The 57671-nt window shown below is 70.8% G+C and carries 47 protein-coding genes and 4 tRNA genes (2 of these 51 cut by a window edge); 42 read left to right on the top strand and 9 right to left on the bottom strand.

What is annotated here, in order from left to right:
• The 19 genes from J0911_RS06860 to J0911_RS06770 form a co-directional block, all read left to right on the top strand.
• On the top strand, window positions 1-3269 hold the 3' portion of the coding sequence (locus J0911_RS06860; RefSeq protein ID WP_307864953.1) for an Ig-like domain-containing protein. 2851 nt of this gene lie to the left of the window's left edge; the window shows 3269 of its 6120 coding nt (coding positions 2852-6120); its start codon lies beyond the left edge, outside the window; its stop codon occupies window positions 3267-3269.
• 68 nt (window positions 3270-3337) lie between these two features.
• A complete protein-coding gene (locus J0911_RS06855) occupies window positions 3338-4318 on the top strand; it encodes an AAA family ATPase (protein ID WP_242636344.1) in 981 nt (326 codons plus the stop codon).
• The gene (locus J0911_RS06850; RefSeq protein WP_207274687.1) at window positions 4315-5664 is read left to right on the top strand and encodes a DUF58 domain-containing protein; all 1350 of its coding nucleotides are present in this window, start codon (window positions 4315-4317) and stop codon (window positions 5662-5664) included. Before J0911_RS06855 ends, J0911_RS06850 begins: the two co-directional genes overlap by 4 nt.
• Window positions 5661-8117 carry a transglutaminase TgpA family protein gene (locus tag J0911_RS06845; RefSeq protein WP_207274686.1) on the top strand — a complete coding sequence of 819 codons (2457 nt, stop codon included), beginning with the start codon at window positions 5661-5663 and terminating at the stop codon, window positions 8115-8117. The genes J0911_RS06850 and J0911_RS06845 overlap by 4 nt, the downstream gene beginning before the upstream one ends.
• Window positions 8114-10057 (top strand): RDD family protein, encoded by a 1944-nt coding sequence (locus J0911_RS06840; RefSeq protein WP_207274685.1) that lies wholly within the window; start codon window positions 8114-8116, stop codon window positions 10055-10057. The genes J0911_RS06845 and J0911_RS06840 overlap by 4 nt, the downstream gene beginning before the upstream one ends.
• Entirely contained in the window at window positions 10054-10887 is an 834-nt protein-coding gene (locus J0911_RS06835; protein WP_307864952.1) for a PP2C family protein-serine/threonine phosphatase, read from the top strand. Before J0911_RS06840 ends, J0911_RS06835 begins: the two co-directional genes overlap by 4 nt.
• A gap of 22 nt (window positions 10888-10909) precedes the next feature.
• Window positions 10910-12586: an FHA domain-containing protein gene (locus J0911_RS06830; RefSeq protein ID WP_207274684.1), complete on the top strand. Its 1677-nt coding sequence runs from the start codon at window positions 10910-10912 to the stop codon at window positions 12584-12586.
• A gap of 101 nt (window positions 12587-12687) precedes the next feature.
• On the top strand, window positions 12688-14394 hold the full coding sequence (locus J0911_RS06825; RefSeq protein ID WP_207274683.1) for a serine/threonine protein kinase: 1707 nt from the start codon (window positions 12688-12690) through the stop codon (window positions 14392-14394).
• The gene (locus J0911_RS06820; RefSeq protein WP_207274682.1) at window positions 14391-15092 is read left to right on the top strand and encodes a hypothetical protein; all 702 of its coding nucleotides are present in this window, start codon (window positions 14391-14393) and stop codon (window positions 15090-15092) included. The genes J0911_RS06825 and J0911_RS06820 overlap by 4 nt, the downstream gene beginning before the upstream one ends.
• A gap of 1 nt (window position 15093) precedes the next feature.
• On the top strand, window positions 15094-19572 hold the full coding sequence (locus J0911_RS06815; protein ID WP_207274681.1) for a type VII secretion EssC family protein: 4479 nt from the start codon (window positions 15094-15096) through the stop codon (window positions 19570-19572).
• Between the two features lie 131 nt (window positions 19573-19703).
• The gene (locus J0911_RS06810; RefSeq protein ID WP_207274680.1) at window positions 19704-19994 is read left to right on the top strand and encodes a WXG100 family type VII secretion target; all 291 of its coding nucleotides are present in this window, start codon (window positions 19704-19706) and stop codon (window positions 19992-19994) included.
• Window positions 19995-20173: 179 nt separating this feature from the next.
• Window positions 20174-20449, top strand: coding sequence for a WXG100 family type VII secretion target (locus J0911_RS06805; RefSeq protein ID WP_207274679.1), 276 nt, complete (start codon window positions 20174-20176; stop codon window positions 20447-20449).
• Between the two features lie 134 nt (window positions 20450-20583).
• Entirely contained in the window at window positions 20584-21759 is a 1176-nt protein-coding gene (locus J0911_RS06800; protein WP_207274678.1) for a WXG100 family type VII secretion target, read from the top strand.
• Window positions 21760-21792: 33 nt separating this feature from the next.
• Window positions 21793-22269, top strand: coding sequence for an LpqN/LpqT family lipoprotein (locus J0911_RS06795; protein WP_207274677.1), 477 nt, complete (start codon window positions 21793-21795; stop codon window positions 22267-22269).
• Entirely contained in the window at window positions 22266-23030 is a 765-nt protein-coding gene (locus tag J0911_RS06790; protein ID WP_207274676.1) for a hypothetical protein, read from the top strand. Before J0911_RS06795 ends, J0911_RS06790 begins: the two co-directional genes overlap by 4 nt.
• Window positions 23031-23055: 25 nt before the next feature.
• Window positions 23056-23706 (top strand): hypothetical protein, encoded by a 651-nt coding sequence (locus tag J0911_RS06785; protein ID WP_207274675.1) that lies wholly within the window; start codon window positions 23056-23058, stop codon window positions 23704-23706.
• A gap of 8 nt (window positions 23707-23714) precedes the next feature.
• The gene (locus J0911_RS06780) at window positions 23715-24545 is read left to right on the top strand and encodes a class I SAM-dependent methyltransferase (RefSeq protein ID WP_207274674.1); all 831 of its coding nucleotides are present in this window, start codon (window positions 23715-23717) and stop codon (window positions 24543-24545) included.
• Between the two features lie 119 nt (window positions 24546-24664).
• Window positions 24665-25729 (top strand): DUF6973 domain-containing protein, encoded by a 1065-nt coding sequence (locus J0911_RS06775; protein ID WP_207274673.1) that lies wholly within the window; start codon window positions 24665-24667, stop codon window positions 25727-25729.
• Between the two features lie 80 nt (window positions 25730-25809).
• On the top strand, window positions 25810-26181 hold the full coding sequence (locus tag J0911_RS06770; RefSeq protein ID WP_207274672.1) for a hypothetical protein: 372 nt from the start codon (window positions 25810-25812) through the stop codon (window positions 26179-26181).
• Window positions 26182-26333: 152 nt separating this feature from the next.
• On the opposite strand, the gene J0911_RS06765 is transcribed toward J0911_RS06770, so the two are convergent.
• Window positions 26334-27743: an FAD-dependent oxidoreductase gene (locus tag J0911_RS06765; protein WP_207274671.1), complete on the bottom strand. Its 1410-nt coding sequence runs from the start codon at window positions 27741-27743 to the stop codon at window positions 26334-26336.
• 230 nt (window positions 27744-27973) lie between these two features.
• Here J0911_RS06765 and htpX point away from each other — a divergent pair, with 230 nt between their 5' ends.
• Window positions 27974-28873 (top strand): zinc metalloprotease HtpX, encoded by a 900-nt coding sequence (gene htpX, locus J0911_RS06760; protein WP_207274670.1) that lies wholly within the window; start codon window positions 27974-27976, stop codon window positions 28871-28873.
• Window positions 28874-28907: 34 nt separating this feature from the next.
• On the opposite strand, the gene J0911_RS06755 is transcribed toward htpX, so the two are convergent.
• A complete protein-coding gene (locus J0911_RS06755) occupies window positions 28908-29717 on the bottom strand; it encodes a potassium channel family protein (protein WP_207274669.1) in 810 nt (269 codons plus the stop codon).
• A gap of 143 nt (window positions 29718-29860) precedes the next feature.
• Between J0911_RS06755 and J0911_RS06750 the strand changes: the two genes are divergently transcribed.
• The 3 genes from J0911_RS06750 to J0911_RS06740 all read left to right on the top strand — a co-directional run bounded on the left by J0911_RS06750 (window position 29861) and on the right by J0911_RS06740 (window position 32074).
• Complete coding sequence (locus J0911_RS06750; RefSeq protein ID WP_207274668.1) at window positions 29861-30358, top strand: YajQ family cyclic di-GMP-binding protein; 498 nt, start codon at window positions 29861-29863, stop codon at window positions 30356-30358.
• Window positions 30359-30550: 192 nt separating this feature from the next.
• Window positions 30551-31048, top strand: a complete 498-nt coding sequence (locus J0911_RS06745; protein ID WP_207274667.1) for a hypothetical protein — start codon at window positions 30551-30553, stop codon at window positions 31046-31048.
• Window positions 31049-31825: 777 nt separating this feature from the next.
• On the top strand, window positions 31826-32074 hold the full coding sequence (locus tag J0911_RS06740; protein ID WP_207274666.1) for a hypothetical protein: 249 nt from the start codon (window positions 31826-31828) through the stop codon (window positions 32072-32074).
• An 853-nt stretch (window positions 32075-32927) separates the two neighbouring features.
• Here J0911_RS06740 and J0911_RS06735 read toward each other — a convergent pair.
• A complete protein-coding gene (locus J0911_RS06735) occupies window positions 32928-33824 on the bottom strand; it encodes an alpha/beta fold hydrolase (RefSeq protein WP_207274665.1) in 897 nt (298 codons plus the stop codon).
• A gap of 66 nt (window positions 33825-33890) precedes the next feature.
• Complete coding sequence (locus tag J0911_RS06730) at window positions 33891-34856, bottom strand: ArsR/SmtB family transcription factor (RefSeq protein WP_207274664.1); 966 nt, start codon at window positions 34854-34856, stop codon at window positions 33891-33893.
• A 161-nt stretch (window positions 34857-35017) separates the two neighbouring features.
• Here J0911_RS06730 and J0911_RS06725 point away from each other — a divergent pair, with 161 nt between their 5' ends.
• Window positions 35018-35863, top strand: a complete 846-nt coding sequence (locus J0911_RS06725) for an HAD-IIB family hydrolase (RefSeq protein WP_207274663.1) — start codon at window positions 35018-35020, stop codon at window positions 35861-35863.
• 26 nt (window positions 35864-35889) lie between these two features.
• Here the strand turns inward: J0911_RS06725 and rarD are convergent, their stop codons facing one another.
• A complete protein-coding gene (gene rarD, locus J0911_RS06720; RefSeq protein WP_207274662.1) occupies window positions 35890-36870 on the bottom strand; it encodes an EamA family transporter RarD in 981 nt (326 codons plus the stop codon).
• A 126-nt stretch (window positions 36871-36996) separates the two neighbouring features.
• Between rarD and J0911_RS06715 the strand changes: the two genes are divergently transcribed.
• From J0911_RS06715 to J0911_RS06685, 7 genes are all read left to right on the top strand, one after another.
• Window positions 36997-37078 (top strand) — tRNA-Tyr (locus J0911_RS06715).
• Between the two features lie 203 nt (window positions 37079-37281).
• Window positions 37282-37354 (top strand) — tRNA-Thr (locus J0911_RS06710).
• A 64-nt stretch (window positions 37355-37418) separates the two neighbouring features.
• Window positions 37419-37492 (top strand) — tRNA-Met (locus J0911_RS06705).
• A 91-nt stretch (window positions 37493-37583) separates the two neighbouring features.
• Entirely contained in the window at window positions 37584-37754 is a 171-nt protein-coding gene (gene rpmG, locus J0911_RS06700; protein WP_123815762.1) for a 50S ribosomal protein L33, read from the top strand.
• Window positions 37755-37790: 36 nt separating this feature from the next.
• Complete coding sequence (locus J0911_RS06695) at window positions 37791-38300, top strand: FAS1-like dehydratase domain-containing protein (protein ID WP_207274661.1); 510 nt, start codon at window positions 37791-37793, stop codon at window positions 38298-38300.
• Between the two features lie 26 nt (window positions 38301-38326).
• On the top strand, window positions 38327-38764 hold the full coding sequence (locus J0911_RS06690; RefSeq protein ID WP_307864951.1) for a MaoC/PaaZ C-terminal domain-containing protein: 438 nt from the start codon (window positions 38327-38329) through the stop codon (window positions 38762-38764).
• 211 nt (window positions 38765-38975) lie between these two features.
• Window positions 38976-42431: an N-acetylmuramoyl-L-alanine amidase gene (locus J0911_RS06685; RefSeq protein WP_207274659.1), complete on the top strand. Its 3456-nt coding sequence runs from the start codon at window positions 38976-38978 to the stop codon at window positions 42429-42431.
• A 31-nt stretch (window positions 42432-42462) separates the two neighbouring features.
• Here the strand turns inward: J0911_RS06685 and J0911_RS06680 are convergent, their stop codons facing one another.
• On the bottom strand, window positions 42463-43716 hold the full coding sequence (locus J0911_RS06680; RefSeq protein WP_207274658.1) for an MFS transporter: 1254 nt from the start codon (window positions 43714-43716) through the stop codon (window positions 42463-42465).
• 63 nt (window positions 43717-43779) lie between these two features.
• Here J0911_RS06680 and J0911_RS06675 point away from each other — a divergent pair, with 63 nt between their 5' ends.
• Complete coding sequence (locus J0911_RS06675) at window positions 43780-44904, top strand: LacI family DNA-binding transcriptional regulator (RefSeq protein WP_207274657.1); 1125 nt, start codon at window positions 43780-43782, stop codon at window positions 44902-44904.
• 73 nt (window positions 44905-44977) lie between these two features.
• On the opposite strand, the gene J0911_RS06670 is transcribed toward J0911_RS06675, so the two are convergent.
• The gene (locus tag J0911_RS06670; protein WP_307864950.1) at window positions 44978-46153 is read right to left on the bottom strand and encodes a UDP-N-acetylmuramate dehydrogenase; all 1176 of its coding nucleotides are present in this window, start codon (window positions 46151-46153) and stop codon (window positions 44978-44980) included.
• Window positions 46154-46294: 141 nt separating this feature from the next.
• Here J0911_RS06670 and J0911_RS06665 point away from each other — a divergent pair, with 141 nt between their 5' ends.
• Window positions 46295-47149 (top strand): matrixin family metalloprotease, encoded by an 855-nt coding sequence (locus J0911_RS06665; protein ID WP_207274656.1) that lies wholly within the window; start codon window positions 46295-46297, stop codon window positions 47147-47149.
• Window positions 47150-47191: 42 nt separating this feature from the next.
• Here J0911_RS06665 and J0911_RS06660 read toward each other — a convergent pair whose 3' ends face one another.
• Window positions 47192-48205 carry a L,D-transpeptidase family protein gene (locus J0911_RS06660; RefSeq protein ID WP_207274655.1) on the bottom strand — a complete coding sequence of 338 codons (1014 nt, stop codon included), beginning with the start codon at window positions 48203-48205 and terminating at the stop codon, window positions 47192-47194.
• A gap of 153 nt (window positions 48206-48358) precedes the next feature.
• Window positions 48359-49444, bottom strand: coding sequence for an adenosine deaminase (locus tag J0911_RS06655; protein WP_207274654.1), 1086 nt, complete (start codon window positions 49442-49444; stop codon window positions 48359-48361).
• Window positions 49445-49557: 113 nt separating this feature from the next.
• On the opposite strand from J0911_RS06655, the gene J0911_RS06650 reads away from it, so the two are divergent.
• The 9 genes from J0911_RS06650 to J0911_RS06610 all read left to right on the top strand — a co-directional run.
• Window positions 49558-51753, top strand: coding sequence for a protein kinase domain-containing protein (locus J0911_RS06650; protein WP_207274653.1), 2196 nt, complete (start codon window positions 49558-49560; stop codon window positions 51751-51753).
• A 163-nt stretch (window positions 51754-51916) separates the two neighbouring features.
• Window positions 51917-51992: transfer RNA gene (locus J0911_RS06645), tRNA-Trp, on the top strand.
• A gap of 123 nt (window positions 51993-52115) precedes the next feature.
• Complete coding sequence (gene secE / locus J0911_RS06640) at window positions 52116-52346, top strand: preprotein translocase subunit SecE (protein ID WP_207274772.1); 231 nt, start codon at window positions 52116-52118, stop codon at window positions 52344-52346.
• A 215-nt stretch (window positions 52347-52561) separates the two neighbouring features.
• A complete protein-coding gene (nusG, locus tag J0911_RS06635; protein ID WP_207274652.1) occupies window positions 52562-53374 on the top strand; it encodes a transcription termination/antitermination protein NusG in 813 nt (270 codons plus the stop codon).
• A 72-nt stretch (window positions 53375-53446) separates the two neighbouring features.
• Window positions 53447-53878 carry a 50S ribosomal protein L11 gene (rplK, locus tag J0911_RS06630; RefSeq protein WP_207274651.1) on the top strand — a complete coding sequence of 144 codons (432 nt, stop codon included), beginning with the start codon at window positions 53447-53449 and terminating at the stop codon, window positions 53876-53878.
• A gap of 127 nt (window positions 53879-54005) precedes the next feature.
• Window positions 54006-54725, top strand: a complete 720-nt coding sequence (gene rplA, locus J0911_RS06625) for a 50S ribosomal protein L1 (protein WP_207274650.1) — start codon at window positions 54006-54008, stop codon at window positions 54723-54725.
• Window positions 54726-55034: 309 nt separating this feature from the next.
• Entirely contained in the window at window positions 55035-55673 is a 639-nt protein-coding gene (locus J0911_RS06620; protein WP_207274649.1) for an RNA polymerase sigma factor, read from the top strand.
• Window positions 55664-56215 (top strand): hypothetical protein, encoded by a 552-nt coding sequence (locus tag J0911_RS06615; protein ID WP_242636342.1) that lies wholly within the window; start codon window positions 55664-55666, stop codon window positions 56213-56215. Before J0911_RS06620 ends, J0911_RS06615 begins: the two co-directional genes overlap by 10 nt.
• A 112-nt stretch (window positions 56216-56327) precedes the next feature.
• Window positions 56328-57671, top strand: the 5' portion of a protein-coding gene (locus tag J0911_RS06610) for a S8 family peptidase (RefSeq protein ID WP_207274648.1). It continues 117 nt past the right edge of the window; the window shows 1344 of its 1461 coding nt (coding positions 1-1344); the start codon lies at window positions 56328-56330; its stop codon lies beyond the right edge, outside the window.

Raw genomic sequence — 57671 nt, 5'->3', positions numbered from 1 at the left:
ATACTTTCACCTACAGTGCGACGGACACGCGTGGCGCGGTGGGGATCGGTACCGTCCGGGTCGGCATCGCCCCGTTGCCGGAAACCAATCAGAAGCCTGTCGCCCAGGATGACGAGACGTTGGTGCGTCCGGAGCGGACGGTGGCGATCGATGCGATGGCGAACGACACCGATCCGGATGGTGACGAGATCGGTCTGGTCGAGTCCCTGTTCGGCAGCACCGGGGACCTGGAGCCGGCCGTCGTCGTCGACCAGGTCGTCGTGACGGCTCCCTCCGAAGCCGGAGAACACCCCTTCTACTACGGCATCCAGGACACGTACAAGGCGCGGGCGCAGGGCGCGATCACCGTGAAGGTCTCCCGCGACGCGCCGCTCCTGCCTCCGGTGGCGAACGACGACGTGCTGTCCGTCCCGGATGTCGTGGGGAAGGACTCGGTCACGGTGGACGTCCTGGCGAACGACGTCGACCCCGACGGCGTCGCTGCCGACCTGGAGGTGAGCCTGGGAACCGACGCGGGCGCCGCCACGTTGTCGGAGGACGGCAAGGTCACGGTTCCCCTGACCCCGGACCTCCAGATCGTGACGTACACGGTGACGGATATGGACGGGCTGGAGTCGAGTGCGTTCATCCGGGTGCCCGGCGATTCGCTGACCCCGCATCTGAAGCCGGGTCTGGAGCCGCTCGAGGCGATCAGCGGCGAGCCGCTGCAGATCGACCTGACCGAGTACGTGGTGGTCGAGGAAGGGCTGAAGCCACGGATCACGGAGGAGTCCACCGTCAGCGCCGTCGAGGGCTCGGTCGAGGTGGAGGACCGTGAGAACCTGGTCTACGTCTCGAAGGAGGACTACATCGGTCCGGCGTCGGTGAGCTTCGAGGTGACCGACCGCGAGAGCCCCGAGGATCCTGAAGGGCGCAAGGCCACCCTCACGCTGCCGATCGAGGTCCGGGCCACCGAGAACCAGCCGCCGGAGATCAAGGGATCGCCGGTGCTGGAGGTACCCGCCGGTGACGAGGGCGCGGTCGACCTGGGTGCGTACGTCCGGGACCCGGAGAACGACAAGCTGACGTTCGAGGTGAAGGACAGTGGTGACGGTGTGGCCGCCTCGGTGCAGGGCAGCACGGTCACGGCCCAGGCCGAGCCGTCGGTCACCAAGGGTGCCTCGCAGACCATCCCCTTCACGGTGACCGACGGTCACACCGATCCCGTCGAAGGGTCGCTGACGGTCCAGGTGGTCGCCTCGACGCGACCGCTGGCGGTCACGGGTGAGGATGTCGTCGAGGGTGCGCACGAGGGCGTCGCGGAGAACATCGACGTCCTGGCCAACGACACCAACCCGTTCCCGGAGACACCGCTCGAGCTGTTCGGCGTGCCCGTGGTGGAAACGGGTAGCGGAACGGCGAGCTACAGCGGCGACCAGGTCGTGGTGACCCCCGACGAAGGTTTCCACGGCGCGATGCGGGTCAAGTACACCGTGCAGGACGCCACCAAGGACCCGGACCGGCACGTCGACGGGGTGATCAACCTGACGGTGCTCGGTAAGCCGGAGGCGCCGCGGGCACCTCGGGTGGAGGAGGTGCGGTCGCAGACCGTGGTGTTGACGTGGGACGAGCCGAACAACAACGGTGCGCCGATCGAGAGTTACACGGTGACGTCGTCGCAGGGTGATGAGCAGCGGTGTCCGACGACGACGTGCACGGTGACGGGATTGACGAACAATGTGACGTATACGTTCACGGTGCAGGCGGAGAACGAGGTGGGGCTGGGTGAGGCGTCGCCGGCGTCGCAGGAGGCGCGTCCGGACGAGAAGCCGGATCAGCCTGCTCCCCCCGAGCTGGAGTTCGGTGACCAGTCCCTGGAGGTCTCCTGGGTCAACAAGACCTATACGGACCGCTCGCCGATCGACTGCGTCAACCTGGAGATCTCACCCGCACCACCGGGCGGTGCCATCCAGAAGGAGTGCCTCCAGGGAACCAGCACGACCTGGGAGGGTCTGGAGAACGGCACCGCGTACACGGTGCGCGTGCAAGCTGAGAACCAGGCGCCGGATCCCTCGGAGTGGTCGGACCCGTCGGCTCCTGAGGTTCCGGCCGGCCCGCCGGAGCAGCCGGCCGCCCCGACCGCGACACGCGTCAACACCAACCTGGGCGGCCAGGTCGAGGTCAGCTGGACGGCACCGGCGAACAACGGCGACGCGATCAAGAGCTACGACCTCGACATCCTGCAGGGGGGCTCGGTGGTCGAGACGCTCCCGGACATCGCCGCCACCAGTCAGACGGTGGAGAACCTGGACACCGACAAGAGCTACACGTTCCAGGTGACGGCCGAGAACAAGGCCGGCGAGTCCGAGACCAGCCCGCAGTCCAACGCCGTCCTGCCGCACGGCACGCCGGACCGTCCCGGTGCGCCGAGTGCCCGGCTCGGCGGCAACACCAATGGGCAGGCCGACGTGAGCTGGGGCGGCATCGGTGACTTCCGCGGCACCGGCGGGTACTACGAGGTGCGCGCGAACCAGGCGAACCCCAAGGGCCCGATCACCGGTACGTCCTACACGTACCAGGGCCTTTCGAACGGCACCGCCTACACGTTCAGCGTACGGGCGTGCAACGCCCAGGGAGCGTGCTCCGCCTGGTCCGGCGAGTCCAGCCCGGCCGTCACCCCGTACACGGTGCCCGGCACCCCGGGGGTCACGTGGCACCGGTCCGGCAACGGCCAGGGCGGCTACTTCACGGTGCGGGGCCCGGGCTCGGACGGTGGGCGTGCGGTGCAGCGGATCGAGTGGCAGGCTTCGGGCTCGTGGTCGAACTCGGGCACGATCCAGCAGGGTGGCTGGCCGACCAATATCACCGTCGGCAACAACGGCTACGACAGGACCTACCGGCTCCAGGCGCGTGCCTGCAACGCGGCCGGCTGCGGTAGCTGGGCGTCGGCCACGGGTACGACCGTGTCCGCCCCCGACCCCCAGGCCACGGTGGTGCACGGCTCCAGGGTCAGCAACGGCGACTGCACCCACTCGTCGTGCGCGTACTACAAGGTGAACTACAGCGACTTCCCCAGTGGCAGTCACCGGGTCGAGTGCTGGTCGGAGACCAACCCGGACACCCCGGGCTGGCACAACATCATCGACGGGAGCACCCGGCCGGGTGGCGCCGGAGAGACCCGGACCTTCGGCGGGTCCGGTTCGATCGAGCTGAGGTGCTTCTACGGCTACCCCGGTACCCGGGTCGGTGTGGTGATCGACGGCCAGGCGTACGCCAGGACGACGTGGTGAGCGAAGCCGCCCCGACACGACGAGCAGGACACGACACGATCTCCCATGAAACGAGGAAGTAAGGACACATGAGCACCAGCACGATGACACCGGAACAGGCGGCGTGGTTCGCGCAGACCTTCGACCGTCTGGTCGGCAACGTCGGGCAGGCGGTGCTGGGTAAGTCCCAGGTCATCCGACTGGCGCTGACGTGCATGCTCGCCGAGGGGCACCTCCTGCTGGAGGATGCCCCGGGTACGGGCAAGACGGCCATGGCCCGAGCGATCGCGGCGTCCGTCCAGGGCACGCACAACCGCATCCAGTTCACCCCGGACCTGCTGCCGTCCGACGTCACCGGCGTGACGATCTACGACCAGAACACCGGCAAGTTCGACTTCCACCAGGGCCCGATCTTCGCGTCGATCGTGCTGGCCGACGAGATCAACCGTGCCTCGCCGAAGACCCAGTCCGCCCTGCTCGAGGTCATGGAAGAGGGCCAGGTCACCGTCGACGGCGTGCGGCACGGCGTCGGCAACCCGTTCATGGTCATCGCGACGCAGAACCCGATCGAGCAGGCCGGTACCTACCGTCTGCCCGAAGCCCAGCTCGACCGCTTCCTCATGAAGACCTCGGTGGGCTACCCCGACCACGCCTCCACCGTCGAGATCCTGTCGGGCTCCTCGGTGAAGGACCGCAGCAAGGCCTTGCAGCCGCTGATCACCACCAAGGCGGTGACGGAGATGTCGGCGCTGGCGCACACCGTCTACACCGACACGGCCGTCCTGGAGTACGTCTCCCGTCTCGCGGAGGAGACCCGCAACGCTCCCGAGGCACGCATCGGCGTCTCCGTCCGAGGTGCCCTCGCCCTGGTGCGCTGCACCAAGGTGTGGGCGGCCGCACACGGCCGCAACTACGTGCTGCCCGACGACGTCAAGGACCTGGCGCAGCCGGTCTGGGCGCACCGCTTCGTGCTCGACCCCGAGGCGGAGTTCGCCGGCGCGCAGCCGGACATCATCCTGGGCCGCATCCTGTCCGACGTCGCCGCTCCGCAGGAGCGTGTGTCGGCATGACGACGACGGCGACCCGGCCGCCCGTCACCACGAGTGCGACGTCGCGGCCGGGATACGGGAAGCGCCCGGAGGCCTCACGCGGCCCCGGGGCGCGAGCCGCCGACGCACGCCGTGCCGTCCGTCGCGGCTGGGTGACGTTCTCCGGCGCGGCCGGGCGAGGACTCTCCGCGGTGCGGGAACGGTTCCGACCGCTCACGGAGGCGTTCAGCGGGTTCGGCCTGGCCGTTCTGGTCACGGCCGTGGCGGCGTGGGTGGCGGGCCTCGTGCTGTCCTGGGTCGAGGTACTGGTCGCCGCGGTGGTGCTCACCGTCACGCTGATCGCGGCGACCGCGTTCGTGCTCGGCAGGTTCCGGTACACCGTGGTGCTCGACCTGGCCCAGCGCCGGGTCACCGTCGGCGATCGCGCGGTCGGACGCCTCGACGTGCGCAACGAGGCGCGGCGGCCGGTGCTGCCCTCGGTGATGGAGCTGCCGGTCGGTACGGGGACCGCCGCCTTCCCGGTGCCCCGCCTGCGGGGCGGGGGAGCGCACGAGGAGATCTTCACGATCCCGACGAGGCGCCGCAGCGTCATCGTGGTCGGCCCCGTGAAGTCCGTGCGTGCCGACCCGCTCGGCCTGCTGCGCCGCGAGGTCACGTGGACGGAGCCGGAGGAACTGTTCGTGCACCCGCAGGTGAAGAACCTGATGGGATCCAACACCGGGTTCTTCAAGGACCTCGAGGGCCGGGTCACCCAGGACATCTCCAACTCGGACGTGTCCTTCCACGCGCTGCGCGACTACGTGCCCGGTGACGACCGCCGGCACATCCACTGGAAGACCACCGCACGCACCGGGCAGCTCATGGTCCGTCAGTTCGAGGAGACCCGGCGCTCGCACCTCGCGGTGCTGCTGAGCACGCGGGCCGAGGACTACGCGAGCGAGGAGGAGTTCGAGCTCGCCGTCAGTGTCTGCGGTTCCCTGGGCCTTCAGGCGATCCGGGAGGACCGCGGCGTCACGGTGATGGTGAACGACGCCGGCAACCTGCGTGGGGACCACCGCACCCGGCTGCTCGACGACCTGTCGAGGATCGAGCTGACGTCCACGCGGACCACGCTCGCCGACCTGGCCAGGATCGCGGGCACCACGATCAACGACGCGTCGGTGATGTCCTTCATCACCGGCAGCCTCGTCACCCCGACCGAGTTGCGCTCCGCCTCCGCACGGCTGCCCGTCGGCGTGCAGGTGATGGCGATCCAGTGCGTTCCGGGGGCCTCGCTGTCCCGGCACGCCATCGCGGAGCTCGGCGTGCTGACGCTCGGCAAGCTCGGCGATCTGCCGCTCGCGCTGCGAAAGATGAGTGAGGGATGAGCCACGACGAGACCACCCGCGGCGGCGCGCGCCGCGGGATCAACCCGGATGCCCGCCGTCCGTCCGGCCTCACCGGATCGAGCACGAGGGGCAGCGGCACCACCCGGCGTGCCGACGCGGCGCGCCCGCGCGCGCTGAAGAAGGGCGCCTGGTTCGACCTCGGTGCCCTCACCGTCATGTGCGGGGCGATCGTCGTCGGCTTCGGTCCGGTCTGGGGAACGCCGGGATATCTGCTGCCCGCGGTGGGCGGCACCGTGCTCGGCCTGTCCATCGCGTGGTTGTGCGCGTGGCGCCGCTGGCCCGCCGTGACGGTGGCCGCGCTCGCCATCGTCGGTTACCTGCTGTTCGGCGCGGTGCTCGCGCTGCCTCGTGACGCGTTCGGCGGCGTCGTGCCGAGCCTGACCACCCTGCAGGACCTCCTGCTGGGTGCGATCCAGGGCTGGAAGGCCTTCGTCACGACCGTCCCGCCCTTGTACTCCTTCCCCGACCTGGCGATCGTGCCGTATCTGATGATGCTGCTCGTGGCGCTCGTCGCCGCGTCGATCGCGCTCCGTGTGCGGCACGCTTCCTGGGCGCTCCTGCCGATCATGGTCGGTCTCGCCGGCGTCATCCTGCTGGGCACCCTGGAGACCGCGCTGCCGGTCGTGCAGGGTCTCGTGATCGCCGTCGTCGGGCTGCTGTGGGGTGGCGTCCGGGCGATGGGGGCCCGGGTCGGCACCCACTCCATCAGCACCGAGCAGAGCCGCGAGGCCACGCGCCGTCTGGTCTGGTACCGCGTCCGCACGGGTGCGGTCATCCTCGGCGCGGCGGCCGTCGCCGCGGGATTCGCGGGGCCGGCGCTCCTGCCGGACAGCCCGCGCACGGTGCTGCGCGAGGAGATCGTTCCGCCGAAGGACCTCCACGACTTCTCGACGCCGCTCGCCACCTTCCGGCACTACGCCAAGGACGAGAAGGAGACCGAGATCCTCCGGGTCTCCGGCCTGCCCGAGAACGCACGCATCCGCCTGGCCACGCTCGACGAGTACGACGGCGTGGTGTACGACGCGGCCGGCAGCGGCGGGGCCACGGGCGTCTTCACGCGCGTGGGCCAGGAGATCGTCACCGCGGCACAGGGCGACCCCGCCACGATCCAGGTGACCTCGCTCGCGTACGACGACGTGTGGGTGCCGGAGGTCGGCGCCCTCACGGGAGTGACCTGGACCGGTTCACGCGCGGCGGACCAGGGCGTCGGCACCTACTACAACAGCGAGACCGAGACCGCCGTGACCCTGGCCGGAGTGAAGCCGGGGGACACGTACCAGCTCGACACCCTGCTCACGACGTACCCCTCGGAGGAGGAGCTCGCGGACGCCACGGTGTCCGAGGTCGAGCTCCCGGACACCGAGAAGCGGTCGCTCCCGGCGAACGTCTCCTCCAAGGTCGCGCAGTACATCGGTGAGGAGACCGATCCCGCCGCCAAGCTGTTCTTCATCCGGGACGCGCTGGAAGCGGGCGGCATCCTGTCGAGCGGCCTGGAGGGGCAGCCGCCGTCGCGCCCCGGCCATGCCGCCGAGCGCATCGACAACCTGCTCGAGCAGGACGACATGATCGGCGACGAGGAGCAGTTCGCCGTCGCGTTCGCCCTCCTCGCCCGCCAGACGGGCATTCCCGCACGGGTCGTCATGGGCTTCGAGGAGGACGAGGAGTCCGATCGTGCCGCCGGCGAGGAGTGGCTCGTCCGGGGCGAGAACGTGAGCGCGTGGATCGAGGTGCCGTTCGAGGGGTACGGCTGGGTGCCGATCGACGTGGACCCCGACGAGGACACGAAGATCCAGCCGGAACCGCAGACCCAGGAGGTGCCCAAGCCCCCGGTGCTCCAGGAGCCGGAGCCGCCGGAGGAGCCGGAGCAGAACAAGGCCGGCAGTGTCGAGGACGAGGAGCAGGACGAGGCCGACAACGAGGGCTTCGACTGGGCCATGCTTCTGACCATCGTGCTGGCGGTGGCCATCCCGCTCGCCCTGGTGCTGCTCCCGATCCTGCTCATCCTCGCGCACAAGGCCCGCCGCCGAACCCGGCGGCGGACCGCGGAGGAGCTCGCGGACCGGTTCAGCGGTGGCTGGCACGAGGTCGTCGACGCGGTCACCGACATGGGAACCTCGGTGCCCCGGTCGGCGACACGGCGCGAGGGCGCGGGACTTATCGCGACAAAGCACGAGGCGCCAGGCACGCTTATGCTTGCCCATCGGGCCGACGCCACGGTCTTCAGCGGAAGGCAACCGACGCAGGCCGAGGTCGACTCCTTCTGGGAGGAGGTGGACACGGTCCTCGGCGGCCTACGCTCTTCCGTGGGCACCCGGCAGAGGATCGCCGCAGCGCTGTCGTTGCGCAGCGTTCGCGCGCGGATGGCGGGGGGACGCGGCATGCGGGGGGTCCTGCAGGACTTGGTGAAGCGAGGCTCGAAGGAGAACCGATGACGGACGTGGTGTGCAGCGGCTGCCTGTCGCGCCAGGCCGCGGGGACGCAGTACTGCGGGGTGTGCGGACGTGAGTTCCCGCGTACCGGCAGGCCCGTGGTCGAGCAGCAGCCCGGGCCGCAGAGTGCTGTCCAGCAGATGGCGGGCGGCGGCTACGGCACGTCCCAGGGCGGGCAGGAACTCCCGTACCACCACGGTGGGTCCCGCATCGACGAGGAGTTCCACACCGGGACGTTCGTCCCGGTCCGGGACCCGGGGCCGATGCCCGCCGAGCCCGAGCCCGTGTACGCACACGTCGGCAAGCGGATCGTCGCGCTTCTGCTCGACGGCGCCGTGGGCAGTGTGCTCTTCGGCGTCGTGTACGGGATCGCCCTCGTCATGGCGCAGCCGCCCGAGGGCGTGATCGCCATCGACGAGAACGAGCAGCGCGCCATGCTCACCACACTGGTCGCGGGCCTCTGGGGCGGCCTCGGCCTCATGTTCCTGTGGGGCCTGTCCCTGTGGATCTGGGAGGGCAGGTCCGGCAAGACGCTCGGCAACCTGGCGCTCGGGATCCGCACGGTGTCGGCCGCGGGCCAGGAGCCGGTCGGTTTCTGGCGCATCGTCCTGCGCGTGCTCGTCGTCGGTGCCGGAAGTCTGGTGTGCGGCATCGGTGCCTGGGTCGTGCTGCTCAGCCCGCTGTGGGACAAGAGCGGACGCAAGCAGGGCTGGCACGACAAGGCGGCCGGCGCCGTCGTGATCGACGCCAAGAAGAAGCCCGCGCCCGTGGTGGAGGGTTTCGACCCGGACTCCCGGCCACGCGCCCCCGGTAGGGTCACCTCCGGCCAGGGCGGTGCGGGACGAAGCGTCCAGGGCCCTGCCACACCGGCCCCGGGGACGCCCGCCCCCGGTGCACCGGCGGTCTCGGGCGGTCAGGCCAGCCCGGGCGCACTGCGTGCGGCGGGACAGGCGCACTCGGCCGCGTCGTCCGCGGGCCAGGCGCCCACGTTCGACCCGGCGCGGCAGTCGGGTCAGCCGGCCGCGGCGTCCTTCACGCCCGACGGCTCGCGCGCCCCGGCGCAGCCGGATCCCTGGTCGTTCCCCAAGGCCTCGGCACCGCCGCCCGGTGACGGGCTGATCACGGACGTCCCGGCGGGTCCGGCCTTCCCGCCCGTGCGGTCCGGTCAGCCGGGTCAGGAGCCGTCGTCCCAGCAGTGGCCCGGCCAGCAAGCTCCTTCCGCACCGCAGCAGCCGATGCTGCCCGGCGCGCCGCCGTCGTCCCCGCCCGAGGCCGCACCGCCCACGACGGCGTCCACGCCGTCGCCCCCGGCGACGCCGAACTCGCCGCGCCCGATCACCGCCGCCAACACGATCCCGGATCATCCGCTGCTCGAGACGTCGCCGTATCCGCCGATCTCGCAGCCGCAGCGGCGTGACTCGCAGCCGACGCGGGCCGTCAGCATCGACGGCCCGGGGCAGCGGCAGGGCGGCACCTACGGTCAGGGCTCCCGCGGCCAGCACGCGGCACCGCCCACCCCGGAGGCGACCGGCGCCGAGCAGCTGCCGGACGAGACGATCATGCAGATGCCGACCGGCTCGACCGGTGCCATGGATCCGCCGCCGGTCGTCGGTGCGGTCCTGGAACTGGAGTCCGGCGAGATGGTCCGCGTCGACGGCCCCACTCTCGTGGGACGGAACCCGCAGGCACCGGGCAGCTCGGGCGTGCGCCTGGTCCAGCTCCCCGACCCGACGCGTTCGGTGTCGAAGAACCACGCCGAGCTCGGCGTGGACTCGGCGGGACTCTGGCTCACGGACCGGGCCTCGACCAACGGCACCGTGGTCTCGGTGCCGGGCCTGCCCCCGCGGGTCGCCGAGGCCGGCGCGCGCGTGCGCGTGCCCGTCGGGTCGACGATCCACTTCGGTGACCGGCGTGTCGTCGTCCACGCAGGGGCGGAGGGGTGAACTCCGACAACCGGCCGTCGTTGATGTGGGGAGCCGCATCCGACCGTGGCCGGCGCCGGAAGATCAACGAGGACGCGTACCTCGCCGAGAACGGCGTCTTCCTCGTGGCGGACGGGATGGGCGGGCACGACGCCGGGGACATCGCCAGCGCGACCGCCCTGGGGGCGCTGAGCTTCCTCCTCGAGGCCGACACGATCGAGCCCGAGCTGGTCGACGTCCTGGTGGACGTCGCCCAGAAGGAGGTGCGAGCGATCGAGACGGGGCCGAAGGGGCGCGGCGCCGGCACCACGCTCACGGGGGCCGTGCTGGCGTACGTCGACGGGGTTCCGTACTGGCTCATCGTGAACGTCGGCGACTCACGGACGTACCTGCTCTCCAACGGTGAGCTCGAGCAGATGAGCGTGGACCACTCCGAGGTCCAGGAACTGATCGACGCCGGCATGCTCACGGCCGAGGAGGCACGCCACCACCCCCGGCGCAACGTCATCACCAGGGCCCTCGGAGGGCCCGACGAGCCCGATGCGGACTTCCGGTATGTTCCGGTCGAGGCACACGAGCGGATCCTCGTGTGTTCGGACGGCCTGACGGCCGAGCTTGACGACGAGCAGATCCGCGAGATCCTGCTCGCGGTGCCCGACCCGGGCAACGCTGCCCAGGAACTGGTCGACTCCGCCCTCGAGGCGGGTGGTCGTGACAACGTGACGGTGCTCGTCGTGGATGTGACGGGGGTTCCCCACGACACGAACGGTGTCACCGCCGAGCGCGACCACGACGTCGTGCCGGGCGGCAGACGAGTGATGGAAGACACGCAACCACGAAGCGGCGGCTGACCGAGACGCCGGAGGGACCGAGATGACTGTGCACTACACCGAGGGACCCGCCCGCGCGGTGATCCGGGGGGAGACCGTGGTGGTCCTCCCCGACGAGGCCGACGACGCCTTGCTGACCGAGCTGTGGACCGAACTGGACGGCGCGTCCGACGGTGTCGCGGCCGCCCTCGGCGTGCTCACGTCGGTTCCGGGAGGCCTGCGCGCCGTGCCGCCGTTCGCCGTGGTGGCCGTGCAGTCCACGGGGGCCGCGCACGTGGCCGTGCGCGGCTCGGGAGCCGACGTCACCGTGGCCACGGCCGCGGGTCCGGTCCAGGTCACCGGGCAGAACGTCGTGTCCTGGTCGGAGCAGGTCATCGAGGAGCCGACGTCGTTCGTGGCGGCGGTCGCGACGGGCCGGGGGGCAGAGCCGTCCCTCGAGGGCGGGCTGCCGGTGGAGTCCGCGGTGGTTCCGGTGGCGTCCGTCCGCCGGATACTCGTGCGGGAGGCCTCGGAGGGCGCCCTCACGGGTCCGCCGGCGTCGCGCTCGTCGGCGGACCCCGCCGCCGCGGCGGAGCCCGACGAGGCGTCGGTCTTCGCGCGAATCCCCGGCGTGGCGAGCACGCCGCCCGTCCCGCCGCCACCGCCGGCTCCGGACCCGGGAACGCCCGAGCCCGCCGAGAGCGCGGACGCCGGCCCGGGGCCGTCGTTCGCGCCGCCGACGTCGGCGGGGCCGGACAGCCCGGTGCCCGAGGCCACGCAGATCGGTGGCGACGACGAGTACGAGCACCTGTTCGGCGAGACGATCATGCGCAGTGTCGAGGACGCCGCGGTGCGTGCGCCGGAGGAGGACGAGGACGACGCCGAGGGCCCGGCCGCGGCCGGGCCCGCCGCCACCGCCGTGCCCGTGGTCGAGCCGGCGCCTGCCGCCGAGCCCGCGGGAGCCGGAGCGCACACCGCGACGGAGACCGCGGACGAACCGGGTGCGGCCTGGGAAGCGCCGAGCCTGATCTCCGCGATCCCGGGTGGTTTCCCGGGCTCCTCGCCCGCGGTGCCCGGTGAGACGCCCGCCGCCGCCCACCGCGCCGCGGCGGTGGACGCGCCCGAGGCGGAGGAACCGGACGACCACGACGGGCACACGGTGATGCAGTCCGACCTCGCCGCCCTGCGTGGCTCTGCCGGCCTGGCGGCACCCGCTCCTGCCGCCGAGCCGCAGCCGCTCTCGGGGGGCGTCCAGATCCTCGCCGTCACGTGCCCGAACGGCCACGCGAACCCGCCCGCGCGGCCGACGTGCCGCACCTGCGGCGAGGGACTGTCGGGCGAGCCGTCGACCGCGGCACGCCCGCCACTGGGCCGGCTCGTGGTGACGGCCGGGTCCGCGCAGGCGGGCGCCGCCGGTGCCCGCGGAGAGCAGATCATCCAGCTCGATCGCGGAGTCATCGTGGGACGCCGACCACGGACCTCCACCACCTCCGCGTCGGAGATCCCCCGGCTCGTGACCGTTTCGAGCCCCAACCAGGACATCTCGCGTTCGCATCTGGAGGTGTCGCTCGAGGAGTGGCACGTCCTGGTGGCGGACATGGCGACGACGAACGGTACGACGCTGATCCGCCCGGGGCAGCCGCCGCGCCGTCTCCACCCGAACGAGAAGGAGATCGTGGCGGACGGCGACGTGGTCGACCTGGGCGACGGTGTGACCCTCAAGTTCGAGGGGATCTGGTGAATCTCCGGATTCCCCGCTGAGCGCACGGTATCTGTGGGGTTCACGCCCCAGAGCCCGCAGGCACCGTCCACTCGACGAAGAGCAGACACGAAAGGAACCAGGTGAGCAGCAAGCGAGCGCCGTCCGCGCCGCCCCAGATCGATGGCTACGAGTTCAAGAGGGTCATCGGTTCGGGCGGCTTCGCGGACGTGTTCCTCTACGAGCAGCGCCGCCCGCGTCGCCAGGTGGCGATCAAGGTGCTGCTCAAGGAGTGGTCGAGCGCCACCCAGCGGGAGACGTTCGACGCCGAGGCCGACCTCATGGCCACGCTCGGCAACCACCCGTCCATCGTGACCATGTACGAGGCGGCGACGGCTGGGGACGGCCGCCCCTACCTGGCGATGGAGTTCTGTTCCCGCCCGAACCTCGGCGCGCGGTACCGCAGCGAACGGTTCTCCGTGGCGGAGGCGTTGCGCACGACGATCCAGATCGCGGGCGCGGTCGAGACCGCACACCGTCTGGGCATCCTGCACCGGGACATCAAGCCGGCGAACATCCTGGTCACCCAGTTCGGGCATCCCGTGCTGACCGACTTCGGCATCGCCTCCACCGTCGACGAGGCGTCGGCCGCCGAGGGAATGTCGATCCCGTGGTCGCCGCCGGAGTCGTTCCAGGACCCGCCGGTCAGCGGGATCGCGACGGACGTGTGGGGCCTCGCCGCCACCTGCTACACCCTGCTGGCCGGCCGGACCCCGTTCGAGGTCCCGGGTGGCTCGAACCGCTCGGCGGACCTCATCGCGCGCATCGAGACCGGCTCGCTGCCGGCGCTCGGGCGTTCCGACGTACCGCCCTCCCTGGAGCGGGTGCTGGCCACGGCCATGAGCAAGCGGCCCGCGTCGCGGTACCCGACGGCGCTGGCCTTCGCCCGGGCACTGCAGCAGGTCCAGGTCGAGATGTCGCGCGACATGACGACGATCGACATCCTCGACGAGTCCGGCCAGATGCACCAGGAGGAGGACGACGAGCAGGACGGCACGCGGTTCCGCAACGTCGTCTCGATCGACCCGGGGCAGCAGGCACCGCCGGGGCCGCGTCCCGCGCAGGCCCCGCCGGCAGGGCCGGGCGCATCGCCCGGCTTCGTGCCGAGCGCCCCGCCCGCGGGCGGTTTCGGCCCGCCCGCTGCGACGGGTGCCGGGGCTCCGCCGTACGCCGGGGCGCCGTCGTCGTCCATGGGCCGCCCTTCGGCGCCCGACCTGCCGTTCGTCGCTGGTGACCGTTCCGGCGTCGGAACCGTCGAGGAGACGGTCGCGCGCACGTCGCTGCCCGCCGGGCAACAGGGCGCGCAGGAGTACGTCGCACCCGCGCCTCAGGAGGAGGAGCCGAAGCCGAGCCCGTGGCGGCTCGTGGCGCCGATCCTGGGAGCCGTCGCGCTCGTCGGGATCGGGATCCTCGTGTTCCTGCTGAGGCCCTGGGAAGGCCAGGACGACGACGGCGGGCCGGCGGTCGCCGAGACGGGCGTCGGGGAGTTCGGCGAGGACATCGTGCCCAACTATCTGGCGCCTCCGCTCCGGGTGACGGCGGAGCCGGACGGCGACCAGGTCGTCGTGACCTGGGAGCGCCCGGAGGCCTTCGAGGAGGGCGACGAGTTCGGGTACCTGGTGCGGAGCCTGTCCGAGGAGACGCCGATCTACGAGTCCGTCGGGAACAAGACCACGGTCACCGTGCCGCGGGAGCCCGGCGACACGTGCGTCCACGTCGTGATGATGCGTGACAACCAGGTGTCCGACCCGGCGGAGGACTGCGTCGCCCCCGCGGGGGCCGACGGATGAGCTCGCTGTCGATCGAGTTCTGCGGCGAGTGGTTCCGCCCGGAGGGCGACAGCGACACCTTCGACATCGGCCGCGAGGGCGACCTCACCGTCGACGACAACCCGTACCTCCATCGCCGCTTCCTGCGGGTGTCGCACGAGGACGGGATCTGGTGGCTGTCGAACGTGGGCTCGCTGATCTCCGCCACGGTGTGCGACGCCGGTGGCGGCGTCCAGTCCTGGCTGCCCCCGGGCAACCGCCTGCCCATCGTCTTCCCCAGCACCTCCGTGGTGTTCACGGCCGGCCCCACCACCTACGAGCTCAGCCTGCACCTCGAGGACGCGCCGTACCACGAGATCTCGTCCGACGACGACGCGGGGACCGGGGCCACGACCATCGGCGCCATCCGGTTCACCACGAGCCAGCGCCAGCTCATCGTGTCGCTCGCCGAGCCGATGCTGCGCCGTGAGGGCAGCGGACTGAGCGAGATCCCCAGCTCCGCCGCCGCGGCCCGGCGGCTCGGCTGGGCCACCACGCGCTTCAACCGCAAGCTCGACAACGTGTGCGAGAAGCTCGACCGGATCGGGGTCAAGGGCCTGCGCGGCGACTCCGGATCCCAGGCCACCAACCGCAGGGCGCGCCTCGTCGAGTACGCCGTCGCCTCACGTCTGGTGACCGCCGACGACCTCCCCCTGCTCGATTTGAAGGACGACGCCTGACGTGCGGATCAAGCTGACACTCAACCGCCCCGACCAGACCTCCGCGAACGTGGCGGTCACGGCCGACGCGACGGCCACCGTGCGGGACGTCGCGGAGACCCTGTTCTCGGCGGACCCCACCCGTAACGGTGCCGCGGCACCGGAGAACCTCACCCTCCAGGTCCGCGGCGAGTCCGGCGGGGGCGGCGCCGACAGCCGGGTGCTGCGGCCGGACAACGACCTCACGCAGGCCGGCCTGCGCTCCGGCTCGACCGTGGAGATCGTGCGGGTATCGGACCAGTTCCTGGTCCCCGGAGCCGACCGTGGCGCCGCCGTCGCGACGCTTCGTGTCATGGAGGGCCCCGACGCCGGCCGGGAGTTCCCCCTTCCCGTGGGTACCTCCTACATCGGGCGGGGCCGGGACATGGACGTCCGGCTCTCCGACAAGCAGGTGTCCAAGCGGCACGCGCGCATCGTGGTCGGCGAGTCGATCGAGATCCACGACCTCGACTCGGCCAACGGCCTCGTCATGGGCGGTCAGGCGGTCACCCGGGCGACGGTGACCAGTTCCGACATGATCACCATCGGGAACGACGTCGTCTCGGTGATCGCCCTGCACCGGACCACCAGCATCGCGCCCACCAGTCCCGCCGTCGAGTTCAACCGGTCGCCGAGGGTCGTCACCCGGTTCGGCGAGCACGAGATCAAGGCGCCGAAGCCGCCGGAGCCGCCGAAGCCCCGCCCGCTGCCCTGGCTCGTCATGCTGGTCCCGATCGTGATGGGCCTCGTGGTGTTCCTCGTCTTCCAGAACCCGCGCATGCTCCTGTTCATGTTCATGGGGCCCATGTTCATGATCGGCATGTGGTGGGACCGCAAGACCCAGTCGAAGAAGGAGTACGAGAAGGCGTCCGAGCAGTTCCTCGAGGCGATCGAGTACACCAAGGAACGGATCCGCCGTACCCACGCCGTCGAACGTGCTGTCCGGATCGCCGAGACCCCGTCGCTGGCCGAGGCCGTCGACAACGTCCGCCGGCTCGGCGGCCTGATGTGGACACACCGGCCGGAGCACCGGGGTTTCCTCACGGTTCGCCTGGGGGTCGGCCGCGCGCCCGCCCGGACCACGTTCGCCGAGCCCCGGGAGAACAACGCGCTTCCCGAGCACTGGGAGAAGGTCCTGGAGCTCAAGCAGCAGTGCGTGTTCATCGAGGACGTGCCGTCCACGGCGGCCCTGCGGTTCGGGGGCAGCGTCGGCATCGCCGGCCGCTCCGGAGCCGTCGAGGGCGTGGCGCGCTCCGTCATCCTGCAGATGATCGCGCTGCACTCGCCCGCCGAGGTGGTCATCACCGCGCTCACCTCCAACCGGTCACGCCAGGACTGGGAGTGGCTGCAGTGGGCGCCGCACACGGGTTCCCCGCACAGCCCGCTGGGCGCCGGCGACCACCTCGCGGCGGACCCGGGACAGGGCGCGGCCCTGCTCACGCGGCTCGAGGAGCTCATCGAGGCCCGGGGCATGAAGCTCGACGGCCCACCGCCCCTCGAGGGTGAGCGCGACGTCGAGAAGGACCGGCAGGAGCAGCCGCCCAAGCCCATCCTTCCGTCCGTCGTCGTGCTCGTCGAGGACGACGTCCCGCTCGAGCGCTCCCGCCTGGTCCGGCTCGTCGAGCGCGGGCCCTCCGTCAACGTGCACGTCGTGTGGGTGGCTCCCACCGTCGAGCAGCTGCCTGCCGCGTGCCGCACGTTCGTCGTGCTCGACCACGAGGCCGGGGCCGACAGCGCCACGTCCGGTCAGGTGCACTACGGCCTGCTGTCCTTCCCCGTCCGCTGCGAGACCGTCGATCTGGCCACCGCCCACGAGATCGCCCGCATCCTGTCGCCCGTGGTCGACGTCGGCGCGCCCGTCAGCGACGAGACGGACCTGCCCCGCTCGGTGTCGTACCTGGCACTCGCCGGCACGGAGGTCGCCTCGGAGCCCCACAGCATCATCGACCGGTGGAAGGAGAACCTGTCGCTCACCCCGCGCGACGGGTCACCACCCGTGCGCCGCAAGAACCCGACGAACCTGCGCGGCCTGGTGGGGCACAACGGCATCGAGCCGTTCTACCTCGACCTGCGCACCCAGGGTCCGCACGCGCTCGTCGGCGGCACCACCGGTGCGGGCAAGTCGGAGTTCCTGCAGTCCTGGGTGATGGGCATGGCGGCGGCGCACAGTCCGGACCGTGTGACGTTCCTGTTCGTGGACTACAAGGGCGGCGCGGCGTTCGCCGACTGCGTGCACCTGCCGCACACCGTCGGTCTGGTCACCGACCTGTCGCAGCACCTGGTGCGCAGGGCCCTGTCGTCCTTGCGGGCCGAGCTGCACTACCGCGAGCACCTCCTGAACCGGAAGAAGGCGAAGGACCTCGCGTCGCTCGAGAAGACCGGCGACCCGGACGCGCCGCCGAGCCTCATCATCGTGGTCGACGAGTTCGCCGCCCTGGTCGGGGAGGTCCCCGAGTTCGTGGACGGCGTCGTCGACGTCGCCCAGCGTGGCCGGTCGCTCGGACTGCACCTGATCCTGGCCACCCAGCGTCCCGCCGGCGTGATCAAGGACAACCTGCGCGCCAACACGAACCTGCGGATCGCGCTGCGCATGGCGGACGAGTCCGACTCGAAGGACGTGCTCGGGGACGCGATGGCGGCGCACTTCGCGGCGTCGATCCCGGGCCGGGGTGCCGCGAAGACCGGGCCCGGCCGCATCACCACCTTCCAGACCGGCTACGCCGGCGGCTGGACCTCCGACGAGCCGGAGCCGACACAGATCGACGTCGAGGAGCTGGACTTCGGCGTCGCCCGCAAGTGGGAGATGCCGGCGCGGGAGTCGTCGTCGGACGACGGCGGCGACCCCGGTCCGAACGACATCTCCCGCATGGTCCGGACCATGCGGGAGGCGGCCACCGTCGCCGGCGTGCCCGAGCCCCGCAAGCCGTGGCTGCCGGAGCTCGCCCAGACCTACGACCTCGCCCTGCTGCCCAACCCCCGGACCGACGCCAAGCTCCTGCTCGGCGTGCTCGACGATCCGCACGGGCAGGCGCAGCCCACCGTGCACTACGAGCCGGACACGGACGGGAACATGGCCGTCTACGGCACCGGTGGCGCGGGGAAGAGCACCACGCTGCGGACGATCGCGATCTCCGCCGGGCTCACGGTGCGCGGCGGGCCGACCCAGGTGTACGGCATCGACTGTGGTTCCGGCGGTCTGACGATGCTGGAGAACATGCCGCACGTCGGTGCGATCATCGACGGCGAGGACGAGGAGCGGGTGACTCGCCTCCTGCGGCGGCTGACCCAGGAACTCGAGGAGCGCTCCGCCCGCTACGCCGAGGTACGCGCCGGCAGCATCGTCGAGTACCGGAAGATCGCGAACAAGCCCCACGAGCCGCGCATCTTCGTGCTGGTGGACGGCTTCGGCGCGTTCCGGGACTCGTACGAGATCAGCGTCGCGCGCGGGTTCTCGATCTTCGGCGCGTTCACCCAGCTCGCCACGGACGGCCGCCCGGTCGGCATCCACATCGTGATGACCGGTGACCGGGCCACGAACATCCCTCCGTCGCTGGCCTCCACGGTGCAGAAGCGCATCGTGCACCGCATGGCGCGGGAGGACGACTACATGATGCTGAACGTGCCCAAGGACGTCCTGAACCCGACGTCGGCGCCGGGCCGGGCGATCATGTTCGGGCAGGAGGCGCAGATCGCCGTCCTCGGCGGCGACTCGAACGGTGTCGTGCAGTCGCGCGAGATGAGCAAGCTGGAGCAGGCCATGGAGCGGGCGGGAACGCTCAAGGCACCCGGGATCGAACGCCTGCCCGACGACTTCACGCTCACCGCCCTGCCGCCGACCGTGGGCAACCGGCCGACGATCGGCCTGCGGGACCTCGACATCTCGCCGATCGGACTGCCCGAGCGGTCGCCGCTCATGCTCTCGGGCCCGCCGGGATCGGGCCGTACGACGACGTTCGTGACGATCGCCACCTCGCTGCGGCGCGCCACGAGGACACGGCTCGTGTACCTCTCGTCGCGGCGCACGAGCGTCGGTTCGATGGACCTGTGGGACAAGGTGGCCCAGACGCCCGAGGACGTCCAGGAGGTCGTCAAGGAGCTCACCGAGGCGGTCCAGGCGGACAAGTTCGCTCCCGGCAGCCTCACGGTCATGATCGAGAACTACACGGAGCTGACCGGCACGCCGGCGGAGAAGCCGTTGGAGGCGTTCGTCAAGGCCGCGGTGCGCAAGGAGATCATGGTGATCGGCGAGGCGGAGTCGTCGACCTGGTCGAAGGCGTTCGCGTTGGCCGGGCCGTTCAAGTCCGGCCGTAACGGCATTCTCATGACCCCGGGCGACATGGAGGGCGACACCCTCCTGAACACCCCCCTGGGCCGGCTGCGGCGCCAGGACTTCCCGCCGGGGCGCGGCTTCCTCATCGCCGCGGGCCGGGCCGCCAAGATCCACGTCGCGCAGCCCGGGTGACGTCCCGGGCGGTGCGACGCGGGATGGGGAACTCTCCCCATTCCACCCCGCCGCGCACTCTGGTTGAGTGCGTGGTGTCGAAATCAAGTGAGGCTTCCCAGCAGGGGTGGCCGCAGACGAAGGAGTAACACATGCCGCTTCAGCACAGCGCTCAGAACGTCTCGGGTCTCGACGTCGAGGCAGTCCGGCAGCTCTCGCAGGTTCTGCAGCAGTCGGCTGACCAGATCAAGCAGGCCGGCGAGCAGGTCAACGCGCAGATGCAGCAGACCGAGTGGAACGGCTCCGACGCCTCCCAGTACGAGGAGCAGTGGGACGCCGAGCTCTTTACGCAGCTGCAGCAGATCGCCGAGCGCATGGTGGAGCACGGCCAGACCGCCGAGCGCAACGCCAGCGAGCAGGAGGGCACCTCGAACGCGCTGTGACGCGTTCGTCCTCGCGGCGTGAACACGATGGGTGCGGTGCCGGTCCGGTGCCGCACCCATCGCGCGTCACGGGGGCACCGGTCAGGAGACGACATCCGGCATCGGGCCGGATGAGCGTGTCGTGGTGATCCAGGCGAGGCCGCTCGACCCCGAGGCGGCCCGGAACGAAGGAGAGGGACATGGTCGGAGACATGCTCGGCCTCGACATCGAGGCGGTCCGGGAGATGGCGAACGTCCTGCGTCAGCAGGCCGAGGAAGTCCGTTCGACGGTGCAGGACATCACCGCGCAACTGAGCGAGACCGAGTGGATGGGGCCGGACGCGGACCAGTTCGAGGACGAGTGGACGAACACTCACGCCGCGAAGCTGAACGAGATCGCCTCGGCGCTCGAGAACTTCGCCGGGACCGCGGAGGCCAACGCCGCGGAGCAGGAAGGCACCTCGAGCTCGCTCTGAGCCGGGGAACGTCGTCGCGGCGAGGTCGGCTCGGGTGGGGCCGCGCGACAGGTGCATTCGACGGTCCGTCATCGGCGCTGTCGATCGAGGGACGAACCCTGCCGCCGGGGCGCGGAGGGATGTGAGGAGAAACCATGAGCGGAGGGCTTTACGGCGCCGATATCGAGGCGCTGCGGTCGTTCGCCGACCGCGTCGCCCAGGGCGGTGATGCGCTCACCAACGTCGTCGCCGTCGTCGAGTCGGCGATGCCGGCCATCGACGAGTGGAGCGGCCCGGACGGCGAGGAGTTCCGCGCCGAGTGGACCGACGTCCACGCGGTCCGGCTGCGGGAGACGGCGAGCGCGCTGAACGAGGTCGCGGGGAAGGTCCGGGAGAACGCCGACGACCAGCAGGAGACGTCGGACGAGCTGTCGGGCGGGGGCGGCGGCGGGACCGGCGGGTCGGGCGGAGGTTCCGGCGGTGGCGGGTCCGAGGACGAGGGTGGCAACCCTCTGGCGACCGCGGGGTCCGACCCGACGGCGCAGAACGACCCGAACGACCCGACGTCGGGCAGCGTCCACGGCCTCGGTCCCCAGCACAACAACGCGGCCGGCTACACCCAGAACGAGGACGGCACCTGGACCCGCACCGACGGTGAGCAGGCGGACGTCGCCAGCACGTCGGAGAAGGGCGACATCCACCACACCCTCGCCGAGGGGGAGACCGGCGGGTTCGTCGGGGCCGAGGCCGGCATCGACGGCGAGTTCGGCGACGAGGACGGCGCGCACGGCTCCGGCTCGGCCGGGGTCGCGGCCGGTGCCGGGTACGACGCGTCCGGCGAGGTCAGCCTGTCCGAGAACGGCCTCGTGGCCGAGGGGCAGGTCGGTGCCAACGCCGGGGTCAGCGCGAGTGCCGAGGGCCAGGTCGGGTACGGCGACCACCTCGGGGCCGAGGGCTCGGTCGACGCGTTCGCGGGCGCTCGCGCCGAGGCGACCGGCGGTGTGTCGATCGGTCCGGACGGGCTGGGTGCGAGCGTGGGCGGTGAGGCGTTCGCGGGTGCCGAGGCATCCGCCAACGGATCCGCGACGGTGGCCGGCGTGACCGCCGGCGCGGAGGGCTCGGTGTACGCGGGTGTGGGTGTCAAGGCCAACGCGGATGTGAACGTCGGGTTCGACAACGTGAGCGTGGACTTCGAGCTCGGGGCCGCACTCGGCATCGGCGCCGGGGTCTCGGTCTCGCTCGACTGGTCGCCCGCCGACACCGTCGATGCCATCACCGACGTCGGTGGCGACATCGTGGACGGCGTGGGCGACTTCATCGGTGGTCTCTGACATGGCCGCGGCACAACCTGATTGGATGGAGACATGAGTACAGTCACCTACCCGAGCGAGACCTTCCCCGGTTTCCCCGCCGTGGTCATGGACTGCCCCGAGGGCTGGGCCCCGCACGCGGTCCCGCAGGCGCAGATGGCCATCGTGCAGCAGCGTCCCGAGGGCGAGTTCCGTCCGAACGTCGTCGTCGTGATCCAGCGGATGGCCCCGGAGCAGAGTGTCGAGGCCGTGATCGAGCAGGCCGTGACGAAGTTCCAGGCGACGCCGGGGTACGAGGAGGTGGGCCGCATGGACACGACGTTCGGCGGACTGCCCGCCGTGCGGATCGAGGGCGCCTGGACCACCCAGCAGGCCGGCACGATCGCGCAGGCCCTGCGGATCGCCGTGGTCGAGCACGACGGCGTCCGTGACATGGTCGAGGTCACGGGAACCTGCGCGGGCCCGCAGGCCGCCGAGATCTGGCCGCAGGTCCGCGAGATCCAGGACAGCGTCAAGCTGGCCGAGCAGTGACGGAGGACCGCGCTGCTCGGTTCGCGGTGCAGAGTCGCAGGATCGTCTTCCTCGTCGGGCTGGTCCTCGCGGCGGGAGGGGTCTGGGCCATCCTCCAGGGGAACGTGGCCCTGGGCGTCGTCCTGCTCGTGCTCACCGGTATCGCGGTGCTCGCACGCGGGATGTGGACGATGCGGCGCGGTCTGAAGGCAGTCTCCGAACGGGAGAAGGCACAGGTCCCGGAGTCGGCCGGCGGCACGCCGGCCGCTCCGACACCGGTCGACCGCGTGGTCGCCGACCTCCTGGGCATGAACAGCGACGGGCTGCCGTACCTCATCGAGGCGACGCGGACGGCGCAGGGCGCGCGCGTGGACGTGCGCTGGAAGGTCGAGGAGGTGCGCTGGCAGACCCTGTTCGTGCGGGGCAAGCAGGCGTACGCGTGGCGCATGGAGGTCGACCTGGACCCGGCCCGCGCGACCTACAAGTTCGTCGAGTACTCCGGATCGGCGTCGGTCCGGTCGGCGCTCAGCCCCGGCGGCGGGTTCGTCCACGCCAACTGGACGTGGACCCGGGGAAAGACGGCCGGTCAGAGTTCGGGCACCTTCGTCGAAGGTGCGGACGGGCAGGTCACCGTGCACGGCGCGGACGGCCCGCGAACCTCCTGGGAGGGCGTCGCGATGATCCGCCCGGCCGATGCCAAGATCCCGGTGTTCACCGTGCTGCGCAACAACGGCTGGCGCCCGCGTCTCGACTGGTTCGGCGCGCGATTGTTCGAGAAGTAGCCCGAAGAGGAAGTGAGTGATTCACATGCGTACCCGACGTTCCCTGACGGCCGCCCTGGCGGCCGGGGTGCTCGCGTCGACCTTGTCCGCCTGTTCGTTCTCGGTGGGTGAGCTCGAGGAGGTCGGCGGTGACTCGACCACGGCCGGCACGGAGACCGCCGAGTCCCCGGACGCCGCCGAGTCCCTGGCGACCGACGAGTCCACGACAGGTGGCGACGCGACGGCCGAGGGGATGCAGACGATCCAGGCCTCCCACATCACGGCCCAGGTTCCCGCCGACTGGGCACCCTCCGCGGACGAGGACCCGTGGAAGTACATCCACCAGAAGCCGAACGACCAGGGCGGTGTCGCCGGCCGGATCGCGTTCATGCCGGGCGGCGAGGCGATGGGCGCCCAGGAATCGGTGGACTGGTTCATCAGCCAGGTCGAGGACAACGGGTCGACCGATGACAACTTCGCGCCCGTCAACACGCTGCGCACGGACGGACAGCGGGCGAACACGTCGTACACCTATCAGTCCGGCGGCGAGGTGTACGTGGCCGTGGTCTGGGGCATCACCGACAGCCAAGGTGCCCCCTCGCTCATTCAGCTCTCCGGCGCCGAGACGATCATGACGCAGGACTTCGTCTCGCAGGTGGACCAGTCGCTCGATCTCACCGGCGACTGGCAGGGCTGATCGCTTCCGTGGCCGCCCGGCCGCCCTCGCTGCGTGAGGTCGCCGTCTCGTTCGGCGAGGACGCGGAGCGTTACCACCGCACGCGGCCGGGCTACCCGGCCGCGCTGGCCGACCTGGTGCTGGCCGACGAGGCCGGGGTGGTGCCCTCCCCGCACACCGCACCACCTCGGCGAGGGCGGCCCACGGTGCTGGACGTCGGCATCGGCACGGGTTCTGCCGCTTCCCTGTTCCGCCAGGCCGGATGCGAGGTCACCGGCGTGGAACCCGACGAACGGATGGCCGTCGTCGCACGTCGCGCGGGCTTCCCGGTCGAGATCGCGTCATTCGACGACTGGGACGCGGCGCGGCGGCGCTACGACGCCGTCGTCTCCGGGCAGGCGTGGCACTGGGTGAAACAGCGCGCCGGGGCCGTCAAGGCGGCCGAGGTGCTCCGACCGGGGGGACGGCTCGCCGTGTTCTGGAACGTCTGCGTACCCGAGCCGGCGGTGGCGGCGGCGCTCGCCGACGTCTACCGCGGCGTCGACATGGGTCTGGACTTCGTGCCGTGGGAGCGGTCCCCGCTGGACGGCTACGGCAAGCTCGCCGGCGCCGCGACCGCGGGCATCTGGGGCTCACGCGCCTTCGGTGCGGTGACCAGGCACGAGATCCCTTGGCAGGTGGAGTTCACCCGCGACGCGTGGGTCGACCAGGTACCCACCCTGGCCTGGCACGAGCGCCTGTCACCGGACGCACTGGAACGCGTCCTGCGGGGCAACGCCGAGGTGATCGACGCCCTGGGCGGCACGGTGACGATGCCGTACACGACGCTCGCTCTGCTGGCGGACGTCAGGCGGACCTGATGCCACCACGCTGCGCCGCGCGCGTGGCCGGTCCGGAAGCGTGATTCGCTGGAGTTCGCATATAGGTTAAAGCGCGCAAATAAGATAAAATCGTCTCAGGTTCGAAGAGGAGGTGGCGCGTGGCCGGCAACCTGTACGGGGCCGACATCGAGGCGTTGCGACAGCTCGCCGACGGGATCGCCCGCGGGGGCGAGGCGCTGGGCGGTGTCGTGCAGATGGTGGAGGCCGCCATGCCGGCACCGGAACAGTGGAGCGGTCCGGACAGCGAGCAGTTCCGGGAGGAGTGGAACCACGTCCACGCCGCCGCGCTGCGTGAGACGGCGGCCGCCTTGAACGATGTGGCGGCGACGGTGCGCGAGAACGCCGATGACCAGGAGGGCACCTCCGAGAACCTGGACGGCGCCGCTGCCGCTGCCCCTCTCGGTGGCGGCGCTGCCGCTTTCGCCGGGGCCGCTGCCACGGGCGCTGCCGGTGTCGCCGGGCCGGCGGGCGCGGACGAGCGACTGCACCGCGAGCTGCTGGAGGAGTACCAGGTCGCGCCGGACGACACGACGATGTGGCCCGCTGGTGCGGGCGGCTGGCTGGTCGACCAGGCAGGCCGTCTCAACGACCTGACCGGGGAGCGTCTCCCCGTCCCCAACCGGGAAGAGGTCACCGAGGCCGAGGCGCAGATGCTCGACGACCTCCTGCGGCGTCAGGGGCCGGGTGCGGTCATGGACGTCATGGACCTGCGTCAGGACGCCCTGCATGTCGCGGAGAGCAGGTACGACGAGGGCCTGACCGACGGACACGGCGACGCCTTCCGGCACGCGTACTGGAACGCGCTGATGACCCAGCGCTTCGGTGAGGAATGGGTGAGCGAGTTCGCCACCGCGCACGAACGTGGTCCCACGAGCCATCCCGTGCCGGTCGCGATGGACCTGCACAACAACGAGATCGGCCGGGAGATCGCACTGCGGAACCCCGACGCCGGTCCCGAGGAGCTGGCTGATATCGTCCAGCAGGCCGTGACGGACGGCGACATGGTGGTCATCGACGAGAACGACATGCTGTGGCGGTCCGACGAGCTGGATCCGAGCGAGGCCCGCAAGACTCGCGAAGAGGATCTCGCGTGGCCCGTAGTGACCACGGAGCGCAATGGCCATCACGATCCGGGCGACCCGTCGGCCCGCCCGGAGTACTGATCATGCGCGCGTCCGCGGCACTGCTCACCCTTCTACTCGCCGCGCTGCTTGCGGGGTGCGGCCCGTCATCCGGAGGAAGCGTGGAGTTCGACCACGATCTCAAGAACGCCGTCGTCGATCTGGCCGGCTCCGGTGGGTCCCGGCCGTTGCGGGAGCTCGCGCCCGGCGACTGGACCGCCGTCCATGTCCTGACCGGTCCGGCGTCCGGGGCGCGGATCGAACGGGAACTCGGGCTCCCGGTCGAGGTGGCGGGAGACGGCACCTACGGTGGCGACTACGTCCAGGACGGCAACCTGCTCGTCTTCCTGCGCGACGACGAGGTCTCTCGCATGGTCAGCCTCGGCCAGCTCGCCGCACTCGGCGACGGAAGGTACGGCGCCGACGTCGTGCTCGAAGCGCAGGACGGTGCCATCAGGATGATCGACCCGGACGAAGGCGCGTCCGCCGACTGACGCCGCGGCACCGGTCTTCGCCGAGGCGGTCGCCGGTGCGCCGGTCGCCGTAGCGCCCAGACTCGCGGTCGTACCGCCACAAGCGGGAGACGTCGAGGCAGCCGGGTCCGGGTCCACGGGGAACCGGCTCCCTCGACGTCCGGTGGTCGGCGTCAGGCCTGCTTGACGCTCTGGCTGATCGCGATCATCTCCTCGCGGGGAACGACCTTGACCCGTTCGCGGCCCTCGGCCTCACCGAGCGCACGCTCGTGAGCGTCGAGCAGTTCCCAGCCGGACCACTCGATGACCTGCACGCCCTTGTCGGCGAGGAACGCCGTGATGGCCTCGGGGGCGCCCTGCGGGGCGGTGCGGCCACCGTCCAGGTTCCCCTCCGACACGTCGGCGCCGTCGGCAACGCCGACCACGTCCTCGACCAGGTGCTTCACGGTCTCGGACGCGTCCGACTTGGTGTGTCCGATCAGGCCGACCGGGCCACGCTTGATCCAGCCGGTGGCGTAGACACCCGGAACGTGCTCGCCGTCCATGTCGACGACGCGGCCCTCACGGTTGGAGATCACACCCTTGAGGTCGTCGAACGGGATCTCGCTGAGCGGCGAACCGAAGTAGCCGACCGCCCGGTACACGGCCTGGACGGGGAAGTCGTGGAACTCGCCCGTGCCCTTGACGGTGCCGTCGCCCTGCAGCGCGGTGCGCTCCGTGCGGAAGCCGGTCACCTTGCCGTCCTCGCCGAGCACCTCGGCGGGCTGGTGCAGGAAGTGCAGGTGGATACGGCGGGAGGCCGTCTTGGTCGACGGGTCGTCGAGCGCCCAGTCGGTGAGGGTCTTGACGACCTGCTTGGTCTGGTTCGACGAGTTGATCGCGGCCTCGGAGCCCTCGTCGAAGTCGTAGTCCTCCGGGTACACGATGATGTCCACGTCCGGGACATGACCGAGCTCGCGCAGCTCCAGGGGCGAGAACTTCACCTGCGCCGGACCGCGGCGGGCGAACACGTGCACGTCCGTCACGGGCGAGGCCTGCAGGCCCTCGTACACGTTCGCCGGGACCTCGGTGGGCAGCAGGTCCTTGGGGTGCTTGGCCAGGATGCGGGCCACGTCGAGGGCGACGTTCCCGGCGCCGACGACGGCGATCTCGCGCGCCTCGAGCGGCCACGTACGGGGCACGTCGGGGTGCCCGTCGTACCAGGACACGAAGTCCGCGGCCCCGTAGGAGCCGTCCAGCTCGATGCCCGGGATGTTCAGCTCGGCGTCCTTGATGGCGCCGGTGGAGAAGATCACGGCGTCGTAGAACTGCCGCAGGTCCTCGAGCTTGACGTCCGTGCCGAAGTCCACGTTCGCCAGCAGGCGGATGTCACCGCGGGAGAGGACCTTGTGAAGCGCCACGATGATCTGCTTGATGCGCGGGTGATCCGGCGCGACGCCGTACCTGACCAGCCCGAACGGCGCCGGGAGGCGCTCGAACAGGTCGATCGAGACGTCGAGGTCGGTCTTGGACAGGATGTCGCTCGCGTAGATGCCGGCGGGTCCGGCACCGACGACGGCGACGCGCAAAGGTCGGGTGCTCACGAAGAGGCGCCTTCCGGTCGAGGGACTGTACACAATCGAAGGCCAGGAGCGATTCTACCGACCATGTAAGGCAGCCCTCATCTCTGTCCATGCGTGAGGGTCGAGGGTTGGCGAAGATGCGGTGAACGGACACCGGGCAACCGTCCGCGCGAGGCCGCGCACGGCGGCCCGGCTCGGGAACCGTTCGCCGTCACGAGCCGTTCAGCCGGGTGGGTGGAAAGGAAGTAGCGATGCATCGGCACTACAACGGTCTGAAGACCGCAGCGATGTTCGGCGCGATGTGGGCCGTTCTCCTCGGGATCTGGATCCTCATGGGCGGACGGCAGACGTGGCTGTGGATCTTCGTGCTCGTCGGTCTGGGAACGACGGCGTACAGCTACTGGAACTCCGACAAGCTCGCCATCCGCGCCATGCACGCCTACCCGGTCACGGAACTCCAGGCACCCGAGATGCACCGGATCGTGCGCGAGCTGTCGACCCAGGCCCGCAAGCCCATGCCCCGCCTCTACATCTCGCCGACGAAGGCCCCCAACGCGTTCGCCACGGGCCGTAACCCGCAGAACGCGGCCGTCTGCTGCACCGAGGGCATCCTCACCCTGCTCGACGAGCGCGAGCTGCGCGGCGTCCTGGGACACGAGCTGATGCATGTGTACAACCGCGACATCCTCACGTCGTCCGTGGCGTCGGCGATGGCGGGTGTGATCACGTCGGTCGCCACGGCGATGATGTGGTTCGGCGGAAACCGCGAGGGCGGGAACCCGCTCGCGGCGCTCGCGACGGCCCTGCTGGCACCGATCGCGGCGACGATGATCCAGTTCGCCATCTCCCGCACGCGCGAGTACGACGCCGACGAGGACGGCGCCAGGCTCACCGGCGACCCGCTCGCCCTCGCGTCGGCCCTGCGCAAGCTGGAGCGCGGAACCCAGCTCGCCCCGCTGCCGCAAGACCGTGAGCTGACGAACGTCTCCCACGTGATGATCGCGAACCCGTTCCGCGGGGCCGGCATGGCTCGCATGTTCGCGACGCACCCGCCGATGAAGGACCGCATCGCACGCCTCGAGCGCATGGCGGGTGGCCCGGGCGGCTCCTACGGCAACCAGTACGGCCCGAGCGGCTTCGGCGGCTTCTGACGACGGCGCCGGCCGCGTCCACGGGCGGCGCCCGTCAGTTCTCCTCGCGCAGGGTGAGAGGGCCCGAAGCGCCGTCGTCGTCCAGTTTGCTGCGGGCCGCCGCGAGTTCCGCGCGGAGCGTGCGCACCTCCTCGGCCCGCTCGGCGCGGAGCGTGCGGACCTCCTCCGCCAGGATGTCGACCTGGCGGCGGGTGGCGGCCTCCTCCTGCTCGTTGGCCTCCTCGACGGTCTGCACCATCCACGAGGCGAGCGTCGCCGTGACCACACCGAGCAGGGCGATTCCGCCCAGCATCAGGCCCGCGGCGATGAAGCGGCCCGTGACCGTGACGGGGTAGAAGTCGCCGTATCCCACCGTGGTCATCGTGACGATCGCCCACCAGAACCCCTCACCGAGGTTCGTGATGTTCGAGCCCTCCGCGTGACGTTCGGTGTCGGTGATCGCCAGAGCGCTGGTGAGGATCAGCAGCGCCGTTCCGCCCGTGGCGTAGGTGACGACCCGGCCGCGCAGCCGCTGCACCCCGGTGCGGCTGAACCGCTGGATCACCTTGATCAGCAGGAGCAGCCGGAGCGGGCGCAGGAGAGGGAGTGCGACGACCAGGAGATCGATCCAGTTCCTCCGGACGAACTCCCACGTGTACCCGGACAGATGCAGCCGCACCATGTAGTCGGCGGCGAACACCAGCCACGCGATGGTCATGAACGTGTCGCAGGCGGTTTTCGCCGCCGGGGGGAGACCTTCGACCGCGATCGGCAGCCCGTAGGCGACGAGGAAGAGCACGGCGACCGTGACGAGGGGCCACTCGGTGCGCCGCCGCCAGGTGGTCAGGTCGAGACTCCGGAGCATGGTTCGTCACTGTATCGGAGGACCCACCGGCGCCGGCCGGGCCGGGCCGGTGGTGGCTCGCGGCCGCAACAGGTGCTACCCGGTGACCGGGCCGACTACGGTTGACCCAGGATTCAACCTCACCAGGAAGAAGGAGCACGGTCGTGGCCGACTCGTCGTTCGACATCGTCAGCAAGGTGGACCGCCAGGAGGTCGACAACGCCCTCAACCAGGCGTCCAAGGAGGTTTCGCAGCGGTACGACTTCCGGGGCGTGGGTGCGTCGATCTCGTGGAGCGGCCAGGACAACATCGTCATGGTGGCCAACTCCGCCGAGCGCGTGCTCGCACTGCTCGACGTGTTCCAGACGAAGCTCATCAAGCGCGGCGTGTCCCTCAAGTCGTTCGACACGGGGGACAAGGAACCGCAGGCGTCGGGCAAGGAGTACCGCCTGGTCGGTTCTCTCAAGGAGGGCCTGGCCGGCGAGAACGCGAAGAAGATCACCAAGATCATCCGGGACGAGGGCCCCAAGGGCGTCAAGACCCAGGTCACCGGTGACGAGGTCCGCGTGACGTCGAAGTCCCGCGACCAGCTCCAGGAGGTCATCGCGCTCCTCAAGGGCGCGGACCTGGACGTGGCACTGCAGTTCACCAACTACCGCTGACGGTGCAGGTCAACTTTCGCCGACTACTGTGGGCAGGCGGCGCCGGGTTCGGAAGACTGTCTGAGAGGGATCTCGGACGGCAGCCTCGTGAGCGACGGTGCTTTTTGACTGGCCGTCACTCAGACAACCAATGAACTCACAGCACAGTCCGAGTTCGGGGCTGCGGGCGAAAAGGATCGTTGGGTTAGGAAAATGAGGCTTCTTGACAACCTGATATTCCTAGTTGGCGCTTTCGTCTCCGGCCTGTTTTTCCTCGCCATGGGGTTATATGTACTTTTTCGGCTTGCGACGCGCCTCGCCGGCCGAGGTGAGGCATACGATCTTGAGGAGCGGGCCGCGCGCTACTGGAATGACATCGCTGAAGCCGCTGCACCACTCAGAACCCTGTTTCAGTTCGGATTCGGTGCCGCTCTGACCGGAGGGTTCATGATCTGGGCATCCGTTCTTGGAAGGCGGGTGCTGGACAGCGACCTTGCGGGTTGGTGGATTGCGGTAATCGCATTCATGTGGCTGTGGGCCGTGATAGAGCGCTGGTTTGCCTGGCCGGGACTTTTCATTGTGCCTGAGGCGCGTGGCACGAAGGGCGTCTTCTTCGCGCGTCGGGCGGAGAAGCGAGCGGTACGAGAAGGCATGGACGACGGGACTGACGGTGCAGATGGTTCGTTGACGCGCCCGGACGACGGTTCGTGAGTTGGGTGGCGCGGACGCGTACTGGACCTCCTACGGCATGACGTGGTCGCGTACCGCTGGCAGTCTCTTCCCACCGGATCCCGCAAGGATCGGGTAGTCCCGGCCGCGGCGGTCTGACTCCTGCTTACGACCGACCCTGTGGGTGTCCTGGCGTTGATCTGTCGACGGCGTTCGAGGACTTGCTCGACTTCGCCCGCGGAGACTGCCACGAGGCCCGGTCATGACCCTGAGACCGCGCCGTCGCACTCGGCGCCATCGTGGAACGCTTCGGCCGGGGGTGCACATCGGGCACACATGAGCACCGTCTCAGACCATCCGGTGTCAGCCTCACCAACGGACCTGGGTCATGGAGGAACGGCAGAACTCCAACGTTCTCGCGGTGCCCAACCAACCCGTCGGACACCGCGAGACATACCTCCACCCACCGGGAGAACCCGGCGTACGAGCTGGCCCGTCCGCTTCCTGGCTCGCCGAGTATGTCGTTCACCGTCAGACGGTGTGGTGGGCGACGCGCGGTAGGACCTGCTTGTGGGCGTCCGAGGCCCGGCTCGCGCGACCCTTAGCCGGGCTGTCGCTGACTGCCTTCGGCGAAGCCGCCTCTTACCACATTGCTGGCGGTTGGACGATGTTGCGTATTGCAAGATTCCTCACATCCCACCGCACAGTGGGCGAGTTGACCTCGCTGGGTGCGCCTTATAAAGTCCGCATTCCCTGTTGAAACGCGTGAGAGGTGGGATCCTGCGTAAATCTGCTCTTACTAAAGATTTCGGAGAAATTATGTCAATCGAAGATGGTGGTGAGACGGCACCAGTGGGAATCACGCCGACTTACGCTGCGCTGCTTGCGTTTGCGGGGATTTCTGTCTTGTACCTACCCTTGCTCGGTCTCACGATCGCCTTGGTTACAGGCATTGTCGGTCGTCGCCGCCCGTGGGTGCTCGCGGCCGCTTCTGTAGTGGCTGCCTGGGCTACTCTGGCGATGGTCTTCTTTTTGATTCCCGAAATGCTTGGTCGAGTCGGGCTGTAGCGGTAGCCCCTGCGGGGAGACGGCGGAGCGTGGTCCGCAGTAGCCCTCGGTCTGTCTCGCGTCGGGCGGTTAGCCAATCGACAGGGCGCTCACTACCCATCGGGCGACCTCGCCTCTGGAGGCGCAGCGCCCAGGCAGGCCGCAGCCAGTCCGCAAGACGTCCGCGTTCCGCCGTCGGACCCCCCACGCGCCAACGGCTGGGGTCGTTGCAATTCCAACGATCCCAGCCGCTCCCCGCCCCCACCACACCGCCCCGAGTGTCCGAACTACGATTCACCAACTACCGCTGACAGCGCTCGCTGTATTCGGCTCCTGTATCCTCCCGGGATCCCGGAGGATCTCTCGCTCACCGATGACCAACGGGACCTGCGGGCGAGGATCCTGGCCGCGGCGACGGTGCCGGCACCTCCACCGTGGCGTCCGGCCGACTGTCACGTGGTCGCTGTCGGCGGGCTGCTTGGTGTCGGATTCGCCAGCGATCCCGACAGAGGCCGCGACCTGCTGTTGGTGGCGTCCACGAGTGGGCTCGGGCTGTTCGACACCGTCACCGGTGAACGCCTGGCCCGCGACCGCGAGGCTGATTCGGGGTGGCCGGACGACAACGACTTGACGTGCCAGGGGATCGGGCCGATCGCGCAGCGTCGCGTGCTGATGGCAGGGCTGGCCGGCGGCGGTCTGCACGCCGGCGCCGCGGGGTGGTCGGTAGACGTCGCCAGCCCGGACTGGCCTCATGAGCGGGTGCTGTTGTCCACCGGGAGTCCGTACACCGATGGAGCGCACGGCGGGGCCTGGTGGCACATCTTTCATTCGCGGTACTCCCGGCGACCTCCATGCCGCTGGAGGCCCTGTACCGCTACCGCGTGCGGGCGCCGTCGTCGGTGCCGGTGCGGGCGAGCCAGTCGGAAACCGCACGGCTCACCCGCGACGGTGCCTCGACGGGCCCGAGATGGCCGACCTCGTCCAACGTGAGCACGGAAGCGTGCCCGGGCAGCAGATCGCGGAGTCGTTGCGCCTGGTCGACGGGGATCCATGGGTCCTGCGCGCCCCAGCCGACCGCCACCGGACAACGGGCCTGCCCCAACCGTGCCGCGACGGGCCGCGTGTGCTCGGGCCGCAGCGCGGCGATCTGGCGGTAGAAGGCGCTCTGGCCCCGCGCCCCCGTCCACGGCCGGCTCAGGGTGTCGAGCCAGGCGTCGGTCAGCTTCTGGCGTGCGGCGCCGCGGACGTACTCCCTGACCAGGGCCGCATGGAGAGCGGCCGGGAGCTGGTCGAACACCGCGGCGTGCTCCGCCACGAGCCGGAAGAACGGGGAACCCCACGGTTCCAGGGTGACCACGTCCCAGAGGAAGAGGCCGGCGTACTCCTGGTCGTGCAGCAGATGAGCCCCCAGCGCGACGGCTCCTCCGATGTCGTGCGCCACGACATGCGGCCGGTTCAGGCCCCAGTACCCGAGCAGAGCGGCGAACCGTGACATCTGGGAGGCGAGGTCCACAGGAGCCTCCGGGTCCTCCATCGACCGCCCGTAGCCGGGCATGTCCCACAGGAACACCCGGCGGCCGCCGACCACCTGCCGGGCGACCTCCGACCACACCTCGGCCGACCACGGGGTGCCGTGGCAGAACACCACGTCCTCCACCGGCTCACGATGCTCCGGAGCCAGGACGTAGGTCGCGACGCGCGCGCCGTCGACGGTCACCAGGTCGGGCTCGGGCAGCCGGGACTCCCGCCGGTGCGGTTCGCTCGTCTCCATGCCCCCGAAGGTAGGACGCGAGGGCGACCCGGCGTCAAGCGAGGCCCCGGCCGCGGGGACGAACGGCTACCTCGTCCCCTCCAGCAGCCCCTGGCCCAGCTCCGTCAGGACATGCACCACGCGCCGCCCGTCGCGCTGCGATGCCACCAGCCCGGCACGGCGCAGCACCGTCGTGTGCTCGGACGCCGACGCGGGCGAGATGTCCATCCGCTGGGCCAGCAGGGTCGTCGAGGCCGACCCGGCGATCTCCCGCAGCGCCCGCGCCCGCGTACGGCCCAGAAGCGCGGCGAGCGCCCCCTCACCGCCGGGATCGTCGACCAGGTGCTGCTCGTGCGCGACCGGGAACACGAGCACCGGTGCCAGCTCGGGATCCGCGAGCGTGATGGGCATCCGCCAGCAGAAGTAGGAGGGGAGCAGCGTCAACCCGCGCCCGGCGAGGTGCACGTCGCGATCCATCATGCGGCTGTGCACGGTGAGGACGCTCCCGGACCAGGTCGTCGCCGGATGCAGGGTCGACAGGATCGCCTCGACGCCCGAGGCGGCGAGCACCTGGGTGCGCGCCGACCGGTCCGCGTCGACGACTCGCCGTACCCGGGGCCAGACCGGCTGGACGGCATGGGCATGGAACGCCGTCATCGACGCCCGAAGACTGCGCAGAGCGCGCGGCGATCCGGCGGCCAGGTCGTCCACCCATGCCGGCGGCCTCCTCCCACGCATCAGGACGGCGAGCTCCGCCGCGATCCGTGCCGGCGCCGTGTACAGCATGTTCTCCGCCCCCACCGCGAAGTCGGTGGTGCCGCCCTCCGGCGTCAGGAAATCGGGCGAATAGCCGACCGGTGGCGTCAGAGTCAGGTACGGAAGAGCTGCGCGCGGCATGTCCGGCACCACCTGCCGGTGCCAGTGACCGAAGACCCGCGCACCGTCGAGCTCACGCACGAGGTGGGCGCCGAGCATCGTCTCCCACAACGGGTCGGGGCCCGGCGCGAACCGGACTCGGGAGAGGTCTTCCGGAGTGAAGATGAAGCGCAACATCGCGAACCCCTTCATACGGAGGCGGGGAGCCTGACGGGTGATGCGCCTCCCCGAGGACAGTCAATACGTCCAGGTTTGAGCTGACAAGAAAAGTAACGACCCATTCCGCCGAACCCTCGACCGTGGGCCCCGTACCCGCGCCGTCGCAGTACCGTAACGAGGTGAGCGTCCTCCCTCCCCGTTCCCAGCCCCCGACCCGGCCCCGCGTCATCGCGACCGACCTCGACGGCACCCTGCTGCGATCCGGCGGCACCGTGTCCGACCGGTCCCGCGAGGCGCTCGCCGCGGTGGAGGCCGAGGGCATCGAGGTCGTGTTCGTCACCGCCCGGCCCGCGCGGGCGCTCGGGCATCTGGCCGACCTGGTCGGCGGGCACGGGCACGTGATCTGCTTCGGCGGCGGAGCCGTCTGGGACCTCGCGGGCGGTGAGGTGATCGAGTCGTGGGGCTTCGTGGACGACGTCGTCGGCTCGCTCGTCGCCGAACTGCGGACCACGCTGCCCGACGTCGCCATGGTCGCCGAACGCGTCAGCGGCCCCGCCTACGACCCCGCCTTCGTGTCCTCGCCGAACTTCGTCGAGCCCGGGATCACGGCGGCCCACCGCGCGGTACGCGTGGAGGAGACCCTGGGCCTGGACCCCGTCCTCAAGTTGATCGCGCAGTCTCCGATCACCGAGCCGGACGTGCTGCAGGACGTCGTCGGGCGGATCGCCCGGGGCCGAGCCAACCTCGCCTACTCGGGCGCGATCGGCCTCGCCGAACTGAACCCGTTGGACGTCACGAAGTCGGCCACGCTCGAACGCTGGTGCGCACGGCTCGGAGTCGCCGCACGGGACGTCTGGGCGTTCGGCGACATGCCCGTGGACCTGCCGATGCTGCGCTGGGCCGGACGAGGCGTCGCCGTCGCCAACGCGCACGACGACGTCCTGCAGTGCGCGGACGACGTCGTCGGTTCGAACGACGAGGACGGTGTGGCGGTCACCCTGGAGAAGCTCCTGGCGGAGGGCTGAACGGGCACGACGCCGGACGCGGGTCCCTACACCAGCCGGCGAACCGCGCGCAAACCGTCCCACGTCAGTACCGTGATGGCCGACCACACCAGGCCGAAGCCCACCCAGCGAGCCGGGGGCATCTGCTCGCCGAGGATCAGCACCGCCACGAGGAACTGGAGCATCGGACCGAGGTACTGCAGGGCCCCCACCACCGACAACGGCAGCCGGCGGGCGGCGGCCCCGAACAACAGCAACGGCAGTGCCGTGATGATCCCGGCGGACACGAGCAGCGCCGCGTGCCCGGCCCCGTGATCCGCGAACGTGTTCGCCTCGCCCAGCCAGATCAGATAGCCCGCCGCCGGCGGAGCCGCCAGCATCGTCTCCACCGTCAGCCCCGGCAGCGCGCCCACCGACCGCCCGGTCCGGTTCTTCACCAGCCCGTACACTGAGAACGACAGGGCGAGGCAGACGGCGATCCACGGCAGCCCCCTCATCCCCGTCGCGATCACCACGACCGCCCCGAGGCCCAGGCCCACGGCCACCCACTGAGCGGGGCGCAGGCGCTCACGGAGCGCGAGGACCGCGAGCAGCACCGTCACCACCGGGTTGAGGAAATATCCGAGCGCGGCGTCGAGCACGCGTTCGGTCAGCACGCCGTACACGTACACCGTCCAGTTCACGACGATCAGGACTGACGCGACGCCGAGGGTCATGAGCATGCGCGGACTGGCGAGGATCGGCCGGAGCTCGCCCAGCGTCCGTGTCGCGACCAGCGCCAGTACGCAGAAGACCAGGCTCCACAGGATCCGCTGCGCGATGATCTCGATCGCGCCTGCGGGCTCGAGCAGCGGGAAGAACAACGGCATGCCGACGCCCCAGAAGAGGAACGCGGCGACTCCGAGCGGAAGACCCCAGCGGTCCGGGGCGTGCTCGCCGTCACGGCCGGCGGTGTCCGACGGCGACCGGTCCGTCCCGGCGGTCCGGCGCCGTTCGGTGGGTGCCCCGCCCGGGGCGGTCGTGCTCACCCGGTCACGATAGGGCGCGCGGCGGGCTCGCCGGCCCGACGGAGCTGTGAGGGTGATCACCGGCACGGACGCCACTTTCGATTTCCCGTGCGGCCGTCCGACAGGCTAGTGTTGCTCCCGCACCACGGCGGGTTACCCGAGCGGCCAAAGGGGGCTGACTGTAAATCAGCTGGCACTGCCTACGGGGGTTCGAATCCCTCACCCGCCACGCCAGGCGACAGGCGGCGCGTGCTCTCTTCGAGAGCCGCGTCGCCTTCGGTGTTTCCCGCGGAGGCGGAGCCCCGTTGCCGGGGCGCGGAGCTCGGAGGCTCCGCCCCGGACGGCCTCGTGATCGGCGGGAGGTGGAGCGGCTCATGTCACATCCGATTCGATTTCGCTCCAGGCCCGAGGGCATGTAGAGTCTTCCTCGCTGCCCCGATAGCTCAGTCGGCAGAGCGTCTCCATGGTAAGGAGAAGGTCAAGGGTTCGATTCCCTTTCGGGGCTCTGTGAATCGGCGCGGGGTCGCCCACCGGAATACGGAGGGGTGGCCTCGCGTTCGGTCACGTGCGGCGGGGTAGCTCAGATGGTCAGAGCGCACGACTCATAATCGTGAGGTCGCGGGTTCGATCCCCGCCCTCGCTACCGCCTCCGCCCGGCGCCGGTCGCCGGGCGGAATCCGCAACACATCATCCGCACACATGGCGCCTCCGTCGAGGCGCGAGAGGTGAGAGCCATGGCCAGCAAGAGTGCTGACGTCCGCCCCAAGATCACGATGGCCTGCGTGGACTGCAAGGAGCGGAACTACATCACGAAGAAGAACCGCCGGAACAACCCGGACCGGCTCGAGATGGCGAAGTTCTGCCCGCGTTGCGGCAAGCACACGTCGCACCGCGAGACGCGCTGACATCACGCCGCAGAATTCCACCGACGGAGCTGTCACGTGGCGAACCCCGACTTCCAGGGCCGTGAGTACCCGGCCACCGTTCCCTATGCCGTAGGGCGCGAGAAGATCCGCGAGTTCGCCGAGGCCGTCGGAGCCACCGACCCCGCGCACCACGATCTCGTGGCCGCGCGGGGTCTGGGCTATCCGGACCTCGTCGCGCCGCCTACCTTCGCCGTCGTGATCGCACAACGCTCCGAGGGTCAGTACGTCACCGACCCGGCGGCCGGGATCGACTTCTCCCGCGTGGTGCACGCCGACGAGCGTTTCACGCACCATCGTCCGATCGTCGCCGGTGACGAGCTCGTCACGGTGCTGCACGTCGACTCGGTCACGAGCCGCGGTCCGCTCTCGATGGTGACGACCCGCTGCGAGATCTTCGCCGCCCCTGGTACCGGCGCCGAGAACGGGTCGCCCGCCCCGGGGGGCGTCGACGCCGGGAGCGACCGTCCGGGAACGCCGGTCGCCACGGTGACCTCGACGCTCGCCATTCGCGGGGAGGACGCATGACAGCCCAGGCCGACAGGACCGGGACAGTGGATACGGGCACACGGCCGCGACTCGCCGACCTCGCCGTCGGAGACTCGATCGGCACCCGTACGATCGAGTTCGACCGGCCGCGGCTGGTCCGCTACGCCGGCGCGAGCGGCGACTTCAACCGCATCCACTGGGACCAGGACTTCGCCGAGCGCGTCGGTCTCCCGGGAGTGATCGCCCACGGGATGCTGACGATGGGCAGCGTCGCCGGTCTCGTCACGGAGTGGGCGGGCGACCCGGGTGCCGTCGTCGACTACACGACCCGCTTCTCCCGGCCGGTCCCCGTACCCGCGCAGGGTACGGCGGTCGTCGAGGTCGCCGGGAAGATCGCCACCCTCGACGCGGAGGCCGGCACGGCACGCGTCGACCTGACGGTCACCTTCGAGGGCGCCAGGGTGCTCATGAAGACCCAGGCCGTCGTGCGTCTCGCGCCCTGACCGCAGGGCGACCCCCTCGCGTGGGCGGTCGCCCTCGTGCTCGGACGGCCGGCGCTGCTCCTCGCGGCTCGCGACGGTGAGCGTCGTTCCTCGCCGGTGCTGACCCGCACCGTCATGCGATGGTTCGTTCTCCCCCTTCCGTATAGATTCGTCTCGCGATCTGATGCTCTCGGACCTTTCCGTCCTGCCCGGTCGACGAGGGGAATGTTTCGTGAAACATGTCCGACGACGCACCACCGCTGTGCTCGTGGCAGCCGCGCTCACGACCACCACGGCGCCGTTCGTGGCGGCGTCCGCCGAGGGAGCGGGCCGGGACGACGGCGACGCCGCGTGCGCGCCCGTGGCTGCCGCGAGTTCGCTCGACGAGGCGTTCGACGCCGCGGGCGATCTCACCGGCGTCCCGTCGACGCTGCTCAAGGCCGTCTCCTACCTGGAGTCCCGTTGGGACCAGCACGGTGGCCGTCCGAGCGTCGAGGGTGGCTACGGGCTCTTCAACCTGAACGCCGCGGGCTACCCGGCGAACCCGCCGGCGTCGGGCGGCCCCACCGCGGGCGGATCCGTCACGGACCACCGCGCGGCCGCCCGTGACGGTCTCCCCGGAGACCACACGCCGACCGGCCACGGTGCCCCCGGCGAGAGACACGCCGCGCCGCCGCCCGGCACCCCGCACCACACCACCGCCGTCACGCCCGGAGGAAGCCCTCTGGGCGGCGCCGTCGCCCTCGGCAGCGAACTGGCGCGGGCCGCGTCGCTCGCCGGGATCCCCGTCGCGGACGTGCAGCGGGACCAGCGCGCCAACCTCTGCGCCGGTGCGACACTGCTCGCTTCCTACCAGATCCAGGCGGTCGACGACGGTGTCGCCGCCCCCGAGTCGATGCCTCGCCCGGGGCACGAGGCACACCGAACGACGCAGGGCCCACCGGCCGCCGCCGTCGCCGAGTGGGAGGTCGCCGTCTCACGCATGAACGACTCCGAGACATTCTCCGATCAGGTGTACGACGTGCTGCGCTCCGGCGCCGCCGAGGTCACCCCGGACGGGGAGACGGTGATCCTGGAGGGCGACCCGTCCGTCGTCGTCCCCGAAACGGATTCCACGGACTCAGCGGCCGGGAAACGGATGTCTGGCAGTACCACGGCGCCCGCCGTCGAGCCCGACTGCCCCGACACCGTGGACTGCGAGTGGCTGCCCGCCCCGTACGAGAAGCACGATCCCGACGCTCCCGGCGACACCACCGACTACGGCAACCACGACCAGGCAGAACGTACCGGTGCCGACGGCCCGAGCCTGGACTACATCGTCATCCACGACACCGAAGGTTCGTACCAGAGCTCGGTGAACCTCGTGCTCGACCCGGAGTACCTGGGCTGGCACTACACGATCCGCTCCGAGGACGGCCACGTCGCGCACCACGTCGACAACGCGGACGTGGGCTGGCACGCGGGCAACTGGTACATGAACATGCACTCGATCGGGATCGAGCACGAGGGATTCGCCGGCACGGCGGGCTGGTACACCGAGGCGATGTACCGGTCGTCGGCGGAGCTCGTGAAGTATCTGGCACAGCGGTACGACATCCCCCTCGACCGCGCGCACGTCATCGGCCACGACCAGATCCCCGGCATCCTCGAGGGCTACACCCAGAACGTGCACTGGGACCCGGGTCCGTACTGGGACTGGGACCACTACTTCGAGCTGCTCGGCGCGCCGATCGGTGGCGACCGGCCGGCGACCACGGACGTCTCCCCGGGCGACGTCGTCGAGGTGCGCACCGGCTACGCCGACAACCCGCAGGAGGTCACCGGCTGCGGCGTGGCATCCCCGGGCAGCGGGCCGTGCGCGGAGGGTGCCGGAACGAACTTCCTGTACCTGCGCCAGGCGCCGTCGTCGGGCGCTCCCCTGGCCCGCGACCCGGGCTGGAAGCCGGACGGTACGGACGGCACCACCTACGCCAGCGACATCAGCGCTCGCGTGCAGTCCGGCCACAAGCTCGTCGTGGACGAGGTCGACGGTGAGTGGCTCGGCGTGTGGTGGGCGGGGGCGAAGGCATGGTTGCACAACCCGGCGTCACGGCCCGTCGTGGTGCCCACGACGGCGCAGACCGTCACCGTCGCGGACGACACGCCGGCTCCCGTCTACGGCCGGGCCTATCCCGAACCCGAGGCCTACACCTCGTACCCCGGCATCCCGGTGCAGACGATCGGTGCCCTCGAGTACGAGATCGGCGTCGGCCAGCGCTACGCGGTCTCCGACGACGACGTCGTGACCGACTACTACCGGGCCACCACCTTCGACGGCACCGGCCAGGACGACCGCACCGACGTGCGGGGCGAGTCGCGCTACTACCAGGTCTGGCTGGCCCACCGGCAGTTCTTCGTGAGCGCGGACGACGTCGAACTGCACGAGGCGGCCGACACTCCAGGGGACGGTGACGGTGACCCCGGCGACGACGACCGGATCACCACGACGCACTGGTCGGGAACGAAGGGTCTCGCCGAGGGGACGAAGGAGAACCTGCGGCCCGGCAAGGGCGGCTCCCTCCGCATCCATGGCGCCGGACCGGTGGTCGAGTACACCGATCCGCACGGGAACGGTGACCCGGTCCGGTACGAGACCGGCACCTGGACCTCGCCGGTGGTCGAGCCCGGGTACCGGGTCGACGAGTCGGTGACGTCGTGGAACGCCACCACCCCGACCGGGACGTGGGTCGAGGTGGAGTTCCGGGGCCGCAAGGACGACGGTACGTGGACCAAGTGGTTCGTCATGGGCCGGTGGGCGAGCGGCAGCGACCACACGCCGGACGACGGGACGGTCGGAGACATCCACCGCACCTCGGTCGACGGTCAGCACGACGACGACGCCTACCTGTTCACCGACACGTACGTGGCCCGGACCGGCCACGAGCCCACCGCGTTCCAGACCCGTGTCACCCTGTACCGGCCGGCCGGCTCCCGGGTCACGCCGAGGCTCTCCTCCGTCTCCACCCTGACCAACGAGTACCTGCCGGACGGCCGCTACGAGGGCACCAGCGAGTTCACCCTCGACCGGGCGGTCGAGCTGGACGTGCCGCCGTACAGCCAGCTCACGCACATCGGCGAGTACCCGGAGTTCGGCGGCGGCGGGCAGGTGTGGTGCTCGCCGACGTCCACCACGATGGTCATGTACTCCTACGGGAGGAAGCACGAGGTCCCGGAGGAGCTGCTCGACGACATCGAGGCGCCCGCCGGCGACCCTCAGGTCGCCTACGCCGCCATCAACGCCTGGGACTACGCCTACGAGGGAGCGGGGAACTGGCCCTTCAACACGGCGTACGCCCACCGGTTCGGTCTGGAGTCGTTCGTGACCCGGCTGCGCTCGCTGGCCGAGGCCGAGAAGTTCGTCGCGGCGGGGATCCCGCTGGTGGTCTCGGTCAACTTCACGGAGGAGGAGATGCCGGAAGCCGGGTACGGCACCGACGGGCACCTGCTGACGATCGTCGGCTTCACGGAGGACGGCGACCCGGTGGTGAACGACCCGAACAAGGACACCAACGAGCAGGTCCGGAGCGTCTACACGCGCGAGAACTTCGAGCGGGTGTGGCAGACCTCCACCGACGGCCTCACCTACGTCCTTCACCCCCGGGAGGTGAAGCTTCCGCCGAACGTCCCGGGCGCCACTCCCAACTGGTGAGAGCCGCGTATGCCTCGGGCGGACCCGGGGTTCAACGCGACGTGGCGGGCTCCGCCGCAGGCTCCCGGATCGCCGCCGAGACCGCCAGCCCCAGGATCGTCGGGACCGCGAGGACGAGGACCGCCAGGCGGTAGCCCGTGTGGTCCGCCAGGAAGCCGATCAGGGGCGGACCGATGAAGAACGCGCCGTAGCCGATGGTCGACGCCGCGGCCAGCCGCATCGGCGCGCGTTCCGGGTCGTCCGACGACGCCGACATCCCCATCGGGAAGCCGAGCGCCGCGCCCATGCCCCACAGCGCCACGCCCACCAGCGCGAGCCACAGCCACGGCACCAGCGCGAAGATCGCGACGCCTACGATGGCGAGCACCATCGTCACCCGTAGCATCGTCACCCGGCCGAACCGGTCGATCGCGCGGGTCCCGGCCAGCCGCATGACCGTCATGAACACGAGGAACACGGCCAGTCCCACGGCGCCGGTGCCGTTCGTGACGCCGAACCCGTCCACGACGGCGAGCCCCACCCAGTCGTTCGCCACGCCTTCGGTCAGGGCCGCGGCCAGGACGACGAGTCCGATGGCGAGCGTGCGGGGTTCACGCCACGCCCCGAGCATGCCGCGCAGCCCGGTGTGGGCGGCGTCCGAGGGTGTGCTGGAGGCGGGATCGGCGTACATGTCCGGGTGGTCCGCGGTGCCCTCGCCCGGGACACCGGCGTCGGACACGGCAGACTCCGGGAGGAAGTACCGCGCGGAGAGGATCACGGAGCCCAGCGCCACCACACCCGTCCCCACCAGGTGCCACTGCAGCGGCACCCCGAGGAAGGCGACTCCCGCACCGACGCCGGCTCCGAGCACGGTGCCGAAGGAGAAGCCCGCGTGGTAGGTCGGCATGATCGACCTGCCGAGCTGCTTCTCGACGGCCGCGCCCTCGAGGTTCATCGCCGCGTCCCACACCCCCGCGCCGACGCCCATGAGGATCATCCCGCCGCGGACGGTGAGGTCCTGGCCCCAGTACGCGCCGAACCCGGCCAGTGCGACGCCCGACGTCATGACCACGGCGAACGTGAGCACCGTGCGCGCGGTGCCGATCCGCTGGACGATGAGACCCGACAACGGGATCGCGGCGACCGAACCGACGGCCGCGGTCAGCAGGAGGAAACCCATCTGGTACTCGGACAGGCCGAGATGGTCGCGGACGGCGGGGAGGCGGGCCGCCCAGCTCGCGAAGGCGAAGCCGCTGGCGGCGAATACGACGAAGACGGCGCGGGACGCTGCGTTGAGGTAGAGCACAAGATATTGTCCCGCGAAACGATACGGTCCGAGAATCGATTTACACGCGCGAAGGAGCAGTCCATGAGCCGGCAGTCCGGCAACAAGCCGACCCTGGCGAAGGTCGCCGAGCGCGCGGGGGTGTCGGTGTCGACGGCATCGCTCGCGTTCTCCGGTTCGGGGCCGATCACGCCGCAGACCCGGGACCGCGTCCTGGCGGCGGCGAAGGAGCTCGACTACTCCGGGCCCAACCCGCTGGGCCGCCAGCTGCGCCAGGGGCGCTCGGGCATCGTGGGCGTGGTCATCGGCGACCAGCTCGGGCGCTCGTTCCGCGACCCGGTGGCGGTGCAGGTGATGCACGGCCTGGTCTCCTCGATCGGCGAGCAGGGCATGGGCGTGCTGCTGATCCCCGGTGAGCCGCAGGGCGCCAAGGCGCCGGCCGTCGGCGGGCTGGGGGACGCGCCGGAGGCCACGATCGCCGTCGATCCGCTGGTGGAGACGGCCGCGATGGACGTCGCCGTGCTCGTCTGGGGCGCCCTCACGGACGACCCGAACATCTCCGCCCTGCAGCGGCGTGGCGTACCGATCGTCATCGGCGAGGGCGCGAAGGTCGACGACGTGCCGGTCGTGGCGATCGACGACCGGACCGGCACGGCGGAGGTCGTGCGGCACCTGGTGGACCTCGGACACACGCGCATCGCGGAGATCACCATGCCGTTCGGCCGTGGCGAGCGTTCCGGGCCGGTCGACGTCGAGCGTCTCGAGCAGGCCGACCGGACACCCACCCGCAACCGCCTGGCGGGAGTACGCGACGTGATCGAGCCGGTGATGTCCTGGGAGACACCGGCCTCTCTCGTGGAGCACGGCCGGGACGCGGCCACGGAGATCCTGGGGGAGTGGGCCCCGGCGAACGAACGTCCGACGGCGATCGTGGCACACTCCGACCTGCTGGCCGCCGGTGCGGTGATCGCGGCTCGCGAGCTGGGCCTGCGTGTTCCCGAGGACGTCTCGGTGGCGGGCTTCGACGGGCTCGACCTGCCGTGGCTGTCGCCGGACGTGCTGACGTCGGTCAGCCAGCCGCTCGTCGAGAAGGGGCGCCTGCTCGGCACCGCGGTGGCCGCGGTGCTCGCCGGCGACTCCCCGGAGGACGTGGTCCTGGGCACGACGTTCCAGGAGGGTACGACGACGGGACCGGTCCCGGAGCTCTGAGCGGCAGCACACCGTCACGCGTCCGTCGCGGCCGGCCCGCCGCCGGCGTTCTGGCCCGTGACGGGCCCGGACGTCAGAGCGCGAGGCCCACCAGGACGGGTTCCGGTACCAGGGTGATCCCGAAACGGTCCCGCACGCCGTCACGGACCGCCCGGGCAAGCGCGACCAGGTCCTCCGAGCGGGCCCCGCCCCGGTTGGTGAGCGCGAGCGTGTGCTTGGTGGACAGCCGTGCCGGGCTGTGCTCGCCGATGAGGCCGAACCCCGGCGCGAAGCCGGCGTGCTGGATGAGCCACGCGGCGGACGTCTTCACGCACGTCGGGTCGACCCCGGCCTCCTGTCCCGGCTCGGCCACCCTCCGGACCGGGAAGCGCGGTGCCGGCGCGGGCAGCCGTTCGGCGAGCTCGATCGGCACGATCGGGTTGGTGAAGAACGATCCCGCACTCCACCGGTCGTGGTCCGGTGCGTCGGGGTGGTCGAGCACCATCCCCTTGCTGCTGCGCAGTTCCAGCACCGCCTCGCGCACGTCCACGGAGGGCACACGGTCCCCCTGCTGGGCGCCGAGCCGGGCCGCGAGCTGGGCGTACCCGATGGGGGCGGACAGCGTGCCGAGCCGCATCTGGAACGTCACGTCCAGCACCACGTAGCGCGGCGTCGGATACCACGGGGCCAGCGGGTCGTTCCCTTCCTGACGCCCGGCGGCGTGCATGGACCGCTTCAGGACCGAGGTGCGGTAACCGAAGCCCAGTTCGCTGTTGGTGAGCGTCCGTACCCGCGCCTGCGCCCGGTCCCACACGCGGATGCTGGCCAGCGTCGAGGCGACCTCTTGCCCGTAGGCCCCGATGTTCTGCACCGGCGCGGCGCCGACGGTGCCCGGGATGCCGGACAGCGCCTCCACCCCGTACCAGCCGGCGTCGACCGCTTCCCGCACGAGCCCGTCCCAGTTCTGGCCGGCGGGTGCGGACACGACGGCCCCACCGCACGCGTCCGCCGACGCCACCTCGAGCCCGCTGCGGACGTCACGGACCACCACCCCGTCGAAACCTTCGTCGGCGACGAGCAGGTTCGAACCGCCACCGACCACGAGGAGCGGGGTACCGGTCTCGTCCGCCGTGCGCACGGCGTCGAGGAACTCCTGCTCGGTCGTCGCCTCGACGTAGGCGGCGACAGGCCCGCCGACCCTCAGCGTGGTGAGGTCGGCGAGACTCGGGACGACGGCGCTGTGGGGGAGCACGTCCTGGTCTGCGGTCACCCTGCAAGCCTATCTACACAGGGCGCGGAGATTGTGCACATCTTCGACATGCCGCGGGTGAAGTCCGTCGATTTCGTGGGAACCATCAGGACGTCTCGTGCGTGTCTCCCTGGTAGTCCATTCTGGTGGCGGGAGGTGACCATGCCACGAGTCGCCCGCACGCTGCTCACCCTGGCCGTCTTCGTCGTGGTGGCCACGCTGCTGGTCACGGTCGGTCTGCCCCAGCTGCGGCAGGTCCTTCACCTGGACCAGCAGGCCTCGATGGAGCCCTTCGTCTGGCGCCCCGACGCCGACGGTGCCGGCGGGCCGCGCCCGCGCATCGACGGTGTCCCGATCCCGCCCGTCCCCGAGGACGCGCGCCCGGAACGCCTCCTCCCCGCCGTCGACCCGGGTCCCGGCGGTGCCCACGCCTTCGAGCACGTGGCCGACGACGGCGCCCCCGTGCGGCACGACCCGTGCCGGCCGCTGCACTACGTGGTACGGACCGAAGGGATGCCGGCGGCCGTGCTGGCCGAGATCCGCGACGCCGTCGAGCGGGTGGAGGAGGCCAGCGGCCTTCGCTTCGAGGAGGACGGGGCCACACGGGAGGGACCGTCCGAGCGCCGGAGGCCGATCCAGCCGGACAGGTACGGGGACCGGTGGGCCCCGTTGCTGATCGCCTGGGCCGGCGGCGACGAACTGGCCGCCCTCGACCGTGACGTGGCGGGGCTCGGCGGCGCGACCATGGTGACCGTCGGCGGTGAGTCCCGGCTGGTGACGGGTGCCGTGACCCTGAACGAGGACGTGCTCGAACGCTGGTTGTACGCGCCGGGCGGACGGGACTACATCGAGACGGTGGCGGTGCACGAGCTGGGCCACGCCCTCGGACTCGAGCACGTCGACGATCCCACTCAGGTCATGTATCCGGAAGGCTCGCTCGACGTCCGGGAACTGGGCGACGGCGACCGGCAGGGTCTCGCGCTGGCCGGCCGCGGGGAGTGCCGCACGGACACCTGAGGAACGGACGCCTGAGGAACGGACGCCTGACCACGCGCCTCCTCAGTACACCAGCACGCGGGTCCCGGGCGGCGCCCCCCAGGTGTCCCAGATCCAGTTCATCGCGGCGTTCGACACGCGGACACAGCCGTGGGACGCCGGGAACGGCGGCACCGAGCTCGACCCGTGCAGGGCGATCGCACCGTTGAAATACTTGGGACGCCACATGTCGCCCAGCTCGAGGGTCGAGGAGTGCATCCCGTCGATCTGGTTGTACACGGTGAAGTCGCCCCGCGGCGTCGACGCCGTGTAGGTCCTCCCCCTCGCCTCGAACCGCTCCCCGTTGCCGGACGCCGCGTTGATGACCCTGACGACCCGGCCGTTCTCGACGGCCAGGACGAGCTGCCGGGCGATGTCGATCTCGATCACCTTCCCCGAGGAGCTCTTCGGCTGCGGCACGACCCCGCGGTCGAGCGCGCTCCGCGTGTCCGGCCCGACGACACCGTCCCGGTACAGGCCGGCCGCCTTCTGCAACGCCCACAGCGCCTGCTGGGTCTCTCCGCCGTAGGCGCCGTCGACCGAGGTGATGTGGTAGCCGAGATCCCGCAGCCGCTCCTGGACGTCCGCGACGCGTTCGCTGTCCTCGCCGAACGCGATGTACTCGGGCAGCTCGGGCTCCTCGTCCTGCCCGGCTTCCGCGTCCTCGTCCGTGCCGTTCTCGTCACTGCCGTCGTCGGTGCTGCCGTCGTCGTTCTCGTCGCCCTCGTTCCCGGCGCCGTCGCCTTCCTGGCCCTCCGCGTCGTCGGTCGGCTGCTCCGACCCCTCCGGATCCGGGCTCTCCGGCTCGCCGGTGCCGCTCGGCTCCTCGGAGGGCGTCGGGCTCGCCTCCGTGGTCTGCTCGCCGTCCGCACCGGGCGATACCGGAGCGGACGCCGAAGCGGTGTCGGAGGGCGCTGTACCGCCGGCCTCCGGATCGCTCTCCGTGGAGCACCCGGCCAGCACCGTGCCGCACAGCAGAAGGCCCGTGAGCACCGCCACCCCGTGTCGGGTGTGGCGTGCGCCGTGTGTCCTGAGCATGTCGTTCCCCTCGTGAGGCCACCCGGTCGGGGTGCCTGCCGGCTGGGAGGCCGCGCCGGCGCGACCTCTTGAGAAGTGCCGCAGCACTCTCCGCGAGTGTGCGTCACCGAGGGCTGACGCGCCAGCGTCGACATTCGTTGCCCCAAGAGATCGTCACACAACCGTGACCGGCTCGCCTTGATTGTTGCCAAATGTACCCTCACCTGCGCTGTTTCCGGGATCGGGCGCCGTCAGCCAGGTGTCGACCCCGGTGAGCAACCGTCGCTTCGTGGACGACGACGCCCGGCTCGCCCGGATCGACGACCGCGCCAGCTCGGCGAGTTCCCGGTCGGAGAACCCGTGCACCTCCCGCGCGGTCTCGTACTGAGCCAGCAGCCGGGAGCCGAAGAGCAGTGGGTCGTCGGCGCCCAGCGCGATCCGGGCTCCGGCGTCCACCAGCCGACGCAGCGGCACCTCCGTGGCGTCGTGGTAGACACCCAGGCTCACGTTGGACGCGGGGCACACCTCCAGGGCGACCTCCCGTTCGACGATCCGTTCGAGCAGCCGGTCGCTCTCGGCGGCGCGTACGCCGTGCCCCAGCCGGTTGGGCTCCAGGTCGCGCAGCACGACGGCGATGTGGTCGGGGCCGAGCAGCTCGCCACCGTGCGGCACGGCCGCGAGACCCGCGCGGCGGGCAATCTCGAAGGCACGGGCGAATCCGGTCGTGTCCCCGCGTCGCTCGTCGTTGGACAGCCCGAACCCGACGACGTCCCCGACGCCGTCACCCGCGTAGCGCGCGGCGAGCCGGGCGAGCGTCCGGGCATCGAGCGGGTGTTTCATCCGTGACGCGGCCACGATCACGCCCACCTCGATGCCGTGGTCGTCGCTCGCACGGCGCGCGGCATCGGTCACGATCTCCACGGCAGGGGTGATCCCGCCCGTGAACGGGGCGTACGACGTCGGATCCACCTGGATCTCCAGCCGCCCGGAGCCCTCGGCGGCGTCGTCGGCGGCTGCCTCGTCGACGATCCGGCGCATGTCCTCCTCGGAGCGCACGCACTTGCGTGCGGCGTCGTAGAGGCGCTGGAAGCGGAACCAGCCGCGTTCGGTCGCGGGGAGCTGCAACGGGTCGCCGTCGGTCAGCGCTCCGGGAAGCTTGACCCGGTACTTGGCGGCCAGGTCGACGAGCGTTCCGACTCGCATGGATCCCGTGAAATGGAGGTGTAGGTGGGCCTTCGGAAGGAGCGCCAGGTCTCGCATCTGCGTAGTCTGGCAAAGCGGGCTGGGCGCGGCATGCGCCGTCCGTGATTGTTTCCACGATTCTGACATTCGAGAGAGCGGCCTGGCGTCGTTCGCCGGAGCTCCCGGGAGAAATGACCAGTACACCGAAAACGCCTGGCGAGGGCGTGCCCGACGACCACGACCTCGAGCCCGGGCCCGAGCCCGCGACCGCTGGTTCCGAGGACGCGCCCGGCGCTGCGGTCCCGGAGCCCGCTGACGCCGTCCGCGCAGACGACGGCTCCGAGCCGGACGCCTCCACCGACGCCGCCGACCCTGACACCGAGGTGGCTGACTCCGACGACCCCGCCGACGCCGATGGCGATGGCGCTGCCGACGTCGACGCTGACGCCGCTGCCGACGGAGACGACGCCGACGGCGCCCGGCCCGGCGTCGTCGACACCGGCGACCCCACCGGCGCCGCCGCTGCCCGACCCGGGGCCGAGGTGCCCGAGGTCGCCGATACCGACCCCGCCGATACCGACCCCGCCAAGCACGACGGCGAGGCCGAAGGCGAGCACGACGACACCGGCGCCGCGAGCGGCCGTGGTGGCGAGGAGGATCGGGCCGAGGCGTCCGGTGGCGTCGCACCCGGACCCGACGGCGAGCCCACCCAGCCCGACCTGGACGGGATGCCGGCCGAGCCCGAGCGCCACGGCGGCCGCGTCGTCCTGGGCGGACGGTACGAGCTCGGTGACGTGCTGGGCACGGGCGCCACCTTCACGGTCTACGAGGCGCGGGAGATCGACGCGAGCGGTCCCGGCGACTCGTGGCCGCTGGTGGTCAAGGTTCTGCATCCCCACCTGGTCGACGACGAGTTCTCGCGTGCGGCCCTGCAGCGCGAGGTCACCGCGTCGGCGCAGGTCGACCATCCCGGAGTGGTCTCCGTGCTGGCGACGGGGCAGGACGACGTGGCGGGCGCCGTCGTGCCGTGGACCGTCATGCGCCGGTTCCCGGGTTCCCTGCTCTCGGACACGGCAGCGGGGGGCGGGCTGCCCTGGCAGGGCGCGCTGCACATCGTCGCCGACGTGCTGGACGGGCTCGCCGCCGTGCACGCCGCCGGGCTGGTCCACCGTGACGTCGCGCCGCGCAACGTCATGGTCGACCGGCGTGAGGACGGATCGTACGGCGTCGGCCTGCTCGACCTGGGGCTCACGGCGCCGGCCGGAGGTTCCGGGGACGGCGAGACCGTCTCCGGCTCGATCATCGGCATGTCGCCGGAACAGGCCAAGGGCCAGCCGCTCGACGCGCGCAGCGATCTCTACTCGGTCGGTGCCCTGACCTACTACGCGATCACCGGACATGCCCCGTTCGAACGCGCGGCGGCCAAGGACGTCCTACGGGCGCACGTCGAGGCGCCGGTGCCCGCGGTGTCGGCGCGCAGGCCCACGGTGCCGGCGGCGGTCGACCGGATCGTCGCCCGCGCCATGGCGAAGAACCCCGTGCGGCGCTACCCGGACGCCGGTGCGATGGCGGCCGCGGTCCGGTCCCTGCTGAAGGGGTTCGACGGTCCCGGCACGCGGGCGATCGTCGCCGCACCACCGGGCGAGCCGACCGTCGACCTCGCCCAGATCGGCAGCGACCCGACGGAGAAGCTCGACCAGGTCGGCGGGGGAACCCTCCGGGTCGGCCAGTTGTCCGACGGTGCGGGCGGCGACTCGCGCACCACCGTGGTGGGCGCCTACGTCCCGGAGACCGATGCGGCGTCGACGGAGGTGCTTCCGCCGGCCGTGTTCGACGCCGCAGGGGAGCGGCAGCCGGCCGGCTCCGGGCCGGTCGTCGCCGAGCCGGGGCCGCCTCCGCGGCGCGGACGTGTCGTCGCTCTCGTGGTGGCGACGGTGCTCATGTTCGGAGCCGGAGGGCTCGCGCTGACAAGTCTGCTGAACAGCGACTGGGCCCGGACCCCGGCCAGCGAGATCACCCGGGAGTCCTCCAAGCGGCCGAAGCCGTCGCCGTCGCCCACCGTGTCCTCCACGGACCCCACGGTGCCCTTGGTCCCGGAGACGGACCCCACGACACCGGACCCGGCGCCGTCCTCGACTCCGTCGTCGACGCCGTCGTCGACCCCGACCGGGCCCACCGAGGAGCCGAGCGAGGAACCCACGGAGGAGCCGAGCGAGGAGCCCAGCGGCGAGCCGACGGGCGAGCCCACCGGCGGTGTGTCCGAGCCGCCCGACGACTCCGCGACGACCCCGCCACCGGACGACGGGTCGGGCGGTGGTACCGGCGAGGACGGTGCGGGTGGCGGCAGCGGCGGCTCCGGCGGCGGTGCCGGGGAGGCCGGCGGCTGACGGTCTGCGGGCCGGGGCGGCGACCGGGCCGCGGGCCCGGATCGGATCGGGTTCGACCCACCGCCTCCCGTGCCGTACAGTTGTGCACCGGTGATTGGCTCGTCGCCATGCTGGAGCGCGCCCCTGGTGGGGCCGTGACCCGGTGTCGACGGGGCGGAGCCGAAGGGTAGTGGCGCAATTGGTAGCGCAGCGGTCTCCAAAACCGCAGGTTGCAGGTTCGAGTCCTGTCTACCCTGCCAGCGTCGGTCCCGCCGGGATCACGCAGAGCGGGGCCACGTGAGTGGCGCCGGGCCAGAACGTCCCGCCCCCGTGGCGGGGCAGATGCCACAGGAGTGGGGTTAGCAGTGAGCGACACCGAGGTGATGAAGAGCACTGCGGAACGTCCCAGCGAGGGTCGCCGCAACATCTTCGCGCGGATCGCACTCTTCGTGCGCCAGGTGATCGGCGAGCTCAAGAAGGTCGTCACGCCCACGCGCTCGGAGCTGCTCAACTACACCTGGGTCGTCCTGGTGTTCCTGGTCGTGGTGATGCTGTTCGTGACGGCGCTCGACTTCGGGATCGGCAAGCTCGCCTTCCTGGTCTTCGGTTCGTGACGCGAGTTCGCTGAGCCCTCGGTCCCACCGGTTCGTCGCGGGTGCCGTGTCGCACGGCACACGACGCCGGAGCGCGATCGGTCGCTCCTCACCGCGCACACTGCGCGACAATGGGAGCCGGGTGTGGTGTCGTGTTCCGAAGGCCGCATCCGAGCCACCGGGTTCGCAAGTTGTGCCGGGTCCTTCCCGGCCAGGAGAAGAAAGCAGGTTCGTACGTGTCCCAGGATTCTCTGGACCAGACGGAGAACGTCGAACTGCCCGACGCCGAGAGCGCCGAGGTGGCCGGTGACGTGACCGCGGACACCGAGAACGCCGACGCGCCTGCGGACGCTGCCGACGACGAGGCGGTTCCCGCCGAGGAGGCGGCTCCGGCGGACCAGGACGCCCCGGCCGAGGACGCCGACGAGGTCGTCGACGAGGTCGCGGAGTTCAAGAGCATGCTCCGCTCGCAGCCGGGCGACTGGTACGTCATCCATTCCTACGCGGGCTACGAGAACCGTGTGAAGGCCAACCTGGAGAACCGCATCCAGAGCCTGAACATGGAGGACTACATCTTCCAGATCGAGGTCCCCATGGAAGAGGTGGCCGAGATCAAGAACGCGCAGAAGAAGATCGTGCGCCGGGTCCGCATCCCGGGGTACGTGCTCGTGCGCATGGATCTCACCGACGAGTCGTGGGGCGCCGTGCGCCACACACCGGGTGTGACGGGCTTCGTGGGCCACACCCACCAGCCGGTGCCCCTCACGTTCGACGAGATCTACTCGATGCTCGCCCCGACCGTCGAGGCGCAGCCGGCCGCCGGGAAGCCCGCCGCCGAGTCCACCGCCTCCGGTGCGTCGGCCAAGTCCGCCGTGCACGTGGACTTCGAGGTCGGCGAGTCGGTCACCGTCACGGACGGTCCGTTCGACACGTTGCCCGCCACCATCTCCGAGATCAACGTGGAGTCGCAGAAGCTTCACGTGCTCGTTTCGATCTTCGGCCGGGAGACCCCGGTCGAGCTGGGGTTCGACCAGGTCGCCAAGATCTGATCCACCCCGTCTCCCATTGCAACCGGGTCATCGCCCACGGCGTCGGCCCACCAACAGAAAGCAGCGCAGAGCATGCCCCCCAAGAAGAAGGTCGCCGGCCTCATCAAGCTCCAGATCCAGGCCGGTGCGGCGAACCCCGCCCCGCCGATCGGCCCCGCGCTGGGTCAGCACGGTGTGAACATCATGGAGTTCTGCAAGGCCTACAACGCGGCGACCGAGTCGCAGCGCGGCAACGTGATCCCGGTGGAGATCACGGTCTACGAGGACCGCTCCTTCACCTTCATCACGAAGACGCCGCCGGCCGCGGAGCTCATCAAGAAGGCGGCGGGCGTCCAGAAGGGCTCGGGCACGCCGCACACCACCAAGGTCGCGAACCTCACGATGGACCAGGTCAAGGAGATCGCGCAGACCAAGATGCCGGATCTCAACGCGAACGACATCGACGCGGCCGCCAAGATCATCGCGGGCACCGCCCGTTCGATGGGGATCACCGTCAGCGAGTGACGCCGTCACCGGGCTCGCGGACTCCGCGATCCCGGCGTGCGAGCGAACCGGGCGCCGGCGACCGTCGTCGGACGCCACTGTGGCAGGGCCGCCAGGCCCGCTACGACCACGAAGGAAGGGCACAGAAATGGCCAAGCAGAGCAAGAAGTACCGCAGCGCGTTCGCGAAGGTCGACCGCGACCACCTCTACGCGCCGCTCGAGGCCGTCCGCCTCGCCAAGGAAACGGCGACCACCAAGTACGACTCGACCGTCGAGGTCGTGTTCCGTCTCGGTGTGGACCCGCGTCAGGCGGACCAGATGGTCCGCGGCACGGTGAACCTGCCGCACGGCACGGGTAAGACCGCCAAGGTCATCGTCTTCGCCAACGCCGCGAAGGCCGAGGAGGCCCGCGCCGCGGGTGCCGACGAGGTCGGTGGCGACGAGCTGATCGAGAAGGTCGCCGGCGGTTACACCGACTTCGACGCCGCGGTGGCCACGCCGGACCTGATGGGCAAGGTCGGCCGCCTCGGTAAGGTGCTGGGCCCCCGCGGCCTCATGCCGAACCCGAAGACCGGCACCGTGACGATGGACGTGACCAAGGCCGTGACCGACATCAAGGGCGGCAAGATCGAGTTCCGTGTCGACAAGCACGCGAACCTGCACTTCATCATCGGCAAGGTGTCCTTCCCGGACGAGCAGCTGGTGGAGAACTACGGTGCGGCGCTCGACGAGGTGCTGCGTCTCAAGCCGTCCTCCTCGAAGGGCCGCTACATCACCAAGGCGACGATGACGACGACCATGGGCCCGGGCATTCCGCTCGACCAGTCGCGCACGTCGAACCTCCTGGCGGAGGCCGCGGCCGCCTGAGCCGGAACCCGAGCCGACGACGCCGGCCCGCGCCCCTCGAGGGGACGCGGGCCGGCGTCGTTCCTGTCGTGTATCAAACTCCGTCGTCCACCCTCTCTACTGGTGAGAGCAGGAGATCTCGGGGCCGGGCGTCGTGCCCGTCCCCGGGGGACTCCGATCGTCGCTTCGTCCCAGAGGGGTGGGTGCCGGGTGCACGTTCCGGTGAGGAGGGCTCGGGCGCGTCGTGCGTGTCCGAGTGCCCCCGTATATTTGCAGGGTCCAGAACCGATACGTCTGCGCCCGCGGACGTCGAGACCCCGCATCGAGGCGATGACAAGACGCTGCGACGCTCCGTCCGCACGAGAGTCCCACGACGCTCCCGGCTCCACGCTCGGGGAGCGCGCCGCGCATGCGCTGCTCGCGTATCGGGAGGGCCGCACGGACCGACTGGACGCCGTCGTCCGCGAGGTGACACCGCTGCTGTGGGCGACGGTGCGGGCCCAGGGTGTGGGGCGTGACGAGGCGGCCGACATCGTGCAGAACACGTGGGTGCAGCTCGTGAAGCACGCGGACCGGATCGAGGAGCCTCGTGCCGTCCTGAAGTGGCTGCTCACCACGGCCCGGCGTGCGGCATGGGACGCGGCCCGCAACGAGCGGGCCGTGGCCGCACGCCGGACGGACCTGCCCGAGGACCACAGGCAGCACGCGGCACTGCACGATGCCGCGCCGCAGCCGGACGCCCAGGTCCTGACGAAGGAGCGGGACCGGATCCTGTGGAAGGCGTTCGCGACCTTGTCCGAGCGCTGTCGTGAACTGCTGCACCTGGTCGCACTCGCCGATCGGCCGGACTACCGGATGATCTCCGCCGCGGTCGGCATGCCGGTCGGGAGCATCGGGGCGACGCGTGGCCGCTGCCTGGCCAAGCTCAGGACCGAGCTGGACCGGATGGGTGGTGGCGCATGGATCTGAACGGGGACGAACTGCCGGAGGTCCGGGACGACGAGCTCACGCTCTCGCCGGCCGAGCCCCTGGACGATGCCGATCGTGCCGTCCTGACCCACCTCTCCGAGGTGGCGGGACGGCTCGATCCGATGCCCGACGACCTCGTCGAGCGATCGCTGTTCGCCGCGACGCTGGCGGGGCTGGAGGCGGAGATGATGCAGGCCGTGCACGTGTCGGAGCCACTGGCGGGAGTACGTTCGGCGACGGTGCCTGCAGACGGTGTGCCGACCGAGGCGCGGACGATCTCCTTCACGCACGGTGACCTCACGCTCATGATCCAGCTCTCGGCCGAGCGAGCGGGCCGGATCCGTGTCGACGGCTGGATCGCGGTGCCGACGCCGTCGTGCACGGTCGAACTGCACCGACCCGGCGTGGCGCCGGAGACGACGGAGGCCGACGAGGACGGGCGGTTCTCGTTCCCCGCGGTGGCATCCGGTGCCGCGAGCCTGATCGTCCGCCGCCCGCAGGCCGACGGCGGAGCGGTGAGCACACCTGTGATCGAACTGTAGTGAGGCGCCCGCGGAGAACATCGTGGCCTGGGGGGAGATCGCCCGTCGTGCGGTCCCTGGGGGAGGCCGCATCGGCGAGGCGCCCGCATCCGACGAACGAGAGGTGACCCCTGTGAGTTCTTTCCCCGAGACCCCGCGTGTACGCGACCACACCGGAGGATGGCGCCCGGTCCGCGACCTGGACCCGGAATCGGCGCACTGCCGTAGGCAGGTCCCGCTGGCGCCCACACGCTACGTCGCGGACCGCCTGATCCTCCGGACCACCCCGGGCGACGACCCGGATCCGTTGCTGGACCTGCTCCGGGAACGCGCCGCGGAACGGAGCCTGGAACTCGCGGAGGAACGCCTGGAGCGTGCCGGGTCACGCGGAGGCGCGCCGCAGCCCGGCCTCGCCGTGCACCTCGCGGGGGACGACGGCGACGTCTGGGACCTGCTGGACGACATCGCGTCCGCCGTCGATCCCGATGAGCGCAAGCGCATCGGACTCGACCACGTTCTCGTGGGGCACCGGAACGGGGGCGGGCTCCCGGTGCCGGGGGACCGGGAGCCCGCGCACCGGATCGGTCCCGCGCCGCGCCGTCTGTTCGGCGACGGCCCCGTGCCGTGGCGCACCGAGCACGGGATGCACCGTCCCGTCGTGGCGGTCGTCGACACGGGGATCGGGGAACATCCGTGGCTGGACGGAGACCGGCTGGTGATCCGTGACGCGGAGGTCGACGGACGCCCTCTCGGCACCTACACGGAGGACGAGCCGGACACCACGCCCGACGGTCTCACTCCGTTCGCCGGCCACGGCACGTTCATCGCGGGCGTCGTGCACCAGACGTGCCCGGACGCCGCGATCCTGCCCGTGCGGGCCATGTCGACGGACGGCCTGGTCCGCGAATGGGACCTCATCCGCACCATGGAACGTCTGCTGGAGTACCACCTGCGCGGACTCGCGGGCGATCCCCGTTGCGCGCCGGTGGACGTCCTCGTGCTCGCCATGGGGTTCCGCCCCGAGATCGTGGAGGACGACGACTACGAAGGCGTGCTCCGCGGCGCGCTGCGGGATCTCCGCCGCGCCGGCGTGCTCGTCGTGGTGTCGGCCGGCAACGACGGGGACGACCGCGAGATCTTCCCCGCGGCCTGGGCGCCGCACGTCCGGCGGCTCGATGACCGTGCGGAGCCGTTGGACGTCCGCGACCTGCATCCCGACTACCCGCCGATCCTGTCGGTCGCCGCGTCGAACCCGAACGGCACGCTCGCCGACTTCAGCAACGACGGCCCCTGGGTCACCTGCGTGCGGCACGGACGCGAAGTCGTCAGCACCATGCCGGTCACGGCCGACGGTCCCCTGCAACCGCAGTTCCTCGGTGGTGACCCGGTCCGCGAGTCGACCGACCCCGACGACTACACCGGGGGCTTCGCGCAGTGGAGCGGAACCTCCTTCGCGGCACCCGTCCTCGCCGGAGAA

Source organism: Myceligenerans salitolerans (assembly GCF_017349295.1).
Classification (GTDB): domain Bacteria; phylum Actinomycetota; class Actinomycetes; order Actinomycetales; family Cellulomonadaceae; genus Myceligenerans; species Myceligenerans salitolerans.
Note: the sequence above shows the minus strand (reverse complement) of the source record. Positions and strands in the feature narration are given on the sequence as shown.

Bases quoted from the DNA above. Each gene is read 5' to 3' on its own strand.
- J0911_RS06855 (WP_242636344.1), top strand. From the start codon at position 3,338: ATGAGCACCAGCACGATGACACCGGAACAGGCGGCGTGGTTCGCGCAG.
- J0911_RS06850 (WP_207274687.1), top strand. From the start codon at position 4,315: ATGACGACGACGGCGACCCGGCCGCCCGTCACCACGAGTGCGACGTCG.
- J0911_RS06845 (WP_207274686.1), top strand. From the start codon at position 5,661: ATGAGCCACGACGAGACCACCCGCGGCGGCGCGCGCCGCGGGATCAAC.
- J0911_RS06840 (WP_207274685.1), top strand. From the start codon at position 8,114: ATGACGGACGTGGTGTGCAGCGGCTGCCTGTCGCGCCAGGCCGCGGGG.
- J0911_RS06830 (WP_207274684.1), top strand. From the start codon at position 10,910: ATGACTGTGCACTACACCGAGGGACCCGCCCGCGCGGTGATCCGGGGG.
- J0911_RS06820 (WP_207274682.1), top strand. From the start codon at position 14,391: ATGAGCTCGCTGTCGATCGAGTTCTGCGGCGAGTGGTTCCGCCCGGAG.
- J0911_RS06810 (WP_207274680.1), top strand. From the start codon at position 19,704: ATGCCGCTTCAGCACAGCGCTCAGAACGTCTCGGGTCTCGACGTCGAG.
- J0911_RS06805 (WP_207274679.1), top strand. From the start codon at position 20,174: ATGGTCGGAGACATGCTCGGCCTCGACATCGAGGCGGTCCGGGAGATG.
- J0911_RS06800 (WP_207274678.1), top strand. From the start codon at position 20,584: ATGAGCGGAGGGCTTTACGGCGCCGATATCGAGGCGCTGCGGTCGTTC.
- J0911_RS06795 (WP_207274677.1), top strand. From the start codon at position 21,793: ATGAGTACAGTCACCTACCCGAGCGAGACCTTCCCCGGTTTCCCCGCC.
- J0911_RS06785 (WP_207274675.1), top strand. From the start codon at position 23,056: ATGCGTACCCGACGTTCCCTGACGGCCGCCCTGGCGGCCGGGGTGCTC.
- htpX (WP_207274670.1), top strand. From the start codon at position 27,974: ATGCATCGGCACTACAACGGTCTGAAGACCGCAGCGATGTTCGGCGCG.
- J0911_RS06755 (WP_207274669.1), bottom strand. From the start codon at position 29,717: ATGCTCCGGAGTCTCGACCTGACCACCTGGCGGCGGCGCACCGAGTGG.
- J0911_RS06745 (WP_207274667.1), top strand. From the start codon at position 30,551: ATGAGGCTTCTTGACAACCTGATATTCCTAGTTGGCGCTTTCGTCTCC.
- J0911_RS06740 (WP_207274666.1), top strand. From the start codon at position 31,826: ATGTCAATCGAAGATGGTGGTGAGACGGCACCAGTGGGAATCACGCCG.
- J0911_RS06735 (WP_207274665.1), bottom strand. From the start codon at position 33,824: ATGGAGACGAGCGAACCGCACCGGCGGGAGTCCCGGCTGCCCGAGCCC.
- J0911_RS06730 (WP_207274664.1), bottom strand. From the start codon at position 34,856: ATGTTGCGCTTCATCTTCACTCCGGAAGACCTCTCCCGAGTCCGGTTC.
- rpmG (WP_123815762.1), top strand. From the start codon at position 37,584: ATGGCCAGCAAGAGTGCTGACGTCCGCCCCAAGATCACGATGGCCTGC.
- J0911_RS06675 (WP_207274657.1), top strand. From the start codon at position 43,780: ATGAGCCGGCAGTCCGGCAACAAGCCGACCCTGGCGAAGGTCGCCGAG.
- J0911_RS06665 (WP_207274656.1), top strand. From the start codon at position 46,295: ATGCCACGAGTCGCCCGCACGCTGCTCACCCTGGCCGTCTTCGTCGTG.
- J0911_RS06660 (WP_207274655.1), bottom strand. From the start codon at position 48,205: ATGCTCAGGACACACGGCGCACGCCACACCCGACACGGGGTGGCGGTG.
- J0911_RS06655 (WP_207274654.1), bottom strand. From the start codon at position 49,444: ATGCGAGACCTGGCGCTCCTTCCGAAGGCCCACCTACACCTCCATTTC.
- J0911_RS06650 (WP_207274653.1), top strand. From the start codon at position 49,558: ATGACCAGTACACCGAAAACGCCTGGCGAGGGCGTGCCCGACGACCAC.
- secE (WP_207274772.1), top strand. From the start codon at position 52,116: ATGAAGAGCACTGCGGAACGTCCCAGCGAGGGTCGCCGCAACATCTTC.
- rplK (WP_207274651.1), top strand. From the start codon at position 53,447: ATGCCCCCCAAGAAGAAGGTCGCCGGCCTCATCAAGCTCCAGATCCAG.
- rplA (WP_207274650.1), top strand. From the start codon at position 54,006: ATGGCCAAGCAGAGCAAGAAGTACCGCAGCGCGTTCGCGAAGGTCGAC.
- J0911_RS06620 (WP_207274649.1), top strand. From the start codon at position 55,035: ATGACAAGACGCTGCGACGCTCCGTCCGCACGAGAGTCCCACGACGCT.
- J0911_RS06615 (WP_242636342.1), top strand. From the start codon at position 55,664: ATGGATCTGAACGGGGACGAACTGCCGGAGGTCCGGGACGACGAGCTC.